52 protein-coding genes (2 of these 52 cut by a window edge) are annotated in these 57416 nt (G+C 63.8%); 22 read left to right on the forward strand and 30 right to left on the reverse strand.

Annotated features, from left to right (window positions below; genetic code table 11):
• Positions 1-863: the 5' portion of an aminotransferase-like domain-containing protein gene (locus GCT13_RS04745; protein WP_152755588.1), read on the reverse strand. 550 nt of this gene lie to the left of the window's left edge; the window shows 863 of its 1413 coding nt (coding positions 1-863); it begins with the start codon at positions 861-863; its stop codon lies beyond the left edge, outside the window.
• Between the two features lie 184 nt (positions 864-1047).
• On the opposite strand from GCT13_RS04745, the gene GCT13_RS04750 reads away from it, so the two are divergent.
• Positions 1048-1368, forward strand: coding sequence for a DUF2917 domain-containing protein (locus GCT13_RS04750; RefSeq protein ID WP_152755589.1), 321 nt, complete (start codon positions 1048-1050; stop codon positions 1366-1368).
• Positions 1369-1407: 39 nt separating this feature from the next.
• Here GCT13_RS04750 and GCT13_RS04755 read toward each other — a convergent pair whose 3' ends face one another.
• On the reverse strand, positions 1408-2643 hold the full coding sequence (locus tag GCT13_RS04755) for a citrate synthase family protein (RefSeq protein WP_321574187.1): 1236 nt from the start codon (positions 2641-2643) through the stop codon (positions 1408-1410).
• Between the two features lie 136 nt (positions 2644-2779).
• On the opposite strand from GCT13_RS04755, the gene GCT13_RS04760 reads away from it, so the two are divergent.
• Positions 2780-4174 (forward strand): CoA transferase, encoded by a 1395-nt coding sequence (locus GCT13_RS04760; RefSeq protein ID WP_152755591.1) that lies wholly within the window; start codon positions 2780-2782, stop codon positions 4172-4174.
• 30 nt (positions 4175-4204) lie between these two features.
• On the opposite strand, the gene GCT13_RS04765 is transcribed toward GCT13_RS04760, so the two are convergent.
• Complete coding sequence (locus GCT13_RS04765; RefSeq protein ID WP_087739424.1) at positions 4205-4951, reverse strand: GntR family transcriptional regulator; 747 nt, start codon at positions 4949-4951, stop codon at positions 4205-4207.
• Between the two features lie 164 nt (positions 4952-5115).
• On the opposite strand from GCT13_RS04765, the gene GCT13_RS04770 reads away from it, so the two are divergent.
• Positions 5116-5961, forward strand: coding sequence for an aldo/keto reductase (locus GCT13_RS04770; RefSeq protein ID WP_152755592.1), 846 nt, complete (start codon positions 5116-5118; stop codon positions 5959-5961).
• Between the two features lie 217 nt (positions 5962-6178).
• Here GCT13_RS04770 and GCT13_RS48145 read toward each other — a convergent pair whose 3' ends face one another.
• The 11 genes from GCT13_RS48145 to GCT13_RS04825 all read right to left on the reverse strand — a co-directional run bounded on the left by GCT13_RS48145 (position 6179) and on the right by GCT13_RS04825 (position 19598).
• Positions 6179-7051 carry a hypothetical protein gene (locus GCT13_RS48145; protein ID WP_193727576.1) on the reverse strand — a complete coding sequence of 291 codons (873 nt, stop codon included), beginning with the start codon at positions 7049-7051 and terminating at the stop codon, positions 6179-6181.
• A 447-nt stretch (positions 7052-7498) separates the two neighbouring features.
• Entirely contained in the window at positions 7499-9634 is a 2136-nt protein-coding gene (locus GCT13_RS04780; protein WP_152755593.1) for an ABC transporter ATP-binding protein, read from the reverse strand.
• A complete protein-coding gene (locus GCT13_RS04785; RefSeq protein ID WP_152755594.1) occupies positions 9631-10542 on the reverse strand; it encodes an ABC transporter permease in 912 nt (303 codons plus the stop codon). Before GCT13_RS04785 ends, GCT13_RS04780 begins: the two co-directional genes overlap by 4 nt.
• Positions 10539-11549, reverse strand: a complete 1011-nt coding sequence (locus tag GCT13_RS04790; protein WP_152755595.1) for an ABC transporter permease — start codon at positions 11547-11549, stop codon at positions 10539-10541. Before GCT13_RS04790 ends, GCT13_RS04785 begins: the two co-directional genes overlap by 4 nt.
• Positions 11550-11580: 31 nt before the next feature.
• Entirely contained in the window at positions 11581-13266 is a 1686-nt protein-coding gene (locus GCT13_RS04795) for an ABC transporter substrate-binding protein (RefSeq protein WP_152755596.1), read from the reverse strand.
• A 340-nt stretch (positions 13267-13606) separates the two neighbouring features.
• Positions 13607-14626, reverse strand: coding sequence for a HoxN/HupN/NixA family nickel/cobalt transporter (locus tag GCT13_RS04800; RefSeq protein ID WP_152755597.1), 1020 nt, complete (start codon positions 14624-14626; stop codon positions 13607-13609).
• Positions 14627-14667: 41 nt separating this feature from the next.
• Positions 14668-15165, reverse strand: coding sequence for a cupin domain-containing protein (locus GCT13_RS04805; protein ID WP_152755598.1), 498 nt, complete (start codon positions 15163-15165; stop codon positions 14668-14670).
• Positions 15166-15384: 219 nt separating this feature from the next.
• Positions 15385-17490: an elongation factor G gene (fusA, locus tag GCT13_RS04810; RefSeq protein WP_321574188.1), complete on the reverse strand. Its 2106-nt coding sequence runs from the start codon at positions 17488-17490 to the stop codon at positions 15385-15387.
• Between the two features lie 271 nt (positions 17491-17761).
• The gene (locus tag GCT13_RS04815; protein WP_321574189.1) at positions 17762-18277 is read right to left on the reverse strand and encodes a DUF192 domain-containing protein; all 516 of its coding nucleotides are present in this window, start codon (positions 18275-18277) and stop codon (positions 17762-17764) included.
• Between the two features lie 145 nt (positions 18278-18422).
• A complete protein-coding gene (locus GCT13_RS04820; RefSeq protein ID WP_090865699.1) occupies positions 18423-18623 on the reverse strand; it encodes a hypothetical protein in 201 nt (66 codons plus the stop codon).
• 405 nt (positions 18624-19028) lie between these two features.
• On the reverse strand, positions 19029-19598 hold the full coding sequence (locus GCT13_RS04825; protein ID WP_152755600.1) for a pseudouridine synthase: 570 nt from the start codon (positions 19596-19598) through the stop codon (positions 19029-19031).
• A gap of 412 nt (positions 19599-20010) precedes the next feature.
• On the opposite strand from GCT13_RS04825, the gene icd reads away from it, so the two are divergent.
• The 3 genes from icd (at position 20011) to GCT13_RS04840 (ending at position 23562) form a co-directional block, all read left to right on the forward strand.
• Positions 20011-21267, forward strand: a complete 1257-nt coding sequence (icd, locus tag GCT13_RS04830; protein ID WP_152755601.1) for an NADP-dependent isocitrate dehydrogenase — start codon at positions 20011-20013, stop codon at positions 21265-21267.
• A 164-nt stretch (positions 21268-21431) separates the two neighbouring features.
• On the forward strand, positions 21432-21800 hold the full coding sequence (locus tag GCT13_RS04835; protein ID WP_152755602.1) for a hypothetical protein: 369 nt from the start codon (positions 21432-21434) through the stop codon (positions 21798-21800).
• A gap of 142 nt (positions 21801-21942) precedes the next feature.
• Positions 21943-23562, forward strand: a complete 1620-nt coding sequence (locus GCT13_RS04840) for a multicopper oxidase family protein (protein ID WP_152755603.1) — start codon at positions 21943-21945, stop codon at positions 23560-23562.
• Positions 23563-23656: 94 nt separating this feature from the next.
• Here the strand turns inward: GCT13_RS04840 and cspD are convergent, their stop codons facing one another.
• Positions 23657-23863, reverse strand: a complete 207-nt coding sequence (cspD, locus tag GCT13_RS04845; protein ID WP_017776809.1) for a cold shock domain-containing protein CspD — start codon at positions 23861-23863, stop codon at positions 23657-23659.
• Between the two features lie 551 nt (positions 23864-24414).
• Between cspD and clpS the strand changes: the two genes are divergently transcribed.
• Positions 24415-24729, forward strand: coding sequence for an ATP-dependent Clp protease adapter ClpS (gene clpS, locus GCT13_RS04850; RefSeq protein WP_012399982.1), 315 nt, complete (start codon positions 24415-24417; stop codon positions 24727-24729).
• Complete coding sequence (gene clpA / locus GCT13_RS04855) at positions 24726-27026, forward strand: ATP-dependent Clp protease ATP-binding subunit ClpA (RefSeq protein ID WP_090865711.1); 2301 nt, start codon at positions 24726-24728, stop codon at positions 27024-27026. Before clpS ends, clpA begins: the two co-directional genes overlap by 4 nt.
• Before the next feature lie 112 nt (positions 27027-27138).
• On the opposite strand, the gene dut is transcribed toward clpA, so the two are convergent.
• From dut to GCT13_RS04885, 6 genes are all read right to left on the reverse strand, one after another.
• Entirely contained in the window at positions 27139-27585 is a 447-nt protein-coding gene (gene dut, locus GCT13_RS04860) for a dUTP diphosphatase (RefSeq protein WP_152755604.1), read from the reverse strand.
• A 50-nt stretch (positions 27586-27635) separates the two neighbouring features.
• Positions 27636-28640: an LLM class flavin-dependent oxidoreductase gene (locus GCT13_RS04865; RefSeq protein WP_152755605.1), complete on the reverse strand. Its 1005-nt coding sequence runs from the start codon at positions 28638-28640 to the stop codon at positions 27636-27638.
• A 76-nt stretch (positions 28641-28716) separates the two neighbouring features.
• On the reverse strand, positions 28717-29928 hold the full coding sequence (gene coaBC, locus GCT13_RS04870; RefSeq protein ID WP_152755606.1) for a bifunctional phosphopantothenoylcysteine decarboxylase/phosphopantothenate--cysteine ligase CoaBC: 1212 nt from the start codon (positions 29926-29928) through the stop codon (positions 28717-28719).
• A gap of 179 nt (positions 29929-30107) precedes the next feature.
• On the reverse strand, positions 30108-30608 hold the full coding sequence (gene lspA / locus GCT13_RS04875; RefSeq protein WP_152755607.1) for a signal peptidase II: 501 nt from the start codon (positions 30606-30608) through the stop codon (positions 30108-30110).
• The gene (ileS, locus tag GCT13_RS04880; RefSeq protein ID WP_152755608.1) at positions 30608-33445 is read right to left on the reverse strand and encodes an isoleucine--tRNA ligase; all 2838 of its coding nucleotides are present in this window, start codon (positions 33443-33445) and stop codon (positions 30608-30610) included. The genes lspA and ileS overlap by 1 nt, the downstream gene beginning before the upstream one ends.
• A gap of 214 nt (positions 33446-33659) precedes the next feature.
• Complete coding sequence (locus GCT13_RS04885; protein WP_321574190.1) at positions 33660-34652, reverse strand: bifunctional riboflavin kinase/FAD synthetase; 993 nt, start codon at positions 34650-34652, stop codon at positions 33660-33662.
• Between the two features lie 119 nt (positions 34653-34771).
• Between GCT13_RS04885 and purN the strand changes: the two genes are divergently transcribed.
• The 6 genes from purN (at position 34772) to nadC (ending at position 41697) form a co-directional block, all read left to right on the forward strand.
• Positions 34772-35437: a phosphoribosylglycinamide formyltransferase gene (purN, locus tag GCT13_RS04890; protein ID WP_152755609.1), complete on the forward strand. Its 666-nt coding sequence runs from the start codon at positions 34772-34774 to the stop codon at positions 35435-35437.
• Complete coding sequence (locus tag GCT13_RS04895; RefSeq protein WP_152755610.1) at positions 35434-36693, forward strand: RsmB/NOP family class I SAM-dependent RNA methyltransferase; 1260 nt, start codon at positions 35434-35436, stop codon at positions 36691-36693. The genes purN and GCT13_RS04895 overlap by 4 nt, the downstream gene beginning before the upstream one ends.
• A gap of 79 nt (positions 36694-36772) precedes the next feature.
• Entirely contained in the window at positions 36773-38131 is a 1359-nt protein-coding gene (locus GCT13_RS04900) for a mechanosensitive ion channel family protein (protein ID WP_152755611.1), read from the forward strand.
• A 207-nt stretch (positions 38132-38338) separates the two neighbouring features.
• Positions 38339-39535, forward strand: coding sequence for a DesA family fatty acid desaturase (locus tag GCT13_RS04905; RefSeq protein ID WP_152755612.1), 1197 nt, complete (start codon positions 38339-38341; stop codon positions 39533-39535).
• Between the two features lie 129 nt (positions 39536-39664).
• Positions 39665-40795, forward strand: a complete 1131-nt coding sequence (nadA, locus tag GCT13_RS04910) for a quinolinate synthase NadA (RefSeq protein ID WP_152755613.1) — start codon at positions 39665-39667, stop codon at positions 40793-40795.
• A complete protein-coding gene (gene nadC, locus GCT13_RS04915; RefSeq protein ID WP_152755614.1) occupies positions 40795-41697 on the forward strand; it encodes a carboxylating nicotinate-nucleotide diphosphorylase in 903 nt (300 codons plus the stop codon). The genes nadA and nadC overlap by 1 nt, the downstream gene beginning before the upstream one ends.
• 99 nt (positions 41698-41796) lie before the next feature.
• On the opposite strand, the gene nadB is transcribed toward nadC, so the two are convergent.
• The 4 genes from nadB to radC all read right to left on the reverse strand — a co-directional run bounded on the left by nadB (position 41797) and on the right by radC (position 45100).
• On the reverse strand, positions 41797-43395 hold the full coding sequence (nadB, locus tag GCT13_RS04920) for an L-aspartate oxidase (RefSeq protein WP_152755615.1): 1599 nt from the start codon (positions 43393-43395) through the stop codon (positions 41797-41799).
• Positions 43396-43667: 272 nt separating this feature from the next.
• Complete coding sequence (gene rpmG, locus GCT13_RS04925; RefSeq protein ID WP_087733803.1) at positions 43668-43835, reverse strand: 50S ribosomal protein L33; 168 nt, start codon at positions 43833-43835, stop codon at positions 43668-43670.
• A 10-nt stretch (positions 43836-43845) separates the two neighbouring features.
• Positions 43846-44079 carry a 50S ribosomal protein L28 gene (gene rpmB / locus GCT13_RS04930; RefSeq protein ID WP_004186391.1) on the reverse strand — a complete coding sequence of 78 codons (234 nt, stop codon included), beginning with the start codon at positions 44077-44079 and terminating at the stop codon, positions 43846-43848.
• 244 nt (positions 44080-44323) lie between these two features.
• Positions 44324-45100: a RadC family protein gene (radC, locus tag GCT13_RS04935; RefSeq protein ID WP_152755616.1), complete on the reverse strand. Its 777-nt coding sequence runs from the start codon at positions 45098-45100 to the stop codon at positions 44324-44326.
• A gap of 177 nt (positions 45101-45277) precedes the next feature.
• Here radC and GCT13_RS04940 point away from each other — a divergent pair, with 177 nt between their 5' ends.
• The 7 genes from GCT13_RS04940 (at position 45278) to GCT13_RS04970 (ending at position 52322) form a co-directional block, all read left to right on the forward strand.
• On the forward strand, positions 45278-45733 hold the full coding sequence (locus GCT13_RS04940; RefSeq protein ID WP_152755617.1) for an FKBP-type peptidyl-prolyl cis-trans isomerase: 456 nt from the start codon (positions 45278-45280) through the stop codon (positions 45731-45733).
• Between the two features lie 2 nt (positions 45734-45735).
• Entirely contained in the window at positions 45736-46695 is a 960-nt protein-coding gene (gene ispH / locus GCT13_RS04945; RefSeq protein ID WP_152755618.1) for a 4-hydroxy-3-methylbut-2-enyl diphosphate reductase, read from the forward strand.
• A gap of 539 nt (positions 46696-47234) precedes the next feature.
• Positions 47235-48434: a branched-chain amino acid ABC transporter substrate-binding protein gene (locus tag GCT13_RS04950; protein ID WP_152755619.1), complete on the forward strand. Its 1200-nt coding sequence runs from the start codon at positions 47235-47237 to the stop codon at positions 48432-48434.
• 227 nt (positions 48435-48661) lie between these two features.
• Positions 48662-49612, forward strand: a complete 951-nt coding sequence (locus GCT13_RS04955) for a branched-chain amino acid ABC transporter permease (protein ID WP_087733808.1) — start codon at positions 48662-48664, stop codon at positions 49610-49612.
• A 26-nt stretch (positions 49613-49638) separates the two neighbouring features.
• Positions 49639-50808 (forward strand): ABC transporter permease subunit, encoded by a 1170-nt coding sequence (locus tag GCT13_RS04960; RefSeq protein ID WP_152755620.1) that lies wholly within the window; start codon positions 49639-49641, stop codon positions 50806-50808.
• Between the two features lie 21 nt (positions 50809-50829).
• On the forward strand, positions 50830-51606 hold the full coding sequence (locus GCT13_RS04965) for an ABC transporter ATP-binding protein (RefSeq protein WP_152755621.1): 777 nt from the start codon (positions 50830-50832) through the stop codon (positions 51604-51606).
• Complete coding sequence (locus GCT13_RS04970; protein WP_152755622.1) at positions 51606-52322, forward strand: ABC transporter ATP-binding protein; 717 nt, start codon at positions 51606-51608, stop codon at positions 52320-52322. The genes GCT13_RS04965 and GCT13_RS04970 overlap by 1 nt, the downstream gene beginning before the upstream one ends.
• A gap of 119 nt (positions 52323-52441) precedes the next feature.
• Here GCT13_RS04970 and GCT13_RS04975 read toward each other — a convergent pair whose 3' ends face one another.
• From GCT13_RS04975 to GCT13_RS04985, 3 genes are all read right to left on the reverse strand, one after another.
• Entirely contained in the window at positions 52442-52894 is a 453-nt protein-coding gene (locus GCT13_RS04975) for a GNAT family acetyltransferase (RefSeq protein WP_321574191.1), read from the reverse strand.
• On the reverse strand, positions 52891-54075 hold the full coding sequence (locus GCT13_RS04980) for an acetylornithine transaminase (RefSeq protein WP_152755623.1): 1185 nt from the start codon (positions 54073-54075) through the stop codon (positions 52891-52893). The genes GCT13_RS04975 and GCT13_RS04980 overlap by 4 nt, the downstream gene beginning before the upstream one ends.
• Positions 54076-54460: 385 nt before the next feature.
• Positions 54461-55492 (reverse strand): CDP-6-deoxy-delta-3,4-glucoseen reductase, encoded by a 1032-nt coding sequence (locus tag GCT13_RS04985; protein ID WP_152755624.1) that lies wholly within the window; start codon positions 55490-55492, stop codon positions 54461-54463.
• Between the two features lie 73 nt (positions 55493-55565).
• Here GCT13_RS04985 and GCT13_RS04990 point away from each other — a divergent pair, with 73 nt between their 5' ends.
• Complete coding sequence (locus GCT13_RS04990) at positions 55566-56600, forward strand: NAD-binding protein (protein WP_152755625.1); 1035 nt, start codon at positions 55566-55568, stop codon at positions 56598-56600.
• Positions 56601-56672: 72 nt separating this feature from the next.
• Here GCT13_RS04990 and GCT13_RS04995 read toward each other — a convergent pair whose 3' ends face one another.
• On the reverse strand, positions 56673-56861 hold the full coding sequence (locus GCT13_RS04995; RefSeq protein WP_152755626.1) for a hypothetical protein: 189 nt from the start codon (positions 56859-56861) through the stop codon (positions 56673-56675).
• A 166-nt stretch (positions 56862-57027) separates the two neighbouring features.
• On the reverse strand, positions 57028-57416 hold the 3' portion of the coding sequence (locus tag GCT13_RS05000; RefSeq protein WP_152755627.1) for a pseudouridine synthase. It continues 316 nt past the right edge of the window; 389 of the gene's 705 nt are visible here — the last part of the coding sequence; its start codon lies beyond the right edge, outside the window; its stop codon occupies positions 57028-57030.

The following is a 57416-nucleotide window of genomic DNA, read 5'->3' on the forward strand; positions in this document are numbered from 1 at the left end:
TCGTCTTCGAGAATCTTGAAGCCATGCTCGCGCGCCAGTTGCAGCAGACGGAACGCGACGGGCGGCGCGACCGTCGTGCCCGTCGGGTTGTGAAACACCGAGTTGATGAAGAAGAGCTTCGGCCGATGCTGCTGCAACTGCGCCTGCAACACATCGAGATCGGGCCCTGTGCGCGTGCGCGGAATGCCGACGAGGTTCACGCCATGCAGCTTCAGCAGGCCGTTGAAATTGTAGTAGCCGGGGTCTTCGACGAAGATCGTGTCGCCGGGCTTGAGCATGTAGCGCATCAGCAGATCCATCGCCTGGCTCGCGCCGATCGTGATGAGGATGTGCGACGCGTCCGCTTCGATGCCGAGCTGCGCGACGCGCCCCTGCAGATGCTCGCGCAGCGCCGCGTTGCCGAGCGGCGTCGCATAGTCGATCATGCTTGCGCCGTCGGTGCGCGACACGTAGCGGATCGCCTGCGCGAGGCTGTCCATGTCGCGCCACGCCTCGGGGATGAAACCGCTGCCGAGCTTCAGCGACTCGCCGGGATGATTGAACTGCTGGAGGATGTGCACCGATTCTTCCTCGGCGCGGCGCGGATCGGATGCGCCCTGACACGCCATCGACGCGCGATGCCGCTCCGCCACGTAAAAGCCCGAGCCGGGACGCGAATCCAGATAGCCGAGCGACACGAGCCGGTCATATGCCTCGATCACGGGAAAGCGGCTGATGTCGTTATCGGTGGCGAACTGGCGGATCGACGGCAGCCGCGCGCCCGGATGCGCGGTGCGCGAGCGTATCCACTCCTGCACGCCGCTCACGATCTGCTCGGTGAGCGGCACGCCGTTGTCGCGGTTCAGTTCGATGTCGAGCTTCATGACGTGTCTTCCTTCGCTTCGTCCTTCGCCGGTGACGGTACGTCTGTCACGGCCGAAGCGCCAGCAACTGTCAGGTTTTCTGACTGTACAGTTCTTTGGAAACTGTTCAGTACTGTGCATGTGACAGCCATCATCGCACGCCAATAATGGATGCAAGCGAAAAAGCTTTTCAAGGAGCACTGCGATGCGTGAAATCCGTACTTTCGAACTCGAACACGGCGAGCCGGCGAGCGCCTGGCGGGTCGCGCAGCCGCTCGCAGTGAACGTGCTGGCGGGCGAACTGTGGCTGACCGTCGAAGGCGATGCAGAGGACTATTGGCTCGCGCCGGGGGAGTCGTTCGAACTGAAGCGCGGCGCCGTCGCGTGGCTGAGCGCCGGACGCGAAGGCGTGCGGCTGTCGCTGACGGTTGCGGACGGCCGGCGCGAGATGGGCGACACGCTGCGCGTTCAGCGGCAGCGTCCGATGCGCTGGACGTGGATGCCGCGCCGGCTGTTTACCGCGTGACGGCGGTTTCAGGTTTGCGATTCGCGGTTTAAAGCGCCGTCAGTCCGCTTCATACGCACCGATATACCTTGCGCGCGGACGGATCAGCCGGCCGTCGCTGGTCTGCTCGATCGCGTGCGCGATCCAGCCCGTCACGCGGCCCACTGCGAACAGCGTGAAGGCCGCGCCGGCGGGCAAGCCGAGCACCCGCTCGATGGCCGCGAGCGCGTAGTCGACGGTCGGCTCGGCGCCCGTCGTGTCGTGCACGGCGCGCGCAAGCCTTCGCGCTTCAGTCAGCGACGAGCGCATCGGCGCGCATTGACCGAGCAGATCGAGCAGCAGCCGCGCGCGCGGATCGCCGTCCGGATACAGCGGATGGCCGAAGCCCGACAGCGCCGGACCCGCCGCGCCATGCTCAGAATGCGCGAGCCGCGTGGCGAGATAGCGGTCGAGATCGGCGGCGCGCGCGGCTTCGTCGAACAACGCCGCGATGCGCGCCGTTTCTCCGCCATGCCGAGGCCCCGACAGCGCCGCGAGTCCGCCCGCGACGGCACCGAACAGATGCGTGCCCGTCGACGTGATGCAGCGCACCGTGAACGTCGACGCATTCAGTTCGTGATCGGCACAGGCGACGAGCGCAGCGCGCAGCAGGTTGCTCTGCGCGCGGTTGCGCACGCCCCACGCGCTCGCGAGCTGCTTGTGCAGCGGTTCGTTCGATGGCGCAGCGGAAATCATCGCGCCCGCCAGCAGCCGGATCAGTGCGCAGGCATTGTCGAGCTGCGCATCGCGGCCGAGCGCCCAGACGCGCGGCATCTGCGCGGCGGCTGCGGGCAGCAGCACCAGCGCGCGATCGAGCGGCGCGCTGTCGCTCCACAGCTTCAGCCACGCCGACCATTGCGCGGCGGCGAGCGGCGCGGCAGGCGCATCGGCAATACGCCGCGCGCTGCATTCCCACAGCAGCGCCGCGACTTCTTCCAGCGTGGCCGTGCGCGCCAGTTCGATCGCGTCACGGCCACGGTATAGCAGCTTGCCGTCCGCGATCAGCGTGATCGACGATTCGAGCACGGGCACGCCCCAGTCCAACACTTTCTGCGCGACCTTGCCCGCGCGCTTGCCGTCTTCCTTGCGGCGCGCGAGACGCCGCACTTCGTCCGCATCGTAGAGACGCCGCTTGCCGTCCGCATCGGGCGTCGAGCGCAACATGCCCCGGCTGACGTACGCATAGAGCGTCGTGACGCTGATGCCGAGCATCGCGGCGGCTTCATCGGCGGACAGGTATCGGGCAGCGGAACTCACCTGGGTCCTCATTTGTGTCATATCGAAGGGGCAAAGCCAAAGAAAACGATATATGTTGATTATATGAATCAAGATTGATCATGACGAGCGGCAAATCTAGACTGAGTCACGCCTTCGTTCCGGATGCCCGCTCATCATGACGCCCCAACTCGCTCTCGATCATCTGTGGTCCGTTGCCGGTTGCGATCCGGCCTTGCTCGATTACGCGGCCATCGACGGCAATGACCCGTCGCTGCCTTCCGTGTTCCGCGTCGGGACGCTCGCGAGCGCGTCGATTGCGGCGATGGGTCTGGCCGCCGCCGAATGCTTCAGGCTGCGCACGGGCCGTATGCAGCGCGTCGATGTGAGCGTGCGGCGCGCGCTCATCGCGTTTCGCAGCGAGCGTTATCTGCGCGTCAACGATGGCCTCCCGCCCGAATTGCGCCATCCCGTCACGGGCTTCTACGCGACGCGCGATAGCCGCTGGATTCAGTTGCACACGAACTTTCCGCATCATCTGCAAGGCGTGCTGAAGGTGCTCGGCTGCGACGGCGATCCGGGCGCCGTGGCCGAAGCGATACGTGGCTGGGACGGTGCGAAGCTCGACCAGACGCTCGCCGATGCTGGCCTGTGCGCCGCGCTGATCCGCTCGCCGCGCGAATGGGCCGCGCTCGACCAGGCGAAGGCGATTGCGGATCTGCCGCTCTTCGAAATCGAACGGATCGGCGACGCGCCGCCGGAAGCACCGGGGCGGGACGCGGCGCAGCGGCCGCTGACGGGGACGCGCGTGCTCGATCTGTCGCGGATCATCGCGGGACCCGTGGCCGGGCGCGCGCTCGCGCAGCATGGCGCGGACGTCTTGCTGATCAACGGGCCGCATCTGCCGAACATCGCGCCGCTCGTCATCGATAACGGACGCGGCAAGCGCTCGGCGACGCTCGATCTGCGCGAGTCCGCCGCACGCGAGCAGTTGCACGCGCTCGCCGCCGATGCCGATGTGTTCCTTCAGGCGTACCGGCCGGGCTCGCTTGCTTCGCGCGGCTTTGCGCCCGAAGCGCTCGCGCGGATCAGGCCGGGCACCGTCTGCGTGTCGATTTCGGCGTATGGGCATGCGGGTCCGTGGGCGACGCGGCGCGGCTTCGACAGTCTCGTGCAGTCGGCGAGCGGCATCGCGTACACGGAGAGTCACGCGGCGGGCGTCGAAGGGCCGAAGCATCTGCCGTGTCAGGCGCTCGATCACGCGACGGGCTATCTCGCCGCGTTCGGCGCGATGGTCGCGCTGGCGCGCCGCGCGCAAGAGGGCGGAAGCTGGCACGTGCGGTTGTCGCTTGCGCAGACGGGGCGCTGGTTGCAATCGATGGGACAGATCGAGGACGGCTGGCGCGCGCCCGACGTGAAATACGACGACGTGCAGGACTGTCTGCACGAAGTCGACTCGCCGTTCGGCCTCGTGCGCGCGGCGGCGCCCGCCGAGCGGATGTCCGAGACGCCCGCGTTCTATGCTCGGCCGCCCGTGCCGATCGGCACCGACGCGGCGCGCTGGGAAGACTGAACCTCGCCGACCAGCCGGAACCGACGCGCGCTACTTGCGCAGCTCGGCGACGAAGTCGTAGTAATCGTTGCGGCAGTAGGTGTCGGTGAGCTCGATCGCGCGCTGGTCCGCTGTGTAGCCGACACGTGTGATCAGCAGCAGCGCTTCGTTCGGCGCGATGCTCATCTGCTGCGCGATCTCGTCGCTCGCGTTGACCGCGCGGAAGTGCTGCAACGCGCGCACGATCGTCAGCCCGCGCTGCTCGAGATACGTGTACAGCGAATCGCCGATGGCCTGCGGGTCGGGAATGATCGAAGCGGGGAACGTCGAGTTTTCGACGGCCATCACGATGCCGTCCGCGAGACGCAAGCGACGCAAACGCGTGACGGCGGCGGCGGGCGACAGCCCGAGCTGGATCACTTCATCGCGATTGGCGGGCACGATCTCACGCGAGAGCCACTGCGAGCTTGGCGTGAAGCCGCGCCGGCGCAGCATTTCGCTGAAGCTCGACAGGCGCGACAGCGGGTCTTCGTAGCGCGGCGTGATGAAGCTGCCCGCGCCTTGCGAACGGCGGATCAGCCCCTGTTCGACGAGCAGCGCGATCGCCTTGCGTGCGGTGATTCGCGATACGCCGAGCGCTTCCGATAACACGCGCTCCGACGGCAGCGCTTCGCCTGCGTTCCAGCGGTTCTCGTGGATCGCGTTGCCGAGCTTGCGGGCGAGCTGAAGATACAGCGGAGTGTCGTTTTCCGGGTCCGGGCGCAGGTCGCGCCAGCGGTCTTCCGAGGCTGGATTCATGTGACGGACGCAAGAAGGGCAAGCGGCAATTCTATGACATTGGCGCGCTGCGTTATAGCGGGGTTTTGCCGGGACGCCGATGCGTTTCGCGATCAGACGCTACACTCGTTGCGCTAGCCGATGCGAGAGCGCATCGTCATCACATCATCTGCGAGGAATTGAACATGACGAACGACATCGCCAGCGTGACGCTGCCCGACGGCGAGCGCATTCCCAAGCTGGGGCAGGGCACGTGGGAGATGGGCGAGCATCCGTCGCGCCGCAAAGCCGAGATCGAGGCGCTGCGTGGCGGCATCGAACTGGGCATGACGTTGATCGATACGGCTGAAATGTACGGCGAAGGCGCGACGGAATCGCTACTCGGCGAGGCGTTGCACGGTCTGCGCGACGATGTGTTTCTCGTCAGCAAGGTCTATCCGCACAACGCGAGCAAACGCGGCGTGCAGCATGCGTGCGAGCAGTCGTTGAAGCGACTGAAGACGGATCGCATCGATCTGTATCTGCTGCACTGGCGCGGATCGGTGCCGCTCGAGGAGACGGTCGCCGGCTTCGAAGCGCTGCGCCGCGACGGCAAGATACGTCATTGGGGCGTGAGCAACTTCGACGTCGACGATATGGAAGAGCTCGTCGCCGTTCCTCATGGCGATGCGTGCGCGACCAATCAGATTCTCTACAACGTCGCGCGGCGCGGGGCGGAGTTCGATCTGTTCCCCTGGCTCGTGGAGCGCAAGATGCCCGCGATGGCGTATAGCCCCGTCGATCACGCTCGGCTGCCGAAGCGCTCGCCGCTCGACGATATCGCCGATGCGCACAATGTCTCCGTGATTCAGGTCGCGCTCGCGTGGGTGCTGCGGCAGCCGGACGTGCTCGCGATTCCGAAGTCCGGGCGCATCGAGCATGTGCGCGACAACGCTCGCGCGCTCGAGCTTCGTCTTTCTGCCGATGACCTCGCTGCTATCGATGCGCACTTTCGTCCGCCGGGAAGCAAGCGGCCGCTCGAGATGCTTTGAGCGTGAAATGCGTTGGTTTTATGTGAGTTGGGTCGGGTGATCTGCGGGGCTTCGTGCGTCTGCGTCTCGCGTTTGATGTTCGAGTTGGGTCACGGCCCAGGCGGTGACGTTCGCTCGGGGGATTGGAACGTCACCGCCAATGCTTGCCAGGAAGCGTCTACGCATTATGTGTGATTGTTGTCTTGGGTGAACGGCGCGTGGCGCCGCCCGTTGGACCTTAGTGTCCGTTGCCACCGCCGTGACCGCCGCCTGACCCTGAGCCGCCACCGTAGCCACCACCTTTACCGAAACCACCCGCGCCAAAGCCGCCTCCAAAGCCGCCGCCGACACCTCCACTGCCGAAGCCGCCGCCCGGGCCACTCGGGCCGCCATGGCCGCCGCCACAACCGCAGCCGCCATTGCTACCACCGCCACCATTCCCACCACTGCCACCGTTACCGCCGCCGCCGTTACCACCGCCGTTCCCACCACCGCCGTTCCCACCACCGCCACCGTTACCGCCGCCGCCGTTGCCACCGCCGCCGTTGCCACCGCCACCACCATTACCGCCACCGCTTCCACCACCGCCACCGCCACCGCTTCCACCACCATTCCCACTTCCGTGGCCCGAGCCACCCGCGCCACCCGACCCACCGAAACCACCACTGCCTGAATTCCCACTCGGACCTGCCGCAGCTCCGCCGCCAGAGCTGCCGCCGCCACTACCACTACCGCCCGAAGAAGCCCCAGCCGCACCCGAAGCACCGGCCGCACCCGCGCCGCCGCTGCCGCGCCCGCCATTGGCCGAGCAGTTGCCGGGGTTGCCACTACAAGTCTTGAGCAGAAAGACGGACGCCGCGTCGTCGGCTGCCGTCGTCGTGATGGACTGCGCGCCTGTCGAATCCGCATCATTCTGAGCGAGCTGAGTCGCAGCCGACGCTCCGCTTGCCATGAGCGGCGCATCGGCTGTGACGATCCACCTCGGAATCACTTCGTCGGTGGATGCGGCCTGAACGAACTGGGCCGCCATCAAAGTCCCCGCGCCTACCGCGAAGGCTGCCGTACCGTTTATTGTCTTGTAGTAGTACGTAGCAAGTTTGTTCGTATTCATCGCACCTCTCCCGAGGAAACGACGCCCCCGCAAGCCGTCATCCCTTTATGCTGCTTTTTGCTTTTGTCCCGTTTGCTCTGTCGAGCCACGCGTGGGCCGGAAGTCCGCGGCGTTCATCAGATGCGAGACCGGCTGTCCTCTGCGTCGTTGCGTCGTTCGTGTACCGGCGCAAGGCGGCATGCCCGAGGATTTGTCGATCTCGCCGCAACCCCATGCGTGACTGTCGTTTAGCGATAAACATGCCATTGCGCGCGCACGCCCGCCGCGTATGGCACTGATGTGACAGCCCGATTGCTCGCGCGTCGGAACGGATGAAAAACGTTTCGGACATGAAACGCAGGCCGCAAATCGCGCGGCTTTTCGTTTCAGCGATGTCGATGAGCGCTGCGTCAGCGATGTTGATGAGCGGTGTCGGCGATGCTCGATGAGCGCGGTCGAACAGCCGTTTCAGTCGCGGCGTTGAAGGACACGCAACTCGTCGACGGGAATGTGGCAACGGATGCGATGTCCGTCGCCGGCATCGGTGAAGGGCGGGTCCTGCTGCTCGCAGATTGCGCCGAGCTTGCGCGGACAGCGCGTATGAAAGACGCAGCCCGACGGCGGCGAAGCGGCGCTCGGCAATTCGCCCGACAGGCGGATGCGCTGCGTGCGACTGTTGTCGCGTGCTTCGTCCGGCTCGCCGGCGTGCCCATCGAGCGTCGGCACGGAAGAAAGCAGCGCTTCCGTATAAGGATGATGCGGACCGCCGAACACGGCGTCGGCGGGCCCGATTTCGAGCAGCCGGCCAACGTACAGCACCGCGATGCGATCCGACAGATACCGCACGACATGCAGATCGTGCGAGATGAACACATAGCTCACGCCGCGATCGTGCTGCAGATCGGCGAGCAGATTGAGGATCGCGGCCTGCACGGACACGTCGAGCGCGGAGGTTGGCTCGTCGCACACGACGATGCGCGGATCGCCCGCAAACGCGCGCGCAATCGCGACGCGCTGCTTCAATCCGCCCGACAGTTGCCGCGTGCGCGAAGTCAGATAGCGGTCGGGCAGCCTCACGGCTTGCGTCAGCGACGCGAGCCTTTCGTCGCGCGCGGGCCCATGCAGCGAGGACAGGCGCGACAGCGCGCGGCCGATCAATCGCTTGACGGAATGCGCGCGATTGAGCGCGGAGTCCGGATTCTGGAAGACGATCTGCAGCGACTTCACCTGATCGTCGTTGCGATTCGTGACGCGCGGCGGCAGGCGCGCGCCGTCGAGTTCGATGACGCTGCCCGCGTCGGGCGAAATAAGGCCGAGCAGCAGCTTCGCGAGCGTCGTCTTGCCGCTGCCCGATTCGCCGACGAGGCCGAGCGTCTCTCCCTTCGCGAGTTCGAGCGATACGTCGTCGACAGCGCGCAGCGTCGCGCCCGGAACGTGAAAAGTCTTCGACACGTTTTCCGCGCGCAGAACGGGCGAATGATCGAGCGCGTTGCGTGCGTTATCGGACACATCGCTGGGCGCATCTCCGGACGCATGTAAGGCCGTCACGCGCGGCAGTTCGATCGCGCGTTCGTGATAGTGGCAGCGCGACATCTGATCGCCGTGCTGCGACCGCACGCGATAAGGCGGCGGCGCTTCATGACGGCAGCGGTCGTCGGCGAGACGGCAGCGCTCCGCGTAGATGCAGCCCTGCGTGACGGAGCCTGGCTGCGGCAGGCTGCCCGCGATCGTATCGAGCCGGTCGGTGTCCTTGCTGCGGCCCGAAGTGGGCAGACAGCGCAACAGGCCTACGGTGTACGGATGACGCGGCCGCGCGAACACATCCTGCGTCGCGCCTTCTTCGACGAGCTTGCCCGCATACAGTACGCCGACGCGCTCGCACATCCGGCCGATCACCGCGAGGTTGTGGCTGATGAAGAGTACGGCCGTGCCGAGCTCTTCGCGCAGTTGCGCGACGAGGTCGAGCACTTCGGCTTCGACGGTGGCGTCGAGTCCTGTCGTCGGTTCGTCGAGAATCAGCAGCGCGGGTTGCGACGCGAGCGCCATCGCGATCACAACGCGCTGCTGCATGCCGCCCGACAGCTGATGCGGATAACTGTCCATCACGCGCTCGGGCTCGGCGATGCGCACCTTGCGCAGCATCTCCGCAGTCCGTGTGAGCGCTTCATCGTAGGTCGCACCGGACGCTTCGAACGCTTCCGACACCTGGCGCGCAACCGTCAGCGAAGGATTCAGCGCGCGGGACGGGTCCTGATAGACCATCGAGATCGCGTTCGCGCGCATCTCGCGCAGCGCGACGGCGTCGAGCGAATGCACCTCCTTGCCCGCAATCGAAATGCGGCCCGCCTTCACGCGGCCATTGCGCGGCAGATAGCGCAGCGTCGCCATCGCGACCGTCGACTTGCCGCAGCCCGATTCGCCGACGAGCCCGTACGACTCGCCGCGCCTGATTCGAAACGATACGTCCTGCAGCACTTCGCGCTCGCGTCCGCGCGCGCGGTACGTGACGGTGAGTCCGACGATCGTGAGCGCGTCCGACTGTTCGCTCTTCGACACATCGAACGCGGGAAACGAGGCGGGAGGTGAGGGAGGCGGCCCGTTCATCCGTCGACGGCTCCTTGCACGGCATCCGCGATCAGATTCACGCCGACCACGAGCGAAGCGATGGCCGCCGCATCGAACACGACCGTCCACCATGCGCCGCCCGCCATCAGCGTGTACGACTCGGAGAGCGCGAGGCCCCAGTCGGCGGAAGGCGGCTGGATGCCGAAGCCGAGAAACGACAGCGTCGCGACCGCGAAGATCGCGTAGCCGAGGCGCACCGTCGCCTCGACGATGATGGGCGGCAGCACGTTCGGCAAAATCTCCGCGAACATGATGTAGAGCGCGTTCTCGCCGCGCAGCTGCGCGGCCGCCACGTAGTCGAGATGCCGTTCGGCGAACACGGCGGCGCGCACCGTGCGTGAGGTGATCGGCGCGAACGTAATGCCGATCACGAGAATCACTGTTGCGTTCGATGCGCCGACGGCCGCCAGCGCGAGCAGCGCGACGATCACGAGCGGCAGCGCGAGCACGGCATCGATCGCGCGTCCGATTACGTTGTCGACCCAGCCGTCGAAGTAGCCGACCACGAGACCGAGCGCGGTGCCCGCGAGCGTGCCGAGCAGCGTCGCGAGCGGGGCGATCGTCAGGATGTCGCGCGCGCCGACGATCACGCGCGAGAGCACGTCGCGGCCGAGCTGATCCGTGCCGAACCAGTGCCCGTGCGCGGGCGGCGCGAGCGAGTTCAGCGGATCGGATGCGTACGGATCGAGCGGCGCGATCCAGGGGCCGGCAATCGCGCACACGATCCACCACAGCACGATGACGGCGCCGACGATGAACGTCGGCGAGCGCAGCAACACGCGCAGCGTGTCGTAGCGGCGCTCGCGTGAGCGCGGCGCAGGTGCTTGCAGCGGCGTCTGCGGGGGTGTTTCAGGTGGCGTAACAGGGGAGGTGGGCGTCGTGCTCATTCGGCGCTCCTCACGCGCAGGCGCGGATTGAGCAACACGTACAGCGCATCGGCGATGAGATTCGCGGCCGTATACACGACGCCGATCGTCAGCACGCCTGCTTCGAGCATCGGAAAGTCCTTGGCCTTCGCCGCGTTGTAGATCAGCGAGCCGATGCCCTGGTAGTGGAACAGCGTCTCCACGACGACGAGCCCGCCGATCATGTAGCCAAGCTGCGTCGCGGCGACGGTGATGGTCGGCAGCAGCGCGTTGCGCAGCACGTGTCGCCAGATCACGATGTGCGGCGGCAGCCCCTTGAGGATCGCGGTGCGCGTGTAGTCGGCGTCGAGCGCTTCGACGGTGCCCGCGCGCGCCATCCGCGCGATATAGCCGAAGAACACGAACACGAGCGGCAGCACGGGCAGGATCAGATGCTTCAGTTGCGTGAAGATGCCCGCATTGGCCGGATACGATGCCTCGATGGGCAGCCATTGCAGCCACACGCCGAACACGAGTATCAGCACGATCGACGACACGAACTCCGGCACGACCGTCGCCGACAAGCCGGCGATGCTGATCGTGCGGTCGAGCCAGCGTCCCGCGTGCATCGCGGCCCACACGCCGCCCGCGATGCCGAGCGGCACGACCACGATGAACGCGAGAAAGCCGAGCTTCGCGGAATTCGCCAGCGCGCTGCCGACGAACGGCGCAACGGGCTCGCGAAACGCGTACGACATGCCCATGTCGCCGTGCACGAAGTGTGTGATCCATTGCGTGTATTGCGTGAGAAGCGGCCGGTCCGCGCCCAGCTGATGATTGAGCGCGGCGACGGCGCGCGCATCGGCGAGCGGGCCGAGCAGCGCGCGGCCGATGTCGCCGGGCAGCAATTGCCCGCCCGCGAACACGATGATCGACAGGAGCCACAGCGTGATCAGCGACAAGCCGATGCGCGTCGCGACGAAACGCGCGACACGCGCCGTACTGCCACCCGAGCTGCGAGCGATGGAAGAGGGGACCGTGCTCGACATCGATATCTCTTGCTCGCGGTGTCGCGCGGGGTCAGGCCGCGAGCGTCGCGCGATCGAAATACAACTGCGCGATCGCGGTGAAGCGCACGCCGTTCAACTGCTTGCGCGCGGCGATCAGCTGATCGTAGAAGAACGGAAAGATCACGGGCGTTTCGTCGAGCAGCAATGTCTGGATCTGCCCGGACACTTTCTTTTGGGACGCGAGATCGAGTGCCGCGACGTAGTCGGCGACCAGCTTGTCGTACTGCGGGTTCTTGAAATGCGCGGCGTTCCAGGTGCCTGTGCTCGTCAGCGGCGCATTGAGGAAGACGTTCGGCACGCCGCGGCTGCCGTAATCGGTGATGCCCAACGGCGAGTCGAGCCAGTCAGACTTGCCCGGCGTGCCCGAGCCGTAATACTGCGACTGGCCCTCGACCTTCAGATTGATGCGTATGCCGATGGCCTTCGCGTAGTTCTGCACGACGACGGCGAGGTCGGGAATCTCCATGAATTTCTCGGTCGTGAGCGTCACGTCGAAACCGTTCGGCACGCCCGCCTGCGCGAGCAACTGCTTCGCCTTGGCGACGTCGATCTTGCGCTGCGGCACGCCCGCAGCCGACGACGGAAACGCAGGCGCGAACGGGCTGTCGTTGCCGACCTGCGCGCGGCCCTTGAAGAGTCCCTTCACGATCACATCGCGATCGAGCGACAGCGCGAGTGCCTGGCGTACGCGCTTGTCCTTGAACTGCGGGCTGTCGACGCGCATGTGAATTTGCCGGTGCGCGCTCGACTTCACGCCGATCACCTTGAACTCGGGATTGTTCATCAGGCCCTGGCCGCCCTGCACGGTGAACGTGCCCATCACGTCGGCCTGATGGCCTTGCAGCGCGAGTATCTGTGCCTGCTGGTCGGCGTAGAAGGTGAACTGCACGCGCTGCGGCAACGCCTTTTCGCCCCAGTAGTCGGGATTGCGCACGAACGTCGCGCCCACTTTCGCCTGATACTTCTCGAGCTTGAACGGACCGGTGCCGATGAAGCTCTTCTCGTATCCGCCCGTGTAGCTCGCGGGCAGGATCACTGCGTTGTAGTTGTCCGACGAAACGTAGTACGGGAAATTGCCGTTGGGCGCGTCGAGATGGAACGCGACGGTGTGATCGTCGACGACCTTCGTCCCGCCCTTCGACAGCACGCCCTTCAGCACCGACAGCGCGGCCGAGCCGGCGGCGGGATCGGCGAGACGGTCGAAGGTCGCGGCGACGTCCTTCGCGGTGAACGGCTGGCCGTCGTGAAACTTGACGTTGTCGCGCAGCTTGAAGGTCCACACGTCGCCCTTGTCGTTCGGCTTCCACGACAACGCGAGCGCGGGCTTGAGCACCTGCTTTTCGCCGTCGTCGTCGATCAGGAATTCACCCGTCTGATTCAGCAGACAGAGGCTGGCGGCATCGGTGACAGTCATCGGATCGACGGCGCCCGCGGGCGTCAGGTGCGCGACGCGGATCGTTCCGTTCGCGCTCGCCGCGCCTTGCGCGCGGGCGCCACGCGGCGCAAGCAGGCCGCCGCCCACGAGCGACATGCCGATCACGCTCGCGTATCGCAGCAGCTCGCGCCGCGTGAGACGGCCGGCCAGCCATTCGTCGATCGCATGATTGCCGTAGGCGTCGGCGCTGCTGCGTGTCGCCTCGACGTCAAAAGCGGCTTCTGAAAGAGGCGCAAAACGCGGGTCCGCGGAATTCTTCATCGATGGTTAGTCCGATCCGTTCTGTTGGGACGCCACGCGTTTTGCACGCGGCGCTGCGGGTTGACGCAAGCGGTACTGCGGCGACGATGCGGGTTCAGTGTAAGCGATTGCCTTTGTGTTGGGAGCATTCGCGTCCGCCAGGGGTTCCCTTCATACGAATCGGCGATGAACATGTGTCGCGCACACAACGCCGTGGCGCTCGTGCGGGCGCTCGACGGCGTTGCGGCGGCTGATCCGGCGTTCGGGCGGCGCGTGGTGTTTATGAAGCGCTTATGAGGTGCTCGTGGCGCGCTCGTGGGGCGCTCGTGGGGCTTGGCGCGGCTCGGCGCATACGACAGCGCTAGCGGCCGAGCGGCGCCGGCCTGCGCCAGCGATCAAACAGGATCGAGCCGATCCAGCACAGCATGAACACGCTGACGATCCCATAGCCCAGCGTGCCGAAGCTCGCGTTGACGGCGGCCACCGCGTCCCATGCGCCGCCGTCGAGGCCCAGTTTGTCCGCCAGCACGCCAAGTGCCTCGATGCCGCCGATCGCGATGGCGACGACAGCGGACACGAACGTGATGCTCGCGTTGTAGTAGAGCTTGCGTCTCGGATCGTCCATCGCCCAGCCGTACGCGTGGACCATCAGCACGTTGTCGGTCGAATCGACGAGCGTCATGCCCGCCGTGAAGAGCGCGGGAAACACGAGGATCGAGTAGAGCGGCAGACCTTTCCCCGCTTCCGCAGCGGCGATCGCGAGCAGGCCGATTTCCGTCGCCGTATCGAAGCCGAGGCCGAACAGCACGCCGACGGGGTACATGTGCCAGCTTTTCGTCACGAGGCGGAAAAGCGGCTTCAGCGCGCGCGACAGCAGACCGGCGGGCGCGCCGCGCTCGGCGTCTTCGTGCGACAGTTGCCCGCCGCGTTGCACGTGACAGTAGCGGCGCCACACGTCACGCAGAATCGCGAGATTGACGCCTGCGAGCACGAGCAGAAAGCCCGACGAGACGATCGTCCCAATGGTCCCGCCGATCGCGTGAAATGCTTCGAAGCGCTCATGCAGTGTCAGCGCCGTCAACGCGATGCCGACTGTCGCCGCGATCACGATGCTCGAATGTCCGAGCGAGAACGCGAGCCCGACGCCGAGCGGACGTTTGCCTTCCTGCATCAGCTTGCGCGTGACGGCGTCGATGGCGGCGATGTGGTCCGCGTCGACTGCATGCCGCAGTCCGAAGCCATACGCGAGCAGCGCTGTGCCGAGCAGCAGCGGATAGTGGCGAAACGCGATCAGCGCACACGCCCAGGCGGCGACGTTTGCGCCGATCAGTCCGGCGTACAACGTGACGAGGCGAGGTCGCAGCGAAGAGGGCGGCGTCATGCGGGCGTGGTGTCGGGCGTTGTACCAGGTTGCGCGGGATGTCAGTGATCGTGCGGATGCTTGTGAATCGGATCGACCCAGTAGACGGTCTCGGGTTTTTCGACGGCATCGATGTTCAGGTTCACGACGACGGCTTCGTTGTCGCTGCGCACGAGCACACATTCGAGCGGATCGTCGGTGCTCGCGTTGATCTCCTGATGCGGCACGTACGGCGGCACGAAGATGAAGTCTCCGGGGCCTGCTTCCGCGGTGAATTCCAGATGCTCGCCCCAGCGCATCCGCGCGTGGCCGCGCACCACGTAGATGACGCTCTCGAGGGCGCCGTGATGATGCGCGCCTGTCTTCGCATTCGGATGAATCGTCACGGTGCCCGCCCACAGCTTCTGCGCGCCGACGCGGGCCGCGTTGATCGCGGCGGCGCGGTTCATGCCGGGCGTTTGCGCCGTGTTCGTGTCGAGCTGGTCGCCCTTGATGACCTTCACGCCGTGCTCGCGCCAGTCGATCGGGGCCTGTGGCGCTTGCCGATGTTCGTCGCTCATGTGTCGTCTCCTTGCTCGGGCAGCGTTGTGCGCGTTCGTTTGCTCTCGCGCTCGCCGCCCCATGCGTACAACGATGTGATTGCCGATGTGATTGCGCTACGAGTCGGGTCATTCTGGCATGGCCAAAAACTTCGCGTACGAAGCTGCGCCTGAACGGGAGCGCGAGCAAAAAAAGCCCGTCCTCGCGGAACGGGCTTTCATGCTCGGCGCGGAAAACGCCTACTTTCCCTTCGAATTGATGATCGCCTCTGACACGTTGTTCGGCGTCTCGGCGTAATGCTTGAACTCCATCGTGTACGTCGCGCGGCCTTGCGTCAGCGAGCGCAGCGACGTCGAATAGCCGAACATCTCGGCAAGCGGCACTTCGGCGCGCACCAGCTTGCCGCCGCCTCCCGCGATGTCCTCCATGCCCTGCACGATGCCGCGGCGGCCCGACAGGTCGCCCATCACGTTGCCCATGAAGTCCTCGGGCGTTTCCACTTCGACGGCCATCATCGGTTCGAGCAGCACCGGCTTCGCGCGGCGCATGCCTTCCTTGAACGCCATCGAGCCGGCCATGCGGAACGCGTTTTCGTTCGAGTCGACGTCGTGGTACGAGCCGAACGTGAGCGTGACCTTCACGTCGACGACGGGATAACCTGCTAGCACGCCCGCCTTCAGCGTTTCCTGGATGCCCTTGTCGACGGCGGGAATGAATTCGCGCGGAATCACGCCGCCCTTGATCGCGTCGATGAACTCGTAGCCCTTGCCCGGATCGGGTTCGACCGTGATCACCGCGTGACCGTACTGGCCGCGTCCGCCCGACTGCTTGACGAACTTGCCTTCGACGTTCTCGATCTTCGTGCGCACCGTCTCGCGGTACGCGACCTGCGGCTTGCCGACCGTCGCCTCGACGCCGAACTCGCGCTTCATCCGGTCGACGAGAATTTCCAGGTGCAGCTCGCCCATGCCGGAGATGATGGTCTGGCCGGATTCTTCGTCGGTGGTGACGCGGAACGACGGGTCTTCCTGCGCGAGACGGTTGAGCGCGATGCCCATCTTCTCCTGGTCGGCCTTGGTCTTCGGCTCGACGGCCTGCGAGATCACCGGGTCGGGGAAGATCATCCGCTCGAGGATGATGATGTTGTTCGGGTCGCACAGCGTGTCGCCCGTGGTCGCTTCCTTCAGGCCGACAGCGGCCGCGATGTCGCCCGCGCGCACCTCCTTGATTTCCTTGCGCTCGTTCGCGTGCATCTGAAGAATCCGGCCGAGGCGTTCCTTCTTTTCCTTCACCGGGTTGTAGACGGTGTCGCCCGATTCGACCACGCCCGAGTACACGCGGAAGAAGATCAGCTGGCCGACGAACGGGTCCGTCATGATCTTGAACGCGAGCGCGGAGAACGGCTCGTCATCGCTCGGATGACGCTCCGCTTCCTTGTCGTCTTCGGTGTGGCCGAGGATCGCGGGCACGTCGACGGGCGAGGGCAGATAGTCGATCACGGCATCGAGCATCGCCTGCACGCCCTTGTTCTTGAACGCACTGCCGCAGAGCATCGGCACGATCTCGTTGGCGATCGTGCGCTTGCGCAGGCCCGTCTTGATCTCATCTTCCGTCAGGCTCTCATGATCGGTCAGATACTTTTCGAGCAGCTCTTCGCTCGATTCCGCAGCCGCCTCGACCATCTTTTCGCGCCACTCGTGCGCGAGATCCTTCAGGTTGTCGGGAATCTCTTCGTACGTGAACTTGATGCCCTGGCTCTCGTCGTCCCAGACGATCGCCTTCATCTTCACCAGGTCGACGACGCCCTGGAAGTGGTCTTCCGCGCCGATCGGAATCTGGATGGGCACGGCAACGCCCTTCAGGCGCTCGCCGATCTGCCGCTGCACGCGGAAGAAATCCGCGCCGACGCGGTCCATCTTGTTGACGAACGCGATGCGCGGCACCTTGTACTTGTTCGCCTGGCGCCACACGGTTTCGGACTGCGGCTGCACGCCGCCGACGGAGTCGTACACCATGCACGCGCCGTCGAGCACGCGCATCGAGCGTTCGACTTCGATCGTGAAGTCGACGTGTCCCGGCGTGTCGATGATGTTGATCCGGTGCTCCGGATAATTGCCGGCCATGCCTTTCCAGAACGCCGTCGTGGCCGCCGACGTGATCGTGATGCCGCGCTCCTGCTCCTGTTCCATCCAGTCCATCGTCGCCGCACCGTCGTGAACCTCGCCGATCTTGTGAGTCACGCCGGTGTAGAAAAGAATGCGTTCGGTGGTGGTGGTCTTGCCGGCATCGATGTGAGCACTGATACCGATGTTCCGGTATCGCTCGATAGGAGTCTTGCGGGGCACGTGAACCTCCATGAGTTGGCGCGCCGGTGAATGGCGCCGGGCTTTCCGCTCAGATTGACTGCGCGGCCCGGCCGATCTCGGTGCTGCGGGTGAGACTATAAGAATAGCGTGTCGCCCTGGCTTTTGCAGGAATCCTGCCAGCACGCGCGCAACGCGGCGCCCGCTTTGCGTTGCAATGCGGCGGACGCAAAAAAGCCGGCGCGCCCCGAGGCTGCGCCGGCTTGTGTTCGTTCAGGCCGTTGGCGGTTTCCGGCTCGCGCTGTGCGCCCGCTTATTGCGGCGCCGGCAGCCCCTGCATCATCATCCCGGGCTTGATGCCCTTCGACGTGAACCAGCCCTTGCTCATTTCCAGTGCATACACGCCGTTGTTTTTCGGGCAATGGTTGTTGGTGGTTTCGGCCTGCATCTCGTCGATGTCGGTGATCGTGCCGTCGGCGCGCATGAATGCGATCGACAGCGGGATCAACGTGTTCTTCATCCAGAAGCAATGCACGGCGTTCTCGCCGAACACGAAGAGCATGCCTTCGTTCGGCGCGAGTTGCGTACGGTACATGAGGCCCTGCTCGCGGTCGGCATCGTTCGCGGCAACGGCGGCGTCGATGACGAACATGCCCGCCGAGAGTTTCGCGCGCGGGAAATCGCCCGGCTGTTTCGCGCCCTGAGGCATCTGCTGTGCAAGGACGTCCTGTGAGGACAACGTTGCCAGCGACACAGCGGACAATGCGGCGACAGGCAGTGCAACTGCAATTGCGAAGCGCGCCATCAACGAGCGCAAAGAAAATCGCACGACGTGACTCCTTGCTGAATATGAACCGCGAATGTTACGCGAGCGCGTCAAAAACAAAAAGGCAGAGGGCCTTGCGGCCATCTGCCCTTTCAACGCCGTAAGAACGGCAATGAAGCTAGTTCTTGACTGCGTTATTGCAACAAACTTATTCCGAAGCTGCCGAAGCTGCGGCTGCCGGAGCTGCCTTCTTGTGCGACTTCTTGTGCGATACCTTCTTGTGCGACGACTTGTGAGCCGACGAAGCTGCTGCTGCCGGAGCTGCCGAAGCTGCTTCCGGTGCCGAAGCTTGTGCGAATGCTGCCGTTGCGAAGAGACCAGCGACCAGAGCGGCGATCAGTTTGTTCATTTTGTGAATCCTCGACTTTAGTTAAAGTAACCAAATGACCCGGTTAGGTTGAGTCATGTCGTTAAACGTGCCGTCCACCTTTCGGTTGACATCCGCATCGAAGAAATTTTTCTCAGCGGCTGCTAGCGTTCGGACACCCAGTACAGGTCGTGAAGCGGCTTGTATCAAGGCTCTTGAGGCTCAATGCCGGACAGCTTTAGCGGCATCTGCGTCGAATAACGCGTGACGTTGCGGCACGGTTGACGAAAATCTTCTGGAATTTTTTTTGAGTGCGACGCGCAGACTTTCGAATGCTTTTGTGAGGCTCTATCGCACGCTTTTCAAATAGCGAAAAGTACAGAAAATGCATGCCGATACAACGGCTTAGTGCTCCCGATGACGAGGCTTTCGGAGGTATGGCGGTTGCTACGCGAGGCCATCCCACGGTGCGCGCGAAGACAACTCGATGCACTCGCCTGGCTGCAATCCGAGCGAAAAGATATCGAGCGCGCCGACACCGACGCGCACGAGACGCAGCGTCGGAAAACCGACGGCGGCCGTCATGCGGCGCACCTGACGGTTCTTGCCTTCGGTGATCGACAGTTCGATCCACGTTGTGGGAATCGCTGCGCGATAGCGGATCGGCGGCGTACGTGCCCATAGCGCATCGCCGGGCTCGACGAAATTCGCGCGGCAGGGACGCGTCACATAGTCGCCGAGATCGACACCGCGCGCGAGCGCCTTCAGATCGTTCGCACCGGGCGCGCCTTCGACTTGCGCCCAATAGCGCTTCACCAGCTTGTGGCGCGGCTCGGCGATGCGCGCCTGCAATGCGCCGTCGTCGGTGAGCAGCAGCAGGCCTTCGCTGTCGGAGTCGAGTCGGCCGGCGGGATAGACGCCGGGCACTTTCACCCAGTCGGCAAGCGACGCGCGCGTTTCGTGCGGCGAGAACTGGCAGATCGTGCCGAAGGGCTTGTTGAGGGCGAGCAGGGTCATGCGTGAGCGAGGCACGGTGCGGACGCGGCGTCCGTGCGGCCGCAGCAACGCGATCGCCGCGCGCCGACGGCCAGTACGGGCAAGTCCGGTGGCAAATGGCGAGATCTTAATGCATAATACGGAACGTTATGTCATGTGTCTTATATAAGACATAGGACGCGTGTCTCCTCTGGCGCCACCGAGGCCGCCGCGGCGTGCGTCGGTGCTCGTCCCAAGGGCGGCGTCACGTCGACGTGGGCTAGAATACCCGCCTGCCTGTCTGCTGCATCATGGCCTGCTGCATGGGCCTAGGTTTGCAGTATCGGGTATCGGCATTCGCAGCGGCATCTTGCCGCGTCGCGCGCAAGAGGAGCGCCCCGGTTTCGCAGTTCCAACCCTGTTCTCACAGACCAGCCATCACTGGAGTCCGATCATGGCGTATCAGCACATCAAGGTTCCGACTGACGGTGACAAGATCACAGTCAACGCGGATTTCTCGCTCAACGTTTCCGACCAGCCGATCATTCCGTACATCGAAGGTGACGGCACCGGCTTCGACATCACGCCCGTGATGATCAAGGTCGTCGATGCGGCCGTTGAAAAGGCGTACGGCGGCAAGCGAAAGATCCACTGGATGGAGATCTACGCGGGCGAAAAGGCGACCAAGGTCTACGGTCCCGATGTGTGGCTTCCGGACGAAACGCTGGAGGTGCTGAAGGAATACGTCGTGTCGATCAAGGGGCCGCTGACGACGCCCGTCGGCGGCGGCATCCGTTCGCTGAACGTCGCGCTGCGCCAGGAACTCGACCTGTATGTCTGTCTGCGCCCGATCCAGTACTTCAAGGGCGTGCCGTCGCCGCTGCGCGAGCCGGAGAAGGTCAACATGGTGATCTTCCGCGAGAACTCGGAAGACATCTACGCGGGTATCGAATGGTCGGCCGAATCGCCGGAGGCGAAGAAGGTCATCAAGTTCCTGCGCGAAGAAATGGGCGTGAAGAAAATCCGCTTCCCCGACACGTCGGGTATCGGCGTGAAGCCGGTGTCGCGCGAGGGCACGGAACGTCTGGTGCGCAAGGCGATCCAGTACGCGATCGACAACGATCGCCGCACGGTCACGCTGGTTCACAAGGGCAACATCATGAAGTACACGGAAGGCGCATTCCGTGACTATGGCTACGCGCTCGCGCAGAAGGAATTCGGCGCGGAGCTGATCGAAGGCGGCCCGTGGATGAAGGTGAAGAATCCGAAGACGGGCAACGACATCGTCGTGAAGGACGTGATCGCCGATGCGTTCCTGCAGCAAATCCTGTTGCGTCCCGCCGAATACGACGTGATCGCCACGCTGAACCTGAACGGCGACTACATCTCCGATGCGCTGGCGGCGCAGGTCGGCGGCATCGGCATCGCGCCGGGCGCGAACATGTCCGATTCCGTCGCGATGTTCGAAGCGACGCACGGCACGGCGCCGAAGTACGCGGGCAAGGACTATGTGAATCCGGGCTCGGAAATCCTCTCGGCGGAAATGATGCTGCGCCACCTGGGCTGGACGGAAGCGGCCGATGTCATCATTTCGTCGATGGAAAAATCGATTCTGTCGAAACGCGTTACGTATGACTTCGCGCGTCTGATGGAGGGCGCGACGCAAGTTTCCTGCTCGGGTTTTGGGCAGGTGATGATCGAGCATATGTGATCGCGTCTTAACGCTTCGGTATCCTGCACGGACCCCGGCAAGCTCACGCTTGCCGGGGTTTTTCGTTTGGGCTTCCGTCATCAACGCATCGGCCTGCTGCGTTATGATCCAGTGATCCGCTTTGTCATCGGACATCGCGTTCCCTTACCCGTCGATAGATACGCATGACTCTGCTTTCGCGCATCCTCATCGTGTTGACGCTCGCCCTGCTCGGCATGCAGGGCGCGTCCGCGTGCGAGCATGAGCACGCGTCGCCGTCGCCGCGAGCGATGCGCATGCATGAGTCGATGCGCGTCGTTGCAATGCATTGCGATGCTTCGATGGACACGCTAGACACGCGCGATGCCGGCGCGCCGTGCCGCCACGCGCATTCGCTGTGCTGCATGACGATGTGCGGCGTGCACTGCAGCGCGATGCTGTCGGGTGCCGGCGTTCCCGCGCGCATATCGTCGGCGAACGTGCCGGTTCCTCGCAGCGACCCGGCGCGCGCAGGTGTCACGCGTGCGCCGCCTGTGCGGCCGCCGATCGTGTGAGTGTTTCGTGTCGGCGCGCTTTTTCGTGGCGCGCAAAAACGCAACTCGATGCGTGAGCGCACGCGCGCTCGCAACTCGTCACACGATCCATGCGCGCAGCGAGCAATCTGATTGCCGCGCCGCATCAGCAAGGAAGCGATCCATGATTCGCAGGGAATTTCTCGTCCGCACGTTGAGCGCCGCCGTTGCTTCGCTGTTCGCGCGCGACGTTTTCGCGCAGCACTCGATGCACAACATGTCCGGCATGGGCGATATGAAAGACATGCCGGGCATGTCGCCGGATCACGCGACGCATTCTCACGCCGCTCCGTCCGCTGGGAATCTCGCGCCCGAATCCGCGCTGCCCGCGGGCGCGCCACTTGCCGCATTCCGCAAGCTCGCGAACGAGAGCAGCGAGCCGGGCGTCTTTCGCGCGACGCTCGTCGCGCAGCCCGTGCACCGCCATTTGATGCCGGGCCATTCGACCGCGCTGTGGCTTTACGGCGATGCCGCGCAAGGATCGATCGTCGGTCCGCTGATCGACGTGCGCGAAGGCGACACCATCGAAATCCGCTTCGTCAACCGTTTGCCGCAGCCGTCGACGATCCACTGGCACGGGCTGCCCGTACCGCCCGATCAGGACGGCAATCCGACGAACCCCGTCGCGCCTGGCGCGACGCACGTTTATCGCTTCACGCTGCCGCGCGGCAGCGCGGGCACGTACTGGTATCACCCGCATCCGCACATGATGACGGCGGAGCAGGTGTTTCGCGGGCTGGCCGGGCCGATCATCGTGCGCGCCGCCGACGATCCCCTCGCCGCATTTCCGGAACGGCATCTGTTCTTCTCGGACCTGAAGCTCGCGAGCGACGCGTCCATCGCGTCGAACGACATGATGGACTGGATGAACGGCCGCGAAGGCCAGTTCGTTCTGGTGAACGGCGCGCGGCGTCCGCGTCTCACCGTTGCGCAGGACGAGCGCTGGCGCTTGTGGAACGGATGCAGTGCCCGCTATCTGGGATTGTCGCTGGGCAGCGCACAGACTTTCACGCAGGTCGGCACGGACGGCGGTCTGCTCGACAAGCCGCGCGACGGTCTGCCGGAGTTGCTGCTCGCGCCCGGCGAGCGCGCGGAGATTGTCGTGCGCGCAGGTGCGCAGCCGTCGACGGCGGTTCTCACCGCGGCCGTCTATGACCGCCGCAAGATGACGATGACAGAAGGCCACAGCCTGCCCGCCGATCCGGCGAAAGTTCTCGCCGATGTCCGCTTCGAACCAGGCACATCGGCCGCGCGCGCCCTGCCGCCGACGCTGCGTCCCATCGCGCCGCTGTTGTCGTCGGCTGACGGCGCAGTCGACAAAGTGCCGCACAAATCCGTCGTCTTCGCCGAAGCGATGGACATGAAGGCGATGCATCGTCCCGGCGCGATGATGTCCGCGCTGCCGCCCGGCATGAAGTTCATGATCAACGGCGCGACATTCGATCCTTCGCGCATCGCGCTAACCAGCCGGGCGGGCGAAGTCGAAGTCTGGTCGATCGAAAACCGCACTGACATGGATCATCCGTTTCACCTGCACGGCACGCAGTTTCAGGTCATCGAGCGCGAGCAAGCGGGTGCGAAGACACCCGAGCCGTATCTCGCATGGCGGGATACCGTCAACGTGCAGCGCGGAGAGACGGTGCGCATCGCGACGGTCCAGCGCGACGCAGGCGAGCGGATGTTCCACTGCCACATTCTGGAGCACGAGGATCTCGGCATGATGGCGACCCTCAAGGTCGTCTGATTGCGGCCGTAGATACCGATAGCGGCGCGAACTGCGGCAGAAACGAAAAAACCCGGCGTGACGCCGGGTTTTCAAGGGTGCGGAACCGAACGTATCAGGCTGCGGCCTGAATGTTCGATGCCTGCTTGCCCTTCGGGCCTTGAACGACCTCGAAGCTGACCTTCTGGCCTTCCTTGAGGGTCTTGAAACCGTTCATCTGGATAGCCGAAAAGTGTGCAAACAGATCCTCACCGCCTTCGTCGGGCGTAATGAATCCGAAACCCTTCGCGTCGTTGAACCACTTGACCGTACCAGTTGCCATACCAACTTCCCCTGTAACTCAAAAGCTGCCACGAGCCCTCGAAAAGCTCAACGACCGCGGGATGCAGTCGCCCCTCCTCACAAGCTCACCAACGGCATTTTTTCGTATAGACCACTTATTGAAAAAAGTGCCAGCTTGATTGTTGAGTCTCTTTATTCGAGTGTCAAGAAAATTTTGAGACGCTCAATTCTCCGTTGTAAAGAACCAATTTCCAGGGTTTTTACCGCTTTGCATGTGTGCGGTCGCGCAAGCGGTGCATCTTGAAAAGTCGCATAATCAACGCACATGCTGTTCTGCGGGACGAGGCTGGCGTTGAACGCGGACGCGCCGTCAGCCTGCTGGCCCGGGTTGTGCGATACTCGATCCGACCGAAGTCATTACGCTGCAACACAGATGTATATCGAATATTCGGAGGGCCGCGACCGCAATCGGCCCGGCGCAAAGCGCACCCACGAGAGGCCGCTCCAACGGGCCGGAGGGAACTGATGTCCGACCAGCCGGTCGGGTTTTGACAGGATTGCGGGCCTGTCCGAGTTGTTTAGAATGGGTGTATGGCGATTATCCCGGACAAGCAGGACAACACCGTACTGGAGCGGCAGGAACAAAAGCTGAAACCGCCTGCCATGTTCAAGGTGGTGCTGTTGAATGACGATTTCACGCCGATGGAATTCGTCGTGATGATCGTGCAGGAATATTTCAATAAGGATCGTGAGACCGCGACACAAATCATGTTGAAGGTCCATCGCGAGGGCAGGGGAGTTTGTGGGGTCTACACGCGGGACATCGCGTCGACCAAAGTCGAGCAAGTCGTTACCCACGCACGGCAGGCCGGGCATCCGCTGCAGTGTGTGATGGAGGAAGCATGATTGCCCAGGAACTGGAAGTCAGCCTGCACATGGCGTTCATGGAAGCGCGCCAGGCGCGGCATGAGTTCATTACGGTCGAACATCTTTTGCTGGCGCTGTTGGACAACCCGACGGCGGCCGAAGTGCTGCGCGCGTGCGCGGCCAACATCGAAGACCTGCGTCAGAACCTGCGCAACTTCATTCACGACAATACGCCGACCGTTCCGGGCACCGACGACGTCGATACTCAGCCTACGCTGGGTTTCCAGCGCGTGATCCAGCGCGCGATCATGCACGTCCAGTCCACGTCGAACGGCAAGAAGGAAGTGACGGGCGCGAACGTGCTCGTCGCGATCTTCGGTGAGAAGGACTCGCACGCGGTCTACTACCTGCAGCAACAGGGTGTCACGCGTCTGGACGTCGTCAACTTCATTTCGCACGGCATCGCGAAGACGAACAGTTCGGAAGCCGCGAAGTCGACCGACGCGAGCGCCGAATCGGACGAAGCCGCTGCGCAGAAGGAAACGCCGCTCGCGCAATTCACGCAGAATCTGAACCAGATGGCGAAGGACGGCCGCATCGATCCACTGATCGGACGCGAAGCGGAAGTCGAGCGCGTCGTGCAGGTGCTGTGCCGCCGACGCAAGAACAATCCGCTGCTGGTCGGCGAGGCGGGCGTCGGCAAGACGGCGATCGCCGAGGGTCTCGCCTGGCGCATCACGCGCGGCGAAGTGCCGGACATTCTGGTGGACGCGCAGGTCTACTCGCTCGACATGGGCGCGTTGCTCGCGGGCACCAAGTATCGCGGCGACTTCGAACAGCGCCTGAAGACGGTCCTGAAGGAATTGAAGGAGCGTCCGAACGCAATTCTGTTCATCGACGAAATTCATACGCTGATCGGCGCGGGCGCCGCATCGGGCGGCACGCTGGACGCGTCAAATCTGCTGAAGCCGGCGCTGTCGTCGGGCACGCTCAAGTGCATCGGCGCGACTACATTCACCGAATTCCGCGGCATCTTCGAAAAGGACGCTGCCTTGTCGCGCCGTTTCCAGAAGATCGACGTGACCGAGCCGACCGTCGAGCAGACGGTGGCGATCCTGCGCGGCCTGAAATCGCGCTTCGAAGAGCACCACGGCGTCAAGTACTCGTCGGGGGCGCTGTCGGCGGCGGCTGAGCTGTCGGCGCGCTTCATTACGGATCGTCATCTGCCCGACAAGGCGATCGACGTGATCGACGAAGCGGGTGCGGCGCAACGCATTCTGCCGAAGTCGAAGCAGAAGAAAACGATTGGCAAGAGCGAGATCGAGGAAATCATCTCGAAGATCGCGCGCGTGCCGGCGCAGAGCGTGTCGCAAGACGACCGCAGCAAGCTGCAGACACTCGACCGCGATCTGAAAGCCGTCGTCTTCGGTCAGGACCCCGCCATCGACGCGCTCAGCGCTTCGATCAAGATGGCGCGCGCGGGCCTCGGCAAGACCGACAAGCCGATCGGCGCATTCCTGTTCTCCGGCCCGACGGGGGTCGGCAAGACGGAAGTGGCGCGGCAACTGGCGTTCACGCTGGGTATCGAGCTGATCCGCTTCGACATGTCGGAGTACATGGAGCGTCACGCGGTGAGCCGTCTGATCGGCGCGCCGCCCGGATACGTCGGTTTCGACCAGGGCGGTCTGCTGACGGAAGCCGTGACGAAGAAGCCGCATTGCGTGCTGCTGCTCGACGAAATCGAGAAGGCGCATCCGGACATCTTCAACGTGCTGCTGCAGGTGATGGACCATGGCACGCTGACGGACAACAACGGACGCAAGGCGGATTTCCGCAACGTCATCATCATCATGACGACGAATGCGGGCGCTGAGTCGATGCAGAAGTCGACGATCGGTTTCACGACGCGCCGCGAGACGGGCGACGAAATGGTCGACATCAAGCGCATGTTCACGCCCGAGTTCCGCAACCGTCTGGATGCGACGATCAGCTTCCGCTCGCTGGATGAAGAAATCATCATGCGCGTGGTCGACAAGTTCCTGATGCAGCTCGAAGACCAGTTGCACGAGAAGAAGGTCGACGCGCTCTTCACCGACTCGCTGCGCAAGCATCTCGCGAAGCACGGTTTCGATCCGCTAATGGGCGCGCGTCCGATGCAGCGTCTGATCCAGGACACGATCCGCCGCGCGCTCGCCGACGAGCTGCTGTTCGGCAAGCTGATGAACGGCGGCCGCGTGACGGTCGACGTCGATGCGGACGACAAGGTCCAGCTGACGTTCGACGAGAACTCGGCGCCGCCGCGCAATCCGAATCCGGAAGCGGTGGAAGTGGACTGAGCGTCAGTCGTTCCGCAGATCTGAAGCAAAAACAAAACGGCGTGGGTTTTTCGACCCACGCCGTTTTTATTTGCTGAGCATCGAACGCATCGAACGGAAGACGGGCAATGCCTCAGTGTTTGCCGGTGCTGCCGAAGCCGCCGTGACCGCGCTCGCTCGATTCGAACTCGTCGACGATATTGAACTCGGCCTGCACGACCGGGACGATCACGAGCTGCGCGAGGCGCTCCATCGGATTCAGCGTGAAGGTGGTCGTGCCGCGGTTCCACGTCGAGATCATCAACTGGCCCTGGTAGTCCGAGTCGATCAGGCCGACCAGGTTGCCGAGCACGATGCCGTGCTTGTGGCCGAGGCCTGAGCGCGGCAGGATCAGCGCCGCATAGCCGGGATCGCCGACATGGATCGCGAGGCCCGTCGGCACGAGCGCCGTTTGTCCGGGCTCGAGCGTCAGCGGCGCTTCGAGGCAGGCGCGCAGGTCGAGGCCCGCGCTGCCCGTCGTCGCATAGGCGGGGAGTTGTTCGCGCATGCGCGGATCGAGAATCTTCAGGTCGAGTTTCATGCAGTTCGGTGAGAGGTTGAAGAAGTAGCGTTGTCCGATTCGAGTGACTTCTACCACTTGCCGAGTTCGAACGCCTCGGCCAGCAGTTCATATGAGCGCAGGCGCGCGCGATAGCTGCCCGCGACGGTGAGCACGATCAGCTCGTCTGCGTCGAACTGTTCCTGCAACGCATGCAGCCGTTCCGTCACCGACTCCGGCGTGCCGATGATGCTGCGCGGCTTCTCCCTGTCGATGACGAGAACTTCACGCTCGCCGTATTCCTGCGCGAGCCCCTGTTCGATCGACGGAATCGGCGCATTCAGACCGTACGCCATCTGCACGCGGCGCAGATCGACGGCCTTTTCGAGGTCGGCGGCTTCGCGTTCGGTGTCTGCGCAGATCACGAAGACAGCGGCCGCCAGATACGGCTTCTGCTCGTGACCGGGCTTGAAGCGTTCGCGATACGCCTGCGCGACGGCATGCCCGAAATGCGCATTGATGAAATGCGCGAACGAGAAACGAATGCCAAGTTGCGCCGCCAGCAGCCCGCCGAAATCGCTGGAACCGAGCACCCACAGTTGCGGGCGCGTTTCGACCTGCGGCTGCAGCAGCACGCCGTAGGCGAGATGATCGGACGCCAGCGTGCCGTCCATCATTGCGACGAGTTCGGCGACCTGCTGCGCAAACTGTTCGCCGCGATTGTAGGTGCCCGCCGCGACCGCCTGCGCGGTGCGCATGTCGCCGCCCGGCGCGCGTCCGACGCCCAGATCGACGCGGTTCGGAAACAGCGCTTCGAGCATCATGAACTGCTCGGCGACCTTGAACGGACTGTAGTACGGCAGCATGATGCCGCCCGAGCCGATACGGATGCGCTTCGTCATGCTGCCGAGCCGCGCGAGCATCACCTCCGGACATGGGTTCGAGACACCATAAAGCCCGTGATGTTCGGCGCACCAGTATCGCGTGTAGCCGAGATCATCGGCGAGTTGCGCGAGTTCGACCGTCGCGGCGATCGCGTCGGACACCTTATGCCCGTCGATCACGGGGGTCTGGTCGAGCACGGAGAGCAGGGTCATGACAGCACCATGGCATTGGCTGAGGGATCGTATTCGAGCGTGACCATTCGCGACGACACGATGAGCGCGGCGACGCTCAGGCGATCACGTTCGTATCCGGCAGGCGCTTGGCGATTTCCGCGATCAATGCGCGCGCGAGCGTCTGCTTGTCCGCGCGCGGAAGCCGCGTGATGCCGGCGGCTTCGAAAAGCACGACTTCGTTGTCGTCGAGCCCGAACGTCTGCGGGCCGAGATTGCCGATCAGAAGCGGCACGTTCTTGCGCTTGCGCTTCTCTTCGCCGTGCAGGTCGAGATCGCCGCTTTCCGCCGCGAAGCCGACGCAGAACGGCGGATGCGGCAGCTTCGCGACCGACGCCAGAATGTCCGGATTCTCGATGAAGGAGAACGACGGGATCGCGTGATCGGCGGTCTTCTTGATCTTGTGGTCGGCGACATGATCGACGCGCCAGTCCGCGACGGCCGCCACGCCGATGAAGATGTCGCAGTCGGGCACGGCACGCATGACGGCGTCGTGCATCTGCTGCGCGGTCTGCACGTCCTCGCGGTAGACGCCCCACGGCGTCTCCAGGCCGACTGGCCCCGCGACGAGATGCACGTGCGCGCCCGCCTGTTGCGCCGCGCGCGCGAGAGCGAAGCCCATCTTGCCGCTCGAACGGTTCGTGATGCCGCGCACGGGATCGATCGGTTCGAACGTCGGGCCTGCCGTGAGCAGCACGCGGCGGCCCGACAGCGTTTTCGGCGTGAAGAACGACGCGATCGCTTCGTAGACGGCTTCCGGTTCGAGCATGCGCCCGTCGCCGACTTCGCCGCACGCCTGCGCACCCGAATCCGGTCCGAGCAGTTCGATGCCATCCGCGCGCAATTGCGCGACGTTGCGCTGCGTGGCGGGATTCATCCACATCTGACGGTTCATTGCGGGTACGACGAGCAGCGGACAGTCACGCGCGATGCAAAGTGTGGACAGAAGATCGTCGCACAGGCCGATTGCGAGCTTTGCAAGGAAATCGGTGGAAGCGGGGGCGATCACGATCGCGTCGGCTTCGCGCGACAGATCGATGTGCGGCATGTTGTTCGGAACGCGCGCGTCCCACTGGCTCGTGTAGACGGGGCGGCCGGACAGCGCCTGCATCGTCACGGGAGTGATGAACTGCGTCGCTGCGTCCGTCATCGCGACCTGGACCGTCGCGCCCGCCTTCGTCAGAAGGCGCGTGAGTTCAGCGATCTTGTAGCAGGCGATCCCGCCTGTCATGCCGAGGACGATGTGTTTTCCGGCGAGTTCTGTGGCCAACGGATGCCTCCGACAAGACGTGATGGCCGACGCATCGGTGAAGCGCGCCGGCTTCGTACTGCAAGACTGCTGCCCGATCGCGAGCCGCACGGCTTATGGTTTTGCCGAAGGCCCGCGCGCTGCATGCGGCCGGACATGCGCCGCGCGCAGCCTGTTGTTGTTCAAATCAAGCGTCGTGCTCAGCGCGCGCCGCGCACGCGGCGCAGTTCGTCGAACACGAGCAGCGCCGCGCCGATCGTGATCGCGCTGTCCGCGAGATTGAACGCCGGCCAGTGCCACGTGCCGACATGAAAGTCGAGGAAGTCGATCACATGGCCGTACAGCAGACGGTCGATCACGTTGCCGATCGCGCCGCCCATGATCAGCGCGAGCGCCGTGCAGAACAGCTTCTGCGTGCCGTGGCGCTTGAGCAGATAGCAGATCAGCAACGCCGCCCCGACGCCCAGCGCGGTGAACGCCCAGCGCTGCCAGCCGCCCGCCATCGCGAGAAAGCTGAACGCGGCGCCGCGATTGTAGACGAGCACGAGGTTGAAGAACGGCGCGATCGCATGCGACGAGCCATATGCAAACACCTTCGCCACCGCGATCTTCGTCAACTGGTCGAACAGGATCACGATGACCGCGACGCCCAGCCACGGCGCGAGCGAACCACCCGTCGATTTCGACAGCGTTCTGGACATTATGCCGCGCTCCTCGCTTCGCCGTTGCCGAAGAGATTGCTGATGCAGCGGCCGCACAGCGTCGGATGCTCGGCGTCTTCGCCCACGTCCTTGCGGTAGTGCCAGCAGCGCTCGCACTTCAGGTACTTCGACGTGATCACCTCGACACCTTCTTCCGCTTCGCTGTTCACCTTCACGACCGTCGCGCCCGACGTGATCAGCACGAATTTCAGATCGGCGCCGAGGCTCGCGAGCGCATCGTGACGCGCGCCGCTCGCGCGGATTTCGACTTCCGCCTGCAGCGACGAGCCGATCTGGTTCGCGACGCGCGCTTCTTCCAGCGCCTTCGTCACGTCGCTGCGCACCGAGCGCAGCAGCGTCCACTTGTCGAGCAGCGCGGACGCATCCGGCACTTCCGGATACGCGTGGTACGTCTCGGTGAAGATGGTTTCGCTTTGCGGCTGGAACACCTTCCACGCTTCTTCGGCAGTGAACGACAAGAACGGCGCCATCAGACGCAGCAGGCCTTGCGCGACGTGATACAGCGCGGTTTGCGCCGAACGGCGTGCGTTCGAATCGGGCGCCGTCGTGTACAGGCGGTCCTTCAGCACGTCGAGATAGAAGCCGCCCAGGTCTTCCGAGCAGAACGTCTGCAGCTTCGCGACGACCGGGTGGAACTCGTACCTGTCGTAGTGCGAGAGGATGTCGGCTTGCAGATTGGCCGTCAGCGCAACCGCGTAACGGTCGATTTCGAGCCACTCCCCGACAGGCCGCGCGTGCTTCTCGAAGTCGAAGTCCGACAGGTTCGCGAGCAGGAAGCGCAGCGTGTTGCGGATGCGTCGATAGCTTTCCGTCACTCGCTTCAGGATTTCCTCGGAGATCGCAAGCTCGCCGGAGTAATCGGTCGACGCGATCCACAGTCGGATGATTTCCGCGCCCAGCCGGTTCGCGACCTCGTGCGGATCGATGCCGTTGCCGAGCGACTTCGACATCTTGCGACCTTCGCCGTCGACGGTGAAGCCGTGCGTGAGCAGCGCGTTGTATGGCGGGCGGCCGTCGAGCATCGACGCCGTCAGCAGCGACGAGTGGAACCAGCCGCGATGCTGGTCCGAGCCTTCGAGATACAGGTCGGCGGGGAATTGCAGCTCGTCCTTGTGCGAGCCGCGCAGCACGTGCCAGTGCGTCGTGCCCGAATCGAACCACACGTCGAGCGTGTCGCGGTTCTTTTCGTACATGTTCGCGTCGTCGCCGATCAGCTCGCGCGGATCGAGCGTCTGCCACGCCTCGATGCCCGACACTTCCACGCGCTTCGCGACTTCTTCGAGCAGCTCCAGCGTGCGCGGATGCAGCTCGCCCGTTTCCTTGTGCACGAAGAACGCCATCGGCACGCCCCATTGGCGCTGGCGCGACAGCGTCCAGTCGGGACGGTTCGCGATCATCGCGAACAGGCGCTGCTTGCCCCACGACGGATAGAACGCCGTCGCTTCGATGCCTTCCAGCGCGGTTTCACGCAGCGTCTTGTCGCTGTCGTTCGGCTTGATGTCCATGCCGGCGAACCACTGCGACGTCGCGCGGTAGATGATCGGCGTCTTGTGGCGCCAGCAGTGCATGTAGCTGTGCACGTACTTTTCGGTGCGCAGCAGCGTGCCCGCTTCGTCGAGCGCTTCGACGATCTTCGGATTCGCGGCCCAGATCGATAGCCCGCCGAATAGCGCGAGCGATTCGATGTAGCGGCCGTCGCCCATCACCGGGTTGATGATGTCCGAGTCGGCCATGCCGTGCGTCTTGCACGAAATAAAGTCCTCGACGCCATACGCCGGCGACGAGTGCACGATGCCCGTGCCCGTTTCCGTCGTCACGTACTCGCCCAGGTACACGGGCGACGTGCGTTTGTAGCCGGGGTGCGCGGCCGCGAGCGGGTGCGTGAAGCGCACATTCGCGAGCTTCGCGCCGGGCGCCGTCGCGATCACGCGGCCTTCGAAGCCGTACGTCTTCAGGCACGCCTCGACGCGTTCCTCGGCGAGGATCAGCAGGCCGCGCGGCGTATCGACGAGTGCGTACGTGATGTCCGGGTGCACGTTGAGCGCCTGGTTGGCGGGGATCGTCCACGGCGTCGTCGTCCAGATGACGATGCCGCCTTCGTCGCGCGGCAGCGACGCGAGGCCGAACGCCTGCGCCGTCTTGTCCGGTTCGGCGAACGGGAACAGCACGTCGATGGTCGGATCGGTCTTGTCCTTGTACTCGACTTCCGCTTCCGCCAATGCCGAGCCGCAGTCGAAGCACCAGTTCACCGGCTTCAGGCCGCGGAACACGTAGCCCTTTTCGATGATCTTCGCGAGCGCGCGGATTTCGCCGGCTTCGTTTGCGAAGTTCATCGTCTTGTACGGATTGTCCCAGTCGCCGAGCACGCCCAGGCGGCGGAAGCCGGCCTTCTGCTTCTCGATCTGCTCGGTCGCGTAGGCGCGCGCCTTCTGCATCACTTCGGCGGCGGGCAGCGACTTGCCGAACTGCTTTTCGATCTGGATTTCGATCGGCATGCCGTGGCAGTCCCAGCCCGGCACGTAGACTGCGTCGAAGCCCGCCATGTTGCGCGCCTTGACGATCATGTCCTTCAGGATCTTGTTCACCGCGTGGCCGAGGTGGATGTCGCCGTTCGCATACGGCGGGCCGTCGTGCAGCACGAACTTCCTGCGCCCCCTGGAGGCGGAACGGATCTTCTCGTAGATCTTGCCTTCCTGCCAGTCCTTGACCCATTGCGGCTCGCGCTTCGGCAGGTCGCCGCGCATCGGGAAGGGCGTGTCCAGCAGGTTGACGGGATACCGGGCCTGCGGTTTCGAATCGGCTTTCTTGTTGCTCATGGTGACGTAGCGGTGAATACGGTGTTAGCGCGCGGCATGCGCGAAAGGCCTGAGTGGTGCCGGACGCGGCGCGTTGCGATGCGCCCGGCGTCGCGCACGACGCGGGGGCCGGTGCATTGCATGCCGCTGTCGAAGCTTCATGCTGCGCGGCGCCCCTCGATGCGCGGCGGACGGTACGTGCGTCATGCGATGCGTCGCGCACGTACCGCGTCGGTCATCTAATTCGATCGGTGGCCGATGTGGCGAAACCCGTGGAACGGCTGCCCGGCGCATCGCCGATCGCTGCGAACCACGCGCGGGCATTGGCGACGTCGCGCGCGATCGCCGCCGTCAGTGTTTCGAGGTCGACGAATTTTTCCTCGTCGCGCAGCTTCTTCAGAAACTCGACGCGCACCAGCTTGCCGTACGCATCGCCGTGCCAGTCGAGCAGATGCACTTCGAGCAGCACGCGGCCGGAATCGTCGACGGTCGGACGCAGGCCGAGGCTCGCGACGCCCGGCAGCGGCGCGTCTTCGATGCCATGCACGCGCACGATGAAAATGCCCGACAGCGCGGGACGCTTGTGCGCGATCGGCAGATTCAGCGTGGGAAAACCGAGATCGCGGCCGAGCTTCAGTCCATGCACGACGTGGCCGCTGATCAGATAGTCGCGGCCGAGCGCGGCGCGCGCCGCGTCGAGATCACCCGAGACCAGCGACGCACGCACGCCGGAACTCGAAATGCGCGCACCGGACGGGTCGGCGACGGTCGCCATCTGCTCGACTTCGAAGCCGTACTGCTCGCCCGCCGCCTTCAGCGACGCGAAATCGCCGGCACGCTTCGCGCCGTAGCGGAAGTCGTCGCCGATCATCACCCAGCGCGCGTGCAAGCCGTTGACGATGATCCTTTCGACGAAAGCATCCGGCGACTGGCTCGCGAACGTGTGATTGAAATGCTCGACGACCACGCGGTCGACGCCGTTCATGCGCAGCGCTTCGAGCTTGTCGCGCAGCATCGCGATGCGCGGCGGCGCGCTCGCGGGATTGAAGAACTCGCGCGGGTGCGGCTCGAAGGTCATCACGCAGACGGGCAGACCGCGCGCGTCGGCGGCGGCGCGGACACGGGCGAGCAATGCCTGATGCCCGCGGTGGACACCGTCGAAATTGCCGATGGTCAGCGCGCACGGCGCACGGCTCTCAGCATTGGGAAGACCGCGAAAGACTCTCACAATAGCGGGCGATGGGATTTGAGCGGGCCAGATGCCGCAAAACAATCGATTATAAACGCACAGGACCACAGACGGCGCCGCTGCGCGGATTGGCGGTTGCCGAATGATAAAATCCGCGGATGAAAAATCTCGTCATCCTGATTTCCGGACGGGGCAGCAACATGGAAGCCATCGTACGCGCCTGCGCGAACGAAGGCTGGCCGGCGCGAATTGCCGCCGTGATTGCCAACCGTCCAGACGCCGCCGGGCTTGCGTTCGCGGCGTCGCAAGGCATTGCGACGGTGGTCGTCGACCACCGCCAGTTTCCCGACCGCGAAACCTTCGATGCAGCGCTCGCGCGCGAAATCGACAGTTTCGAACCCGATCTCGTCGTGCTCGCCGGCTTCATGCGTGTGCTGACGAACGGTTTCGTCGATCGTTATGTGGGACGCATGCTGAACGTGCATCCATCGCTCCTGCCGAGCTTTCCGGGCCTCAAGACGCATCAGCAGGCGCTCGACGCCGGCGTGCGGCTGCACGGCGCCTCGGTTCATTTTGTCACCTCGCAGCTGGATCATGGGCCGATCGTCGTGCAATCGGCTGTGCCCGTGCTTGCCGGCGACGACGCCGCGACGCTCGCCGCGCGCGTGCTCGAAACCGAGCACGTGATCTATCCGCGCGCGGTGCGCTGGTTCGTCGAAGGGCGCATCGCGCTCGACGGCCTGCGCGTTACGGTGACGCCGCCCGAGCCTCAATGGCTCTTCGTTGAAACAGCAAGCCAGAACGCTGCCGGGGAGGCTGCATGAGACTACATGGATTTCTGATCGGACAAACTGAGACGCTGCTCGCGGACGTCCTTAAGTTCACTGGGCCCGCGGACGCGGCGACCAGCCGGTTTTTCCGCGCGCATCCGAAGCTCGGGCACGGCGAGCGCGGCGTGATCGCGGAAGCGGTGTTTGCGGTGCTGCGCCGGCGGATGGAATTCGCGCATCTGGCGGAAAGCGGAACCGGCAGTCCTAACCGGCGGCTCGCGCTGCTCGGACTGATGCAGACGGCGGGCCGCACGGCGCTGAAGCCGTTCGTCTCCGACGCGGAAGGCGCGTGGCTCGAGCATGTGTCGAAGGTCGATCCGCAAAGCTTGCCGCTGCGCACGCGTCTGAATCTGCCGGACTGGATCTTCCAGGCTCTCGGCACGCGGTTCGAAGGTGAGGAGCTCGCGCATCTGGCCGCCGCGCTGAACTATCCGGCGCCGCTGGATCTGCGTGCGAATCCGATCAAGGCGAGCCGCGATGAAGTGCTGGACGCGCTGTCGAAGGCGGGCATCGAGGCGGGCGCGACGCCCTATGCGCCGCTTGGCGTGCGCGTGGTCGGCAAGCCGCCGCTGTCGAAGCTCGACGCGTTCCAGAACGGCTGGCTCGAAGTGCAGGACGAGGGCAGCCAGCTGCTGTGCACGCTCGTGGCGCCCAAGCGCGGCGAGATGGTCGTCGACTTCTGCGCGGGAGCGGGCGGCAAGACGCTGGCGCTCGGCGCGATGATGCGCTCGACAGGCCGTCTCTATGCATTCGACATTTCCGACCGCCGCCTTGCCAAGCTCAAGCCGCGCCTTGCGCGCAGCGGCCTGTCGAACGTGAATCCGGTGCTGATCGACAGTGAGCACGACGCGAAGATCAAGCGCCTTGCGGGCAAGATCGACCGCGTGCTGGTCGACGCGCCGTGCAGTGGCCTCGGCACGCTGCGCCGAAATCCCGATCTGAAATGGCGCCAGTCGCCGGAATCGATCGCCGAGCTGACGCCGAAGCAGCTGTCGATCCTGACGAGCGCAGCGCGTCTCGTGAAGAAGGGCGGGCGGCTGGTCTATGCGACGTGCAGCATTCTCGAAGCGGAAAACGAGGGCGTCGTGCAGCAGTTTCTCGCCGATCATCCCGATTTCGAGCTGGTGCCCGCGCGCGACGTGCTCGCCGAGCAGCGTATCAATCTGGAAATGGACGACTTCCTTTCGCTGTGGCCGCACCGTCATTCGACGGATGGCTTCTTCGCCGCCGTGCTGGAGCGCCGCGGGTAAGGCCGGCCGCGCGACCGGCCGGGGCTGACGCGGTCCCGCCGGCGCACGCATCGGCGCTGCGCCGGCTGCAGGAAACATCATGCAAAACCATCTCTTGTTCCACACGCTGGGCGATGTCGTGCGCGACTTCGGCCAGTCTGTCATTCTGTGGCAGCTCGGCGTGCTGTTGGGCACGCTGGCGCTTGCGTGGGTGCTCGCGCGTGTCGCGCGCCGCGCGCTCGATGCGCAGCGCGAAACTCGTCATGGCGCGCTGCGCTTCGGCGCGGAGGCGCTCAATCGCGCGCTGTTTCCGCTGCTCGGCGGCATTCTCGTCTGGATCTCGCAGGCGATTGCAGGCCAGTTCATCCATACGTCGCTGCTCGAACTCGCGATGGTGCCGCTCTTCGGCATCGGACTGATCTACATCGTGTTCTACCTCGCGCGGCGCGTGTTCGGACGCGACGGCAGCACGCATACATGGCTGTCGCTGGTCGAAAAGCTCGTGTCGCTGATGGTGTGGGTCGGCATGGTGCTGACGGTGACGGGCATCCAGCGCGACGTGCTGAAGTGGATGGCGAGCGTGCAGTTTCGCATCGCCAATACCCATCTGACGCTGCTCTCGCTGCTGTCGGGGCTGCTGTGGGTGTGCGTGACGATGATCGTCGCGATGTGGCTCGGCGCGGCGCTCGAAGACAAGCTGATGCGTTCGCGTTCGCTCGACGCGAACCTGAAAGTGGTGCTGTCGCGCGTCGGACGCGCGCTGCTGATCCTCGCTGCGGTGCTGATCAGCCTGTCGCTGGTCGGGATCGACGTAACGGTGCTCGGCGTGTTCGGCGGGGCGCTCGGCGTCGGCCTCGGGTTCGGGTTGCAGAAGATCGCGAGCAACTACGTGTCGGGCTTCATCATCCTGATCGACCGGTCGCTGCGCATCGGCGACACGATCAACGTGAGCGGCCTGCAAGGCATGGTTACGCAGATCCGCACGCGCTACACGGTGGTGCGAGGGCTCGACGGCATCGAAACGCTGATTCCGAACGAAAAGCTGATCACCGACGTCGTGCAGAACCAGTCGTCGTATCTGACGCGCGGCAACGCGAAGGCGACCGTGCAGGTGGCGTATTCGACGGATGTCGAAAAGGCGATGACGCTGCTGGTCGAGGCCGCGAACGGCGTCGAGCGCGTGCTGCAGGAACCGAAGCCGACGCCCTTGCTCGCAGGCTTCGGCCCGGACGGCATCAATCTGGAACTCGGCTACTGGATCGAAGACGCGGCCACGGGCACGGCCAGCGTGCGTTCGAACGTGAACCGCAATATCTGGCGGCTCTTCACGGAAAACGGCATCTCGATTCCCTATGCGCAGCGCGACGTGCGCATCGTCGCCGGGACGAGCGACATCATGCCGCAGGCACTCACAATGACTGCCGGGCGCGCGGCCAACGAACCCGGCAGCGCGGCCTGAGACGCGCTTCGGCGGACAGCAACCGGACGTTTCCAGACCAATATCGGGAAACGCCCGGTTGATGCAACACAACAATTTTCTTTTTTGTTACAGACACTTGGAACGGTTCGCGTAAAATATCGTCCAAAACAATCTGCTTGCTTTCACTTTCTTGACATTCGCCGTTGTATCCTTCCGCGCATGTCTTCCATTCCCAGGTAAATGGCCTTGCTGAATTCCCTGCTTGATTTTCTGGCGCACGGCGCGCTGCGTTTTTCGTGGTGGCAAATCGCGTTGTGGACGCTCGCCGTCACGCACGTGACGATCATCGGCGTCACTGTCTATCTGCACCGCTGCCAGGCGCACCGCGCGCTGGACCTGCACCCCATGGCGAGCCACTTTTTCCGCTTCTGGCTGTGGATGACCACAGGCATGCTGACGGGCCAGTGGGCCGCGATTCACCGCAAGCACCACGCAAAGTGCGAAACCGAAGACGATCCGCACAGCCCGCAGACGCGCGGCATCTGGAAGGTGCTGCTCGAAGGCGCCGAGCTGTATCGCGCGGAAGCGAAGAATGAAGAGACGATGCGCAAGTTCAGCCACGGCACGCCGAACGACTGGCTCGAGCGCAACGTCTACACGAAGTACCCTATCCTCGGCGTGAGCCTGATGATGGTGATCGACGTGGCGCTGTTCGGCATCGTCGGTCTGACCGTGTGGGCCGTGCAGATGATCTGGATTCCGTTCTGGGCGGCTGGCGTTGTGAACGGCCTCGGACACTTCTGGGGCTATCGCAACTTCAACTCGGCAGATGCGAGCACGAATCTGTTCCCGTGGGGCATCATCATCGGTGGCGAAGAGCTGCACAACAATCACCACACGTATGCGACGTCGGCCAAGCTGTCGAACAAGTGGTACGAGTTCGATATCGGCTGGATGTACATCCGCATCATGTCGGCGTTCCGTCTTGCCAAGGTGAAGAAGCTCGCGCCGACGCCGCGTCTGACGACCGGCAAGCTCGTGCTCGACCAGGACACGCTGCAGGCCGTGCTCGCGAACCGCTACGAAGTGATGGCGCGTTATGCGAAGGCGATCAAGCGCGCGTACCGCCAGGAACTCGCGCACCTGAAGGAAATGGGCGCGCGCGAGAAATATCAGCTGATGCGCGGTGCCCGCACGTGGTTCCACAAGGAAGAAGCGGGTCTGGACGAGCCGCAGCGCCGTCAGCTTCCGCAGATTTTCGCGAACAGCCAGAAATTGCGCACTTACATCGAGCTGCGCAACGAACTGTCGGCGATGTGGGAGCGTTCGAACGCGTCGCGCGAACAACTGCTGGTGCAATTGCAGGATTGGTGCCATCGTGCTGAACAAAGCGGCATCAAGGCCCTGCAGGAATTTGCGATGCGCCTGCGTCGCTACGCATGATCCCCGACGAAATCTATTAAACTTTCGTTACGTCACAAAACCCCGCGTTGGCGGGGTTTTGCTTTTTGGGCCGCCGGAATCAGGCCACTGAAGGCTTTCGGCGGCGGAATCAGCAGGGCAGAGGAGATCATGAATCAGGCGATCAGGAGCGTCGAGTACGACCGTCCGCAAGGTGCGGCCTGCAGCGTCGGCCAGGCCTGGGCGAAGGTGCCCGAGACGCCTTCGGCGCAGGAGCGGCTCGCGTTGAAGGAACGTATTCGCGGATTGCTCAAGCGTGAGAAAGCGGTGCTCGTCGCGCACTACTACGTCGATGCGGAGTTGCAGGAGCTAGCGGACGAAACGGGTGGCTGCGTGGCCGATTCGCTGGAAATGGCGCGTTTCGGACGCGATCACGATGCACAAACGCTGGTCGTCGCGGGCGTGCGTTTCATGGGCGAGACCGCAAAGATTCTTAGTCCAGGCAAGCGCATTCTGATGCCCGATCTGGATGCAACGTGCTCGCTCGATCTCGGCTGTCCTGTCAACGAATTTTCTGCATTCTGCGATGCGCATCCGGACCGCACGGTCGTCGTCTATGCGAACACGAGTGCTGCGGTCAAGGCGCGCGCCGACTGGATGGTGACCTCGTCGATTGGGCTGGAAATCGTCGCAGATCTGCATGCGCGCGGCGAAAAGATCATCTGGGCGCCGGACCGGCACCTCGGCGCCTACATTCAGAAGAAGACAGGCGCCGACATGCTGTTGTGGCAAGGCTCGTGTCTCGTGCACGACGAATTCAAGGGCGTCGAACTCGATCTGGTGCGCGCCGAGTATCCGCACGCGAAAGTGCTCGTGCATCCGGAGTCGCCGGAAAGCGTCGTGGCGCAGGCGGATGTCGTGGGTTCGACCACGCAACTGATCGACGCCGCGAAGAACAGCGACGCGACGCACTTCATCGTCGCGACCGACCTGGGCATCCTGCACAAGATGCGCCTCGCCGCGCCCGGCAAGACCTTTATCGAAGCGCCCACGGCGGGCAACAGCGCGACGTGCAAGAGTTGCGCGCATTGTCCGTGGATGGCGATGAACGGCTTGCGCAATCTCGCCGAGGTGCTTGAGCGCGGCCACAACGAAATCTTCGTCGATCCTGTGATTCGCGAGCGCGCGCGTCTGCCGATCGACCGGATGCTCGATTTCGCTGCGCGTCACAAGAAGCGCGTGCAGGCAAGCGGCGATCTCGCGCGCGATACGGCGCTGTTCTCGAATGTCGGAGCGGCTTGATGGGAGCGAATGAAACGATGGAGTTGAGGGACGCGGTGTCGCCGCTTTTCGCGGAAATCCGCGCGCAGTACGGCGAGGCACTCGATGCGGCGATCGCGCGCAATGTCAGCGATACGCTTGCCGAGGACATCGGCGCAGGCGATCTGACGGGCCTGCTCGTTCCCGCCGACGAGACGCGCGACGCGCGCATCGTCGTGCGCGAAGAGGCGGTGTTGTGCGGCGTGCCGTGGTTCAACGAAGTGATGCGCCGTGTCGATCCGCGCATCGATGTGCAATGGCGTTATCGCGAAGGCGACCTCATGGCGACGGATTCCGTCGTATGCACGTTGTGCGGGCCGGCTCGTTCGCTGCTCACGGCCGAGCGCAACGGACTTAATTTCCTGCAGATGCTGTCGGGTGTCGCGAGCGCGACGCGCAAGTTCGCCGATGCGATCGCACATACGCGCGCACGCGTGCTCGATACGCGCAAGACGCTGCCGGGGCTGCGTCTCGCGCAAAAGTATGCGGTGCGTGTAGGCGGCGGCGCGAACCAGCGGCTCGCGCTCTACGACGGCATTCTGATCAAGGAGAACCACATCGCGGCGGCGGGCGGCGTCGGCGCGGCGATGAACGCGGCCCTCGCGCTGAACGCGGGCGTCCCGATCCAGATCGAAGTCGAAACGCTTGAACAGCTGGAGTCGGCGCTCGCGCATGGCGCGCAGTCGATCCTTCTCGACAACTTCTCGCTCGACATGATGCGCGAAGCCGTGCGTATCACGGCCGGCCGCGCGGTGCTCGAAGTATCGGGTGGCGTGAACTTCGATACGATCCGACAGTTCGCGGAGACGGGTGTCGACCGCATCTCCGTCGGCTCGCTGACAAAGGACGTGCGCGCGACCGACTTTTCGATGCGCATCGTGTGACCGCATAACCGGCGCCGGAAAGCAAAAGGCCATCACCCGATTTACGGGCGATGGCCTTTTCGCTTTACGGATCAACAGTGGTCAGCAGGAAAAGCGCTACTACACGTTCCGATTCGGCACGCGCTCGGGGGACAGCACGGTCGGCAGCGCCTTGGGCAACGAGTTCGGCCAGTCTCGGCTGTAATGCAGCCCACGGCTTTCCCGCCGCGAGCGCGCGCTATCGACGATCAGCGAAGCCACGTCGACCAGGTTACGCAGTTCGAGCAGATCGCGGCTCACCTTGAAGTTCGCGTAGTACTCGTGGATCTCGTCGCGCAGCAGCGCAACCCGGTGCCGCGCGCGCGCAAGGCGCTTGTCCGTGCGCACGATGCCGACGTAATTCCACATCAGGCGGCGCAACTCGTCCCAGTTGTGCGCGACGACCACCTCCTCATCGGGATCGGAGACGCGGCTCTCGTCCCAATCGGGCAGCGGAGCGTGCACGGCCGCGCCGAAGCCTTCTTCCTCGATCGCCTGCGCGGCCGACCGGCCGATCACGAGACACTCGAGCAGCGAATTGCTCGCGAGCCGGTTCGCGCCGTGCAAGCCGGTGCACGACGTCTCGCCGACGGCATAGAGTCCCGTCAGATCCGTGCGCCCGGCGAGATCCGTCACGACGCCGCCGCAGGTGTAATGAGCCGCCGGCACGACGGGAATCGGCTCTTTCGTAATGTCGATGCCAAATTCCAGGCACCGCGCGAGAATCGTCGGAAAATGCTCACGCAGGAATTCAGCCGGCTGGTGGCTGATGTCGAGATACACGCAGTCGATGCCGCGCTTCTTGATCTCGAAGTCGATCGCGCGCGCGACGATATCGCGCGGCGCCAGCTCGGCGCGCTCGTCGTGGGCCGGCATGAAACGCGTGCCGTCGGGCAGCTTGAGGATGCCGCCTTCGCCCCGCACGGCTTCCGTAATCAGAAATGACTTGGCGTACGGGTGGAACAGGCACGTCGGATGAAACTGGATGAACTCCATGTTCGACACGCGGCAACCGGCTCGCCATGCCATCGCGATGCCATCGCCCGTTGCGGTGTCGGGATTCGTTGTGTAGAGATAGACCTTGCCGGCGCCGCCCGTCGCGAGCACGGTGTGCGGCGCCTCGATCGTGACCGTGCGGCCGCTGGCCAGATCGAGCGCGTAGAGGCCGTGGCAGCGGCGTCCCGGCAGGCCGAGACGGTCCGAGGTGATCAGATCGATCGCGTAGTGATCTTCGAGCAGCGTGATGTTCGGATGATGCCGCACGCGCTCGCTCAGCGTCGCGACGACGGCATGGCCCGTGGCGTCCGCCGCGTGAATGATGCGGCGATGGCTGTGGCCGCCTTCGCGCGTCAAATGAAAGCCGAGCTCGGCGGCGTCGTCTTTCGTGAACGGCACGCCCTGGTCGATCAGCCACTGGATCGCCTCGCGCCCATGTTCGACGATAAAGCGCGTCGCCGCTTCGTCGCACAATCCGCCGCCGGCGATCAGCGTGTCGTCGACGTGATTCTCCGTGCTGTCCGCCGAATCGAGCACGGCCGCGATACCGCCTTGCGCCCAGTCGCTCGCGCCGTCCGTCAGCGAACGTTTGGCGACCACGGCGACGCGACGCGTCTGCGCAAGATTGAGCGCGACGGTCAAACCGGCGAGCCCACTGCCGACAATCGCTACATCGAAATTCATCTCCTCTCTCTCCGTCGTATTGCGTGGCTGGTGCGGCGAACGCCGCCGCAGCCATTCGATTGGGAAATCGAAGAGCATACGCGTTGCAGCCGTCGAGGGAAAGCTGGCCGAATGGCGAAGTCTATTGCGCGGGGCGGAAGGGATGCGGTCCGTCGGCGACGCCGGCGGGAAAGAGTGGCAAACGGTGTCAGAAGGCAGGAAAGGGAAGCGCCCAAAAACAAAAAGCCCCGCATGGAACGGGGCTTTTCGTCGTCAACAGGCTGGAAACACGATTACTTGATCTTCGTTTCCTTGTACGCCACATGCTTGCGAACGACGGGATCGAACTTCTTGATCTCCATCTTTTCCGGCATGTTGCGCTTGTTCTTCGTGGTCGTGTAGAAGTGACCCGTACCAGCGGTCGATTCCAGCTTGATCTTGTCGCGTGCGCCTTTGGCCATGATTTACTCCTTAGGCTTCGCCACGTGCGCGCAGATCTGCGAGCACCGAGTCGATACCGTTCTTGTCGATCAGGCGCAGGCCGGCGTTCGAAACGCGCAGGCGCACCCAACGGTTTTCGCTTTCAACCCAGAAACGGCGATTTTGCAGATTCGGGAGAAAACGACGCTTGGTCTTGTTGTTCGCGTGGGAAACGTTGTTGCCGCTCATCGGCGCTTTCCCAGTTACTTGGCATACGCGTGCCATGAGAGCACTCCTAATACGCTAATTCTGAGTTCGAACGCCGTGAAGTTTCCCGGGAAAACCAGAGGACCGAGCCGTAGCCGACTTCAATCACTTGCTTTCCGGAAAGGCCTTGGTGGCTTCGGAACAGGGTTGGAAAGAGGCAAACCGAGAGTCTAGCAGAAAAAGAGCCGCAAAATCAAACCTTATTTGGAGGTGGCTGGCGGCCGCGCAACGGTATCTGCGCTTTGTGCGTGCGTTCCACGGGTCACGGCCAGCCTGCGCGGGCAAACGAGAACGTGTCGTTCGCGCCGATCACCAGATGGTCGATCAGTTGCACATCGATGAGCGCCAAGGTGTCGCGCAGTACGCGCGTGAGCTGCCGGTCGCTGGCGCTTGGCTTGACGGCGCCAGACGGGTGATTATGCGCGACGATCAGGCTTGCCGCATTCACCGACAGCGCCCGCCGTACGATTTCGCGCGGATACACTGCCATGCGGGTGAGCGAGCCGCGCGAATTCTCCTCCGAGCGGATCAGCCGGTGGCGTGTGTCCAGAAAGAGGCAAATGAACACCTCATAAGGCCGCGAGCCGATCAGCAGCCGCAAATAGTCTTCGACCGCTTCCGGGGAGTCGATCAATGGGCGCTCGCGCATCTTTTCGACGAGCGCGCGCCGCGCCAGCTCCATGATGGCCAGCAACTGCGCCCGCTTGGCGGGGCCGACGCCGCGCACGCCGTTGAAATCCTCGGGCGTCGCGTCGAGCATTGCGCGCAGCGAGCCAAGGCGCTGTAGCAGCGAGCGTGCGACGTCGAAGACATTATGTCCGGGCAGCCCGGAGCCCAGCACGAGCGCGACCAGTTCGGTATCGGACAGCGCCGCCGCGCCGGCATCGAGCAGCCGTTCGCGCGGCATGTCGCGCAGCGGCCATACGGGTGCAGACACGGACATCGGCACGGACGCCGAAACGGGCGCCGGCAAGGGCGCGGAGCGGCGAACGGAGGTTTTCTCCGCTTCGTTGAGCGGGATGACTATCGGATCGTTCATGGCAAGGTCCTTCCTGATTCAGTGGAGCGGCGACGACGCGCCGCGCAGCGGCGTTCCAGCCGGCTCGGGATATGTGGCTTACAATAGTGCCTTTGCGCACGGCGCCCGACGGCCTGCCATGCGCGCGACCCCTGCCGCCGCGCTCTGCGCCGCGCGCCACGACTGAATGAGTACCGCATGAGCATCATCGACATCTCCGAAGTGAAACCCGGTTCGCACGTCACGCTTCACTACCGGCTTTCGCTCGCCGATGGCGCCGAGATCGTCAGCACCTTCAACGACAAGCCAGCCACGCTGCTGCTGGGCGCCGGCCAACTGGCTCAGCCGCTGGAAGACATTTTGCTGGGCCTGAGGGCGGGGCACCACTCGACCTTTCAGCTAGAGCCGGGCCAGGCATTCGGTCCGCGCAATCCTGAAATGATCCAGCGCGTATCGCTAGCCACGCTGCGTGAAAACAGCATGATTGGGGAGGATTTTTCTCCCGGAGATCTCGTCGAATTCAATGCACCGGGTGGCGGCCGCTACGCCGGCGTGCTCAAGGAAGTCGGCGAAACCTCGGCTCTCTTCGATTTCAACCATCCGCTCGCCGGCCAGGCGCTGACGTTCGAAGTAAAAATCATCGGGATCCTGTAAACATGAGCATCACGGACACGACTCTCGCCGAAGCTGAAATCCTGCTTGCGCAACCGCGCGGATTTTGCGCCGGCGTCGACCGGGCGATCGAGATCGTCGAACGCGCCATCAAGCTGTACGGTTCGCCGATCTACGTGCGCCACGAAATCGTTCATAACGCATATGTCGTCGAAGATCTGCGCAAGAAGGGCGCGATTTTCATCGAACAGCTCGAAGAAGTGCCCGCGGGCAGCACGGTGATCTTCAGCGCGCACGGCGTATCGAAGGCGGTGCGCGCCGAAGCCGAGCAGCGCGGGCTCCGCGTGTACGACGCGACGTGTCCGCTCGTCACGAAGGTGCACATCGAAGTCGCGAAGATGCGCGCGGAAGGCTTCGACATCGTGATGATCGGCCACAAGGGCCATCCGGAAGTCGAAGGCACGATGGGGCAGACGGGCGAAGGCATGTATCTCGTCGAAGACATCGAGGACGTGCAGGCGCTGCGGCTCGCCGATCCGCAGCGTATCGCCTACGTGACGCAAACCACGCTGTCCGTCGACGATGCCGCGCAGATCATCGCCGCGTTGAAGGCGAAGTATCCGAACATCAAGGAGCCGAAGAAGCAGGACATCTGCTACGCGACGCAAAACCGCCAGGACGCCGTCAAGTTCATGGCGCCGCAATGCGACGTCGTGATCGTGGTCGGCAGCCCGAACAGTTCGAATTCCAACCGGCTGCGCGAACTCGCCGAGAAACTCGGCGTCCCGTCCTATATGGTGGACTCGCCCGATCAGATCGATCCCGCCTGGGTTGCAGATAAGCGCCGCATTGGCGTGACGGCGGGTGCATCCGCGCCGGAAGCGCTGGCGCAGGCCGTGATTGGCCGTCTGCGCGAACTCGGCGTGCGCAGCGTGCGCGCGCTCGAAGGCATCGAGGAAAACATCGCTTTTCCGCTGCCGCGCGGCCTCGGTTTGCCGGCCTGACGAACCGACCCCACTCGAAAAAGCGCGCCGTGGGCGCGCTTTTTTTGTATCGGCAAGAGCCGGAAATCGACCAAGAAACGGTGCCACATCGTAGAAAAATGCGAAATGCACGGTGTCGGCGCGCACATTCTTTTTGATTTTCGGGGCGTATTTTGGCCAGAGACAGCTGATCGCGCCCCGTTTTACATCAGACGAACGATCAGCCGACAAATCGGTCGCACAGGTTCGGTGCATTTCCGGATGCGCGATTCGCCGCAAGGCCGCCTTGTAACGAAGTCCGTTCGATGGGGCTCACAGCGCCGTCCATGCAACAACTGATGTTGCGGAGCGTCATTCATGGTGCAACTGGTGCACGAAAATCTGGCGCAACCTGGTTGCAACCTTAGAGCGCTAGAGATCCCAAAAAGCGGTTGCAATGCAGGAAAACCCTGCGCATTCAACAATATTGCCCGTCGCATAATTGGAGTTACAATGCGCGCGTTCTCAAGGCTTCAGCGCCTCGGAACGCCAGATTTTGCAAGGCGCAGGAGACCTATTTAATGCGAGTCAAGTTTGCTTGTGCCGTGTCCATCGCGGTCGCGGTTGCGATGTTGACCGCGTGCAGCAAAAAAAACGATGGCGAGGCAGGCACGGGTGCATCGGCTGCAGTGGCAGCGTCGGCGCCTGCAAGCGAAGCGACTGTCGTGAGGATCGGTCATGCGGCCCCGTTGACGGGCGGCATTGCGCATCTGGGAAAGGACAATGAAAACGGAGCGCGTCTCGCTATCGAGGAGATCAACGCGCAGGGACTGACCATCGACGGCCGCAAGATCCAGCTTCAACTCGACGCTCAGGACGACGCAGGCGACCCGAAAACGGGCACGCAAGTCGCGCAGAAGCTGGTCGACGACCATGTTGTCGCCGTCGTCGGGCATCTGAACTCGGGCGTCTCGATTCCCGCATCGAAAATCTATAGCGACGCAGGCATCGTGCAGATCTCGCCGTCCTCGACGAATCCGGCCTATACGCAGCAGGGTTTCAAGACGACCTTCCGGGTCGTGGCAACCGATGCGCAGCAAGGTCCGGCGCTGGCGAACTACGCGACGAAGTCACTCGGCGCGAAACGGATCGCTGTCGTCGACGATGCGACTGCCTATGGCAAGGGTCTTGCTGACGAATTCGCGAAGACGGCCGAGGCGGGCGGCGCGAAGATCGTCGCGCGCGAGGCGACCAATGACCGGGCCACGGATTTCCGGGCCATTCTCACCAAGATCAAAAGTGCTCAGCCGGACGCCATCATGTTCGGCGGCATGGATGCAACGGGCGGGCCGTTCACAAAACAGGCAGCCGCGCTCGGAATCAGGGCAAAAATCCTTGGCGGCGACGGCGTGTGCACCGACAAGGTAGGGGAGCTGGCGGGTAGTGCCGTTCAGAACCTCGTATGTTCGGAAGCAGGTCTTGCGCTTTCGAAGATGGACAGGGGAGCGGACTTCGAAAAGAAGTACGACGCACGCTTCCACACGCCGGTGCAGATTTACGCGCCGTTCACGTATGACGCTGTGTACGTGATCGTCGATGCAATGAAGCGCGCCAATTCGATCGAGCCGCCCAAGGTGCTCGCTGCGATGCCGTCGACTGACTACACAGGTGTCATCGGCCACATCGCATTCGACAACAAGGGCGATTTGAAAGAAGGCGCTATTACGCTTTACGACTTCAAGGACGGCAAGAAAGCGGTCCTCGATGTCGTGAAGATGTAATGACGGGACGTACAGCCTGACGGCACCGGACCATCCGACGGTGCCGTTTTTGCATCCGCGTCGAGTGCGACGGCCGCTGCAACCCAGCGACCACGAACGCTCGATGGAGATAACCCTTACCGGTCTTTTATATCAGTACCCGCAGTGCCGTTGCGATTCCGCAAAGCATCAGCGCCAACCGGCAGATGAAGAGCGCGAATCCAGTCGCACGGGCTAAGGAGCATTAAATGGATATTTTCATCCAGCAGGTTCTCAACGGGCTGGTGCTTGGCAGTGTCTACGCCATCATTGCACTCGGCTATACGATGGTGTACGGCATTCTCGGCATCATCAACTTCGCGCACGGCGACATCCTGATGGTGGGGGCGATGGTTGCCCTGTCCTGCATCGGTGTGTTGCAGAACCACTTCCCGGGTCTCGGCAACGTGCCGACGCTGTGCATCGCGCTGGCCATTGCCGCCGTGGTGTGCGCGGTGGTGGGCTATACGATCGAGCGCGTCGCGTACCGGCCGCTGCGTAAAGCGCCGCGTCTCGCCCCGCTGATCACCGCAATCGGCGTGTCGATCCTGCTGCAAACGCTGGCGATGATGATCTGGTCGCGCAACCCGCTGCCGTTCCCGCAGCTTCTGCCGACCGATCCCCTCAACGTGATCAAGGCCACGGACACGACGCCGGGCGCCGTGATCTCGATGACTGAAATCGTGATCATCGTCGTGGCGTTCCTCGTGATGGCGGGCCTCCTGCTGCTCGTGCACAAGACGAAGCTCGGTCGCGCGATGCGCGCGATCGCCGAGAACCCGGGCGTCGCCTCGCTGATGGGCGTGAACCCGAACTTCGTGATCTCGGCGACCTTCATGATCGGCTCGGCGCTTGCTGCGCTGGCGGGCGTGATGATCGCATCGGAATACGGCAACGCGCACTTCTACATGGGCTTCATCCCCGGCCTGAAGGCGTTCACGGCGGCCGTGCTCGGCGGTATCGGCAACCTGGGCGGCGCGATGGTCGGCGGCGTGATTCTCGGCCTGATCGAACAGCTGGGCGCGGGCTACATCGGCAATCTGACGGGTGGCGTGTTCGGCAGTAACTATCAGGACGTGTTCGCGTTCATCGTGCTGATCATCGTGCTGGTGTTCCGTCCGTCGGGCCTGCTCGGCGAACGTGTTGCGGATCGTGCCTGACGGCGCAGGGAAAAGGAGTAAACACAATGACCTCAATTCAACCGATCGAGCCGTCCACGACGCTCGTCCCTGAACGCAACATGACGAAGACGCTGACGGTGGGCATCCTCACCGCCGTGTTCGTGATCGCCGCGCCGATGATCATTGGCACGGCAGGCGGCAACTACTGGGTCCGCGTGCTCGACTTCGCGATGCTGTACGTGATGCTCGCGCTGGGCCTGAACGTGGTGGTCGGCTTCGCCGGCCTGCTGGACCTGGGCTACATCGCGTTCTATGCAGTGGGCGCTTATACGGCAGCACTGCTGAGCTCGCCGCACCTGTCGTCGCAGTTCGAATGGATCGCGCATCTCGCGCCGGGCGGCCTGCACACGCCGTTCTGGATCATCGTGCCGATCGCGATGGCGATTGCTGCGTTCTTCGGCGTGATTCTCGGCGCACCGACGCTGCGTCTGCGCGGCGACTACCTGGCGATCGTGACGTTGGGCTTCGGGGAAATCGTCCGGATCTTCCTGAACAACCTCGACCGCCCGGCGAACATCACGAACGGCCCGAAGGGCGTTACGGGCATCGATCCGATCCACGTCGGCGACTTCAGCCTCTCGCAGACGCACTCGCTGTTCGGCTTCCAGTTCCCGTCGGTGTACTCGTACTACTACGTGTTCGTGCTGTGCGCGCTGCTGGTGATCTGGGTGTGTACGCGCCTGCAGCATTCGCGCATCGGTCGTGCATGGGCGGCGATCCGCGAAGACGAAATCGCCGCGAAGGCGATGGGCATCAACACCCGCGACGTGAAGCTGCTCGCGTTCGCGATGGGCGCGTCGTTCGGCGGCCTGTCGGGTGCGATGTTCGGTATGTTCCAGGGCTTCGTGTCGCCGGAATCGTTCACGCTGCCGGAGTCGATCGTCGTGCTCGCGTGCGTCGTGCTGGGCGGCATGGGCCACATCCCTGGCGTGATTCTCGGCGCCGTGCTGCTCGCCGTGCTGCCGGAATTCCTGCGCTCGACGATGGGCCCGCTGCAAAACATGATTTTCGGTCATGAGATCGTCGATACGGAAGTGATCCGTCAGCTCGTCTACGCACTCGCGATGGTGCTGATCATGCTGTACCGCTCGGAAGGCCTGTGGCCGTCGCCGAAGCATGAGGACAAGATCGCGAAACTGGCGAAGCGCAGCGGCAAGAAGCCGGTGCGCGCGTAACGGACAAGTGGAGATAGACACATGAGCGACAAACAAATCCGTCTGTCCGTGAAGGGCGTGAACAAGCGCTTCGGCGGTCTGCAGGCGCTGTCGGATGTCGGCCTCGAAATCGAGGAAGGCACGATTTACGGTCTGATCGGCCCGAACGGCGCCGGCAAGACCACGTTCTTCAACGTGATTACGGGCCTCTACACCCCGGACTCGGGCGAGTTCAGGCTCGACGGCACGGCGTACACGCCGACGGCCGTGTATCAGGTGGCGAAGGCGGGCATCGCGCGCACGTTCCAGAACATCCGTCTGTTCGGCGGCATGACCGCGCTGGAAAACGTGATGGTCGGCCGTCACGTGCGCACGAAGCACGGCCTGCTGGGTGCAGTGTTCCAGACGCCCGCTGAACGTCAGGAAGAGCGCGAGATCAAGGAACGCGCGCTGGAACTACTCGAATACGTCGGCGTGCTGCAATACGCGGACTACACATCGCGCAACCTGTCGTACGGCCACCAGCGCCGTCTGGAAATCGCGCGCGCACTGGCGACCGATCCGAAGCTGCTCGCGCTCGACGAACCGGCTGCCGGCATGAACGCAACGGAAAAGGTCGAACTGACGAAGCTGCTCGACAAGATCCGCGCGGACGGCAAGACGATCCTGCTGATCGAGCACGACGTGAAACTGGTGATGGGCCTGTGCAATCGGATGACAGTGCTCGACTATGGCAAGGTGATCGCCGAAGGTCTGCCGCATGACGTGCAGAAGGACCCGAAGGTGATCGAGGCTTATCTGGGTGCGGGGGTCCACTGATGGCTACGGCAATGTTGAAAATCAAGGGCCTGCAGGTCAACTACGGCGGCATTCAGGCCGTCAAGGGTGTCGACCTGGAGATCGCGCAGGGCGAACTCGTCACGCTGATCGGCGCGAACGGCGCGGGCAAGACGACGACGATGAAAGCGATCACGGGCCTCAAGCCTTACTCGGCCGGCGACATCGAATACATGGGCCAGTCGATCAAGGGCGTGCCGCCGCACGAGTTGCTCAAGCGCGGTCTCGCGATGGTGCCGGAAGGCCGGGGCATCTTCGCGCGCATGTCGATCGTCGAGAACATGCAGATGGGCGCTTATCTGCGCAACGATACGGATGGCATCAAGAAGGACGTCGAGCGCATGTTCGGCTTCTTCCCGCGCCTGAAGGAACGCGCGACGCAGCTGGCGGGCACGCTCTCGGGCGGCGAACAGCAGATGCTGGCGATGGCGCGTGCCGTCATCTCGAAGCCGAAGCTGCTGTTGCTCGACGAGCCGTCGATGGGCCTGTCGCCGATCATGGTCGAGAAGATCTTCGAAGTAGTGCGCGAGATCTCGAAGGAAGGCATCACGGTGATGCTGGTCGAGCAGAACGCGCGTCTCGCGCTGCAGGCAGCGGACCGTGGCTACGTGATGGATTCGGGCACGGTCACGATGTCGGGTGACGCAAAGCAGATGCTCGACGATCCGAAGGTGCGTGCAGCGTACCTGGGCGAGTAAAGCTCCGCAAGCTCAAGTGCCGGTTCTCACGACCGGCAACGCGCAATAAACAAAGGCCGCATGCGTCAGGCATGCGGCCTTTGTGTTTTCAGCGATTCAGCGCGCGGCGACGCAACCGCTCAAGCCAACGCGCCCAGCCGCTTGCCGAGGCTGATGACCTCATCGGCGTGATAGCCGAGCGACTCGTAGAAAGCACGCACGTCGGCCTTCGCGCTCAGTACCTGAAGATTGACCTTCGGGCAGCCGCGCGCCGTCAACGCCGCTTCCGCGTGCCGCACAAGCCGCGTGCCGATGCCCTTGCGCCATTGCGTCGGATCGACCGCGAGCGAGTACAGCCAGCCGCGATGCCCGTCGTAACCGGCCATCACCGTACCGACGATGCACGCATCCTTCACCGCGACAAAGAACAGCTCGGGCTGTGTTGCGAGCTTGTTTGCGATCGACAGATGCGGATTGCGCTGCGGCTTGCTCGCGTCCTTGTACTCCGGGAACGCGTCGAGCCACAGCGCGACGACGGCTTCGGTGTCGGCCGCGTCGAAGCAGCGGATCGACAGTGACGAAGCAGCCGTCACAGCGTGTCCAGGATCGAGCGCAGCATCGACATCATCTGGTCGATCTCTTCTGTCGTCACGTTGAGCGCGGGCATGAAGCGCAGCAGATTCGGACGCGCGGCGTTGAGCAGCAGGCCGTCCGGCTGCATCAGGCGCGCCTTCTCGACGATCTGGTTGCCGATGTCCTTGCCGAGCAGCAGCGCGCGCAACATGCCTTCGCCGCGCTCGCCCGCAAAGCCGCGCTCTTTCGACAGCTCGAGCAGCTTCGCGCGCAGATATTCGCCGCGTGCCTTCACGCCATCGAGGAAGCCGGGCGCCGTCAGTTGCGAGATCACCGAATAGCCGACTGCCGTCATCAGCGGATTGCCGTTGTACGTGCCCCCCTGTTCGCCCGCTTCGAACACTTCGACTTCCTTCTTGCACAGCAGCGCGCCGAGCGGCACGCCGCCGCCGATGCCCTTCGCAAGCGTCATCACGTCGGGCTCGATACCCGACAGCTCGTACGCGAACAGCGTCCCCGCGCGGCCGCAACCGCTTTGCACTTCATCGACGATGAGGAGCAGGTTGTGCTTCCTCGTCAGCTCGCGCAGCTGCTGCATGAATTCGCGCGTTGCGGGAATCACGCCGCCTTCGCCCTGGATCGGTTCGAGCATCACGGCGACCGTCTTGTCTCCGATGAGCTTCTCGACGGACGCGATGTCGTTCAGATCCGCTTTCGGGAAGCCCGGCACCTGCGGTGCGAAGATCGTGTCCCAGCCCGGCTTGCCGCTCGCCGACATCGTCGCGAGCGTGCGGCCGTGGAAGCTGTGATCGAAGGTGATGATTTCATACGCGCCGTTCTTGAACTTCTTGCCCCATTTGCGCGCGAGCTTGATCGCGCCTTCGTTCGCTTCGGCGCCGCTGTTCGTGAAGAACACTTTGTCGAAACAGCTGTGCTGCGTGAGCAGGCTGGCGAGCTTCGCCATCGGCTCGTTGTAGAACGCAGGCGACGGGTTGATCAGCGTGCGCGCCTGGTGCGTGAGCGCTTCGATCATGCCTTCGTTGCAATGGCCGAGGCTGTTCACCGCCCAGCCCTGGATGAAGTCCAGATATCGCTTGCCGTTGTTGTCGTAGAGCCACGAGCCTTTGCCGTGTGTGAAAACGATTTCGGGCCGGTTCGTGATGTACATCAGCGAATCGATCGGGTACTCATTGAAGTTCATGGCTACAGGCTCCAGGCAAACAGGGATAAGAAACCGCCTCGGACAAAATGGCCCAGCAACGGGAAGAAAACGCCGACGAGTGCACGTGCTCAACAACGTGTTCAACGGCACGTCATCGACAGAACGTCAAAGCAGCGACGGAAAAACAAAAAAGCCACGGCATGCCGTGGCTTTCGTGATTTGAACTGCGTGCGCGTCGTGCAAAGCTGATACGCGCAAACCGTGACGAAGCCAGCGGCGCCCCTATGGGAGCGGCGAGCGGCGACGTCGAAGTTCGGACAGGATGCGGTTCATGCGCGAAAGAATACGACAATGCCGGCGCCCGTGTAAACCAGCAATTTGCGCGTGCCGGACGATTCGTTCATGCAGGATGACGACGCAACGATCAGACGGGGTTCGCGAGATCGGCTGCGCTCGTGAACGAATCCGCGTAGAACTCGTCTTCCGGCAGGCGATGATGCTGCGTGAAATCGCGCTGCGCGGATTCGACCATCACAGGCGCGCCGCACGCATACACCTGATATGCCGACAAGTCTGGCAGATCTTCGATGACGGCGCGATGAACGAACCCAGTGCGGCCCGTCCATGCGTCGTCCGCGTCCGGTTCGGAGAGCACGGGCACGAACCTGAAGTTCGGCACTTCGCGCGCCCATTGCTCGGCGACATCCATCATGTACAGATCTTTCTTGCGGCGAGCGCCCCAGTACAGTGTCATCGGACGCGTGATGTTCTTGAAGACGGCATGCTCGACGATCGCCTTCAGCGGCGCGAAGCCTGTGCCCGATGCGAGCAGGATGATGGGCTTGTCCGATTCTTCGCGCAGGAAGAACGTGCCGAGCGGTGCTTCGAAGCGCAGGATGTCGCGCTCCTTCATCGTGTTGAACACGTGATCGGTGAACGCGCCACCAGGCATGTGGCGGATATGCAGCTCGACCGGGCCTTCCGTATGCGGTGCGTTCGCCATCGAGTAGCTGCGGCGCTTGCCGTCCTTCAGGATGAACTCGAGGTACTGGCCGGCCATGTATTGCAGGCGCTCGTTCGCGGGCAGTTGCAGCTTCAGCACGACGACGTCGTCGGCCTTGCGCTCGATCGAATTCACGCGGCACGGCAGCTTCTTGATCTGCACGTCGCCGATGCCCGTCACTTCGCGGATGTCGATCTCGAGGTCGGTGCAGGCCGTGGCGCAGCAGAAGAGGGCCATGCCGCGCGTCTTCTCGTCGTTCGACAGCGCCGACGACGAATGCGCGCGCTGTTCGATTTCGCCGCCGACGACCGTGCCCTTGCACGAGCCGCATGCGCCGTTCTTGCAGCCGTACGGCAGGCCGATGCCCTGGCGAAGGGCGGCTGTCAGCACGGGTTCATCGGGTTCCACCTGAAACTGCCGGCCGCTTTGCCGGAGCGTTACGTTAAATGCCATAGGTCGTTCAAGGTTTGAGTACAGAGATCGGTAACCAGTGCGTACCGTGGATCGCGGCTACAATGCGTCCACGATGAAAGCGACACGAAACTTGCGCAGACCGCGCGTGCTGATCGTCGGTTGTGGCGATGTCGGCATGCGCTGCGTGCGGCAACTGCAACGACGCGCGCGCCTCTATGCGCTCACGCATCACGCCGAGCGCTGCGACGAACTGCGCGCGGCGGGCGTGACGCCGATCGTCGGAGATCTCGACGCGCGCAAGAGCCTCTGGCGTCTCGCGGGCCTTGCGCCGACCGTGCTGCATCTCGCGCCGCCGCAAAAGACGGGCGACATCGACATGCGCACGCGCTCGCTGATCGCCACGCTGACCGCGCCGCGCATCGGGCATGCCCGCCATGTCGAGGCACGGGCGGCGGGGCGGCTCAGGTCCGCGCAGCAAGGCATTCGTGCTCGCAAAACATCCGTTATTGTACCCGACGGGGATATCCCGGCCCTTAGGGCGGGACACTACGCGGGCGTGCGTCCGCGCATCGTCTACGCGAGCACGACGGGTGTCTATGGCGATTGCGGCGGCGCGTGGCTCGACGAAACGCGTCCCGTCGCGCCCGCGAACGAGCGCGCGAAGCGCCGCGTGTCGGCGGAGACGCAGTTGCGGCGCGCAGCCGCGCGGCATGCGGTTGCGGCGAGCATCGCGCGCATTCCGGGTATCTACGCGGGCAACCGGCTGCCGCTTGCGCGGCTGGAGAGGCGCACTCCCGCGCTCGTCGATGCCGACGACGTCTACACGAATCACATCCACGCCGACGACCTCGCCGCGATCCTGCTGCGCATGGCGACGCGCGGCCTGCCATCGCGCGTGATCCACGCATCCGACGACACGACGCTGAAGATGGGCGAGTACTTCGATCAGGTCGCGGACGCGTTCGGCGTCGAGCGGGCGCCGCGCATCACGCGCGACGAAGCGGAGCGGCAACTCGAACCGATGATGCTGTCGTTCATGCGCGAATCGCGGCGCCTCATCAACCATCGGCTTAAGCGAGAGTTGCGCGTGAAGCTGCGCTATCCGAGCGTCGATGATTTCTTGCGCACGGCAGCCCGTCGCGCGTGAACGCGGTCACGCACGGCTACATGCAGCGACGCCGCGAAGAGCAGCGAACGCGTTCGTGAGACTGCGAAGCCGTCAGATGAGGGCAGGCAGCGCTTCCAGCAGCAGGAAGCAGCAGATTGCGCCGATCAGCGCTGCGATCAGATTGGGCTCGTACTTGTGCCGCATGTGCATGACGGCCAGCAGGCCGCCGACGAGCAGCATCGCGAAGAAGACGATCGCGACCATCCCATACGAAATCGCCAGGTTGCCGTAGATGACCATGGCGCCTCCTTGCCCGCTTTGTAATGTTTGTTAGCACGAGTATAGGACGGGCGTTCGTAGCAAGCATGCTGCGTCGCAGCGTTCGGAGTAGCTTTTGTCGCCGCTTTGTTCGCAATCCAACGCAGTGTCAGGGTACGTTAGAGCAGGCGGGCGCGGAACGCGTCGCTTACGCAACACGCAGCGATTCGAGGCCGGCTTCATCGAGCCATTGCCACGCGCCTTCGGCAAGCGAAGCGGGCAGCGAGAGCCCGCCGATCCGTTCTCGATGCAGCGCTTCCACGCGATTGCCGGCCGCCGCGATCATTCGCTTGACCTGATGGTACTTGCCTTCCAGCACGGTCAGTTCGAGTTCGTGTTCGCCGCGCGCATGCGCCGCGACGGCCGCAACCTGCTTTGCTTCGCCATGCAGCAGCACGCCTTCGCGCAGCGCGGCGAGCTGCGCGTCGTCGAGGGGATGACGGGTCGTCGCCAGATAGACCTTCGGCACCTTGCGTTTCGGCGACGTGTACGCGTGGACGAACTGGCCGTCGTCGGACAGCAGCAGAAGCCCCGTCG

The organism is Paraburkholderia franconis, assembly GCF_009362735.1.
GTDB classification, from domain to species: Bacteria; Pseudomonadota; Gammaproteobacteria; order Burkholderiales; family Burkholderiaceae; genus Paraburkholderia; species Paraburkholderia franconis.

Excerpts from the sequence above, each read along its gene's own strand:
- GCT13_RS04750 (WP_152755589.1), top strand. The coding sequence starts at position 1,048 with ATGCGTGAAATCCGTACTTTCGAACTCGAACACGGCGAGCCGGCGAGC.
- GCT13_RS04760 (WP_152755591.1), top strand. The coding sequence starts at position 2,780 with ATGACGCCCCAACTCGCTCTCGATCATCTGTGGTCCGTTGCCGGTTGC.
- GCT13_RS04765 (WP_087739424.1), bottom strand. The coding sequence starts at position 4,951 with ATGAATCCAGCCTCGGAAGACCGCTGGCGCGACCTGCGCCCGGACCCG.
- GCT13_RS04770 (WP_152755592.1), top strand. The coding sequence starts at position 5,116 with ATGACGAACGACATCGCCAGCGTGACGCTGCCCGACGGCGAGCGCATT.
- GCT13_RS48145 (WP_193727576.1), bottom strand. The coding sequence starts at position 7,051 with ATGAATACGAACAAACTTGCTACGTACTACTACAAGACAATAAACGGT.
- GCT13_RS04780 (WP_152755593.1), bottom strand. The coding sequence starts at position 9,634 with ATGAACGGGCCGCCTCCCTCACCTCCCGCCTCGTTTCCCGCGTTCGAT.
- GCT13_RS04785 (WP_152755594.1), bottom strand. The coding sequence starts at position 10,542 with ATGAGCACGACGCCCACCTCCCCTGTTACGCCACCTGAAACACCCCCG.
- GCT13_RS04790 (WP_152755595.1), bottom strand. The coding sequence starts at position 11,549 with ATGTCGAGCACGGTCCCCTCTTCCATCGCTCGCAGCTCGGGTGGCAGT.
- GCT13_RS04795 (WP_152755596.1), bottom strand. The coding sequence starts at position 13,266 with ATGAAGAATTCCGCGGACCCGCGTTTTGCGCCTCTTTCAGAAGCCGCT.
- GCT13_RS04800 (WP_152755597.1), bottom strand. The coding sequence starts at position 14,626 with ATGACGCCGCCCTCTTCGCTGCGACCTCGCCTCGTCACGTTGTACGCC.
- GCT13_RS04805 (WP_152755598.1), bottom strand. The coding sequence starts at position 15,165 with ATGAGCGACGAACATCGGCAAGCGCCACAGGCCCCGATCGACTGGCGC.
- GCT13_RS04820 (WP_090865699.1), bottom strand. The coding sequence starts at position 18,623 with ATGAACAAACTGATCGCCGCTCTGGTCGCTGGTCTCTTCGCAACGGCA.
- GCT13_RS04825 (WP_152755600.1), bottom strand. The coding sequence starts at position 19,598 with ATGACCCTGCTCGCCCTCAACAAGCCCTTCGGCACGATCTGCCAGTTC.
- icd (WP_152755601.1), top strand. The coding sequence starts at position 20,011 with ATGGCGTATCAGCACATCAAGGTTCCGACTGACGGTGACAAGATCACA.
- GCT13_RS04835 (WP_152755602.1), top strand. The coding sequence starts at position 21,432 with ATGACTCTGCTTTCGCGCATCCTCATCGTGTTGACGCTCGCCCTGCTC.
- GCT13_RS04840 (WP_152755603.1), top strand. The coding sequence starts at position 21,943 with ATGATTCGCAGGGAATTTCTCGTCCGCACGTTGAGCGCCGCCGTTGCT.
- cspD (WP_017776809.1), bottom strand. The coding sequence starts at position 23,863 with ATGGCAACTGGTACGGTCAAGTGGTTCAACGACGCGAAGGGTTTCGGA.
- clpS (WP_012399982.1), top strand. The coding sequence starts at position 24,415 with ATGGCGATTATCCCGGACAAGCAGGACAACACCGTACTGGAGCGGCAG.
- clpA (WP_090865711.1), top strand. The coding sequence starts at position 24,726 with ATGATTGCCCAGGAACTGGAAGTCAGCCTGCACATGGCGTTCATGGAA.
- dut (WP_152755604.1), bottom strand. The coding sequence starts at position 27,585 with ATGAAACTCGACCTGAAGATTCTCGATCCGCGCATGCGCGAACAACTC.
- GCT13_RS04865 (WP_152755605.1), bottom strand. The coding sequence starts at position 28,640 with ATGACCCTGCTCTCCGTGCTCGACCAGACCCCCGTGATCGACGGGCAT.
- lspA (WP_152755607.1), bottom strand. The coding sequence starts at position 30,608 with ATGTCCAGAACGCTGTCGAAATCGACGGGTGGTTCGCTCGCGCCGTGG.
- ileS (WP_152755608.1), bottom strand. The coding sequence starts at position 33,445 with ATGAGCAACAAGAAAGCCGATTCGAAACCGCAGGCCCGGTATCCCGTC.
- purN (WP_152755609.1), top strand. The coding sequence starts at position 34,772 with ATGAAAAATCTCGTCATCCTGATTTCCGGACGGGGCAGCAACATGGAA.
- GCT13_RS04895 (WP_152755610.1), top strand. The coding sequence starts at position 35,434 with ATGAGACTACATGGATTTCTGATCGGACAAACTGAGACGCTGCTCGCG.
- GCT13_RS04900 (WP_152755611.1), top strand. The coding sequence starts at position 36,773 with ATGCAAAACCATCTCTTGTTCCACACGCTGGGCGATGTCGTGCGCGAC.
- nadA (WP_152755613.1), top strand. The coding sequence starts at position 39,665 with ATGAATCAGGCGATCAGGAGCGTCGAGTACGACCGTCCGCAAGGTGCG.
- nadC (WP_152755614.1), top strand. The coding sequence starts at position 40,795 with ATGGGAGCGAATGAAACGATGGAGTTGAGGGACGCGGTGTCGCCGCTT.
- nadB (WP_152755615.1), bottom strand. The coding sequence starts at position 43,395 with ATGAATTTCGATGTAGCGATTGTCGGCAGTGGGCTCGCCGGTTTGACC.
- rpmG (WP_087733803.1), bottom strand. The coding sequence starts at position 43,835 with ATGGCCAAAGGCGCACGCGACAAGATCAAGCTGGAATCGACCGCTGGT.
- rpmB (WP_004186391.1), bottom strand. The coding sequence starts at position 44,079 with ATGGCACGCGTATGCCAAGTAACTGGGAAAGCGCCGATGAGCGGCAAC.
- radC (WP_152755616.1), bottom strand. The coding sequence starts at position 45,100 with ATGAACGATCCGATAGTCATCCCGCTCAACGAAGCGGAGAAAACCTCC.
- GCT13_RS04940 (WP_152755617.1), top strand. The coding sequence starts at position 45,278 with ATGAGCATCATCGACATCTCCGAAGTGAAACCCGGTTCGCACGTCACG.
- ispH (WP_152755618.1), top strand. The coding sequence starts at position 45,736 with ATGAGCATCACGGACACGACTCTCGCCGAAGCTGAAATCCTGCTTGCG.
- GCT13_RS04950 (WP_152755619.1), top strand. The coding sequence starts at position 47,235 with ATGCGAGTCAAGTTTGCTTGTGCCGTGTCCATCGCGGTCGCGGTTGCG.
- GCT13_RS04955 (WP_087733808.1), top strand. The coding sequence starts at position 48,662 with ATGGATATTTTCATCCAGCAGGTTCTCAACGGGCTGGTGCTTGGCAGT.
- GCT13_RS04960 (WP_152755620.1), top strand. The coding sequence starts at position 49,639 with ATGACCTCAATTCAACCGATCGAGCCGTCCACGACGCTCGTCCCTGAA.
- GCT13_RS04965 (WP_152755621.1), top strand. The coding sequence starts at position 50,830 with ATGAGCGACAAACAAATCCGTCTGTCCGTGAAGGGCGTGAACAAGCGC.
- GCT13_RS04970 (WP_152755622.1), top strand. The coding sequence starts at position 51,606 with ATGGCTACGGCAATGTTGAAAATCAAGGGCCTGCAGGTCAACTACGGC.
- GCT13_RS04980 (WP_152755623.1), bottom strand. The coding sequence starts at position 54,075 with ATGAACTTCAATGAGTACCCGATCGATTCGCTGATGTACATCACGAAC.
- GCT13_RS04985 (WP_152755624.1), bottom strand. The coding sequence starts at position 55,492 with ATGGCATTTAACGTAACGCTCCGGCAAAGCGGCCGGCAGTTTCAGGTG.
- GCT13_RS04990 (WP_152755625.1), top strand. The coding sequence starts at position 55,566 with ATGAAAGCGACACGAAACTTGCGCAGACCGCGCGTGCTGATCGTCGGT.
- GCT13_RS04995 (WP_152755626.1), bottom strand. The coding sequence starts at position 56,861 with ATGGTCATCTACGGCAACCTGGCGATTTCGTATGGGATGGTCGCGATC.